52 protein-coding genes and 1 riboswitch are annotated in these 57,338 nt (G+C 69.4%); of the genes, 29 read left to right on the forward strand and 23 right to left on the reverse strand.

The window, feature by feature from the left end; all coding sequences use genetic code 11:
- Positions 1-95: 95 nt before the first annotated feature.
- On the reverse strand, positions 96-272 hold the full coding sequence (locus tag AB0J91_RS26355) for a hypothetical protein (RefSeq protein WP_165943688.1): 177 nt from the start codon (positions 270-272) through the stop codon (positions 96-98).
- An 82-nt stretch (positions 273-354) separates the two neighbouring features.
- Here AB0J91_RS26355 and AB0J91_RS26360 point away from each other — a divergent pair, with 82 nt between their 5' ends.
- Both AB0J91_RS26360 and AB0J91_RS26365 read left to right on the forward strand, forming a co-directional pair.
- Positions 355-570 (forward strand): biotin/lipoyl-binding carrier protein, encoded by a 216-nt coding sequence (locus AB0J91_RS26360; RefSeq protein ID WP_363789769.1) that lies wholly within the window; start codon positions 355-357, stop codon positions 568-570.
- A gap of 40 nt (positions 571-610) precedes the next feature.
- A complete protein-coding gene (locus tag AB0J91_RS26365) occupies positions 611-2,104 on the forward strand; it encodes a histidine kinase N-terminal domain-containing protein (RefSeq protein ID WP_363789768.1) in 1,494 nt (497 codons plus the stop codon).
- 283 nt (positions 2,105-2,387) lie between these two features.
- On the opposite strand, the gene AB0J91_RS26370 is transcribed toward AB0J91_RS26365, so the two are convergent.
- The 3 genes from AB0J91_RS26370 to AB0J91_RS26380 form a co-directional block, all read right to left on the reverse strand.
- Entirely contained in the window at positions 2,388-2,642 is a 255-nt protein-coding gene (locus AB0J91_RS26370) for a WhiB family transcriptional regulator (RefSeq protein WP_093413759.1), read from the reverse strand.
- A gap of 247 nt (positions 2,643-2,889) precedes the next feature.
- A complete protein-coding gene (locus AB0J91_RS26375) occupies positions 2,890-3,816 on the reverse strand; it encodes a diacylglycerol kinase family protein (protein ID WP_363873844.1) in 927 nt (308 codons plus the stop codon).
- Positions 3,817-3,885: 69 nt separating this feature from the next.
- Complete coding sequence (locus AB0J91_RS26380) at positions 3,886-4,128, reverse strand: hypothetical protein (RefSeq protein WP_363873847.1); 243 nt, start codon at positions 4,126-4,128, stop codon at positions 3,886-3,888.
- A gap of 122 nt (positions 4,129-4,250) precedes the next feature.
- Between AB0J91_RS26380 and AB0J91_RS26385 the strand changes: the two genes are divergently transcribed.
- The gene (locus tag AB0J91_RS26385) at positions 4,251-4,679 is read left to right on the forward strand and encodes a hypothetical protein (protein ID WP_363873850.1); all 429 of its coding nucleotides are present in this window, start codon (positions 4,251-4,253) and stop codon (positions 4,677-4,679) included.
- Between the two features lie 4 nt (positions 4,680-4,683).
- On the opposite strand, the gene AB0J91_RS26390 is transcribed toward AB0J91_RS26385, so the two are convergent.
- The 4 genes from AB0J91_RS26390 to sodN all read right to left on the reverse strand — a co-directional run bounded on the left by AB0J91_RS26390 (position 4,684) and on the right by sodN (position 6,876).
- Positions 4,684-5,151, reverse strand: coding sequence for a GNAT family N-acetyltransferase (locus tag AB0J91_RS26390; protein WP_363873853.1), 468 nt, complete (start codon positions 5,149-5,151; stop codon positions 4,684-4,686).
- A 72-nt stretch (positions 5,152-5,223) separates the two neighbouring features.
- Positions 5,224-5,811: a histidine phosphatase family protein gene (locus AB0J91_RS26395; protein WP_363873856.1), complete on the reverse strand. Its 588-nt coding sequence runs from the start codon at positions 5,809-5,811 to the stop codon at positions 5,224-5,226.
- Positions 5,812-5,880: 69 nt separating this feature from the next.
- Positions 5,881-6,177, reverse strand: a complete 297-nt coding sequence (locus AB0J91_RS26400; protein ID WP_363873990.1) for a hypothetical protein — start codon at positions 6,175-6,177, stop codon at positions 5,881-5,883.
- A 291-nt stretch (positions 6,178-6,468) separates the two neighbouring features.
- Positions 6,469-6,876, reverse strand: a complete 408-nt coding sequence (gene sodN, locus AB0J91_RS26405; protein WP_132619066.1) for a superoxide dismutase, Ni — start codon at positions 6,874-6,876, stop codon at positions 6,469-6,471.
- A gap of 79 nt (positions 6,877-6,955) precedes the next feature.
- Between sodN and AB0J91_RS26410 the strand changes: the two genes are divergently transcribed.
- The gene (locus AB0J91_RS26410; RefSeq protein WP_363873859.1) at positions 6,956-7,270 is read left to right on the forward strand and encodes a S26 family signal peptidase; all 315 of its coding nucleotides are present in this window, start codon (positions 6,956-6,958) and stop codon (positions 7,268-7,270) included.
- A 52-nt stretch (positions 7,271-7,322) separates the two neighbouring features.
- Here AB0J91_RS26410 and AB0J91_RS26415 read toward each other — a convergent pair whose 3' ends face one another.
- Positions 7,323-7,934, reverse strand: coding sequence for a dTDP-4-dehydrorhamnose 3,5-epimerase family protein (locus AB0J91_RS26415; RefSeq protein WP_363873862.1), 612 nt, complete (start codon positions 7,932-7,934; stop codon positions 7,323-7,325).
- Positions 7,935-8,420: 486 nt separating this feature from the next.
- On the opposite strand from AB0J91_RS26415, the gene AB0J91_RS26420 reads away from it, so the two are divergent.
- Entirely contained in the window at positions 8,421-9,620 is a 1,200-nt protein-coding gene (locus AB0J91_RS26420) for an NADP-dependent malic enzyme (RefSeq protein WP_363873865.1), read from the forward strand.
- Between the two features lie 334 nt (positions 9,621-9,954).
- A complete protein-coding gene (locus AB0J91_RS26425; protein ID WP_363873868.1) occupies positions 9,955-12,747 on the forward strand; it encodes an EAL domain-containing protein in 2,793 nt (930 codons plus the stop codon).
- Here the strand turns inward: AB0J91_RS26425 and AB0J91_RS26430 are convergent.
- Entirely contained in the window at positions 12,734-14,272 is a 1,539-nt protein-coding gene (locus AB0J91_RS26430; RefSeq protein ID WP_363873871.1) for a bis-aminopropyl spermidine synthase family protein, read from the reverse strand. The two genes, AB0J91_RS26425 and AB0J91_RS26430, sit on opposite strands and share 14 nt — an antisense overlap.
- A 189-nt stretch (positions 14,273-14,461) precedes the next feature.
- Here AB0J91_RS26430 and AB0J91_RS26435 point away from each other — a divergent pair, with 189 nt between their 5' ends.
- The 4 genes from AB0J91_RS26435 to AB0J91_RS26450 are packed head-to-tail and all read left to right on the forward strand — an operon-like array spanning position 14,462 to position 17,734.
- Positions 14,462-15,544: an ATP-binding cassette domain-containing protein gene (locus tag AB0J91_RS26435; protein ID WP_363873874.1), complete on the forward strand. Its 1,083-nt coding sequence runs from the start codon at positions 14,462-14,464 to the stop codon at positions 15,542-15,544.
- The gene (locus AB0J91_RS26440; RefSeq protein ID WP_363873877.1) at positions 15,541-16,182 is read left to right on the forward strand and encodes an ABC transporter permease subunit; all 642 of its coding nucleotides are present in this window, start codon (positions 15,541-15,543) and stop codon (positions 16,180-16,182) included. The genes AB0J91_RS26435 and AB0J91_RS26440 overlap by 4 nt, the downstream gene beginning before the upstream one ends.
- Positions 16,179-16,862, forward strand: a complete 684-nt coding sequence (locus AB0J91_RS26445; RefSeq protein WP_363873993.1) for an ABC transporter permease subunit — start codon at positions 16,179-16,181, stop codon at positions 16,860-16,862. Before AB0J91_RS26440 ends, AB0J91_RS26445 begins: the two co-directional genes overlap by 4 nt.
- Positions 16,859-17,734, forward strand: a complete 876-nt coding sequence (locus AB0J91_RS26450; protein ID WP_363873880.1) for an ABC transporter substrate-binding protein — start codon at positions 16,859-16,861, stop codon at positions 17,732-17,734. Before AB0J91_RS26445 ends, AB0J91_RS26450 begins: the two co-directional genes overlap by 4 nt.
- Positions 17,735-17,767: 33 nt before the next feature.
- Here AB0J91_RS26450 and AB0J91_RS26455 read toward each other — a convergent pair whose 3' ends face one another.
- Positions 17,768-18,550 (reverse strand): IclR family transcriptional regulator, encoded by a 783-nt coding sequence (locus AB0J91_RS26455; RefSeq protein WP_363873883.1) that lies wholly within the window; start codon positions 18,548-18,550, stop codon positions 17,768-17,770.
- A gap of 77 nt (positions 18,551-18,627) precedes the next feature.
- Between AB0J91_RS26455 and hutH the strand changes: the two genes are divergently transcribed.
- The 9 genes from hutH to AB0J91_RS26500 all read left to right on the forward strand — a co-directional run bounded on the left by hutH (position 18,628) and on the right by AB0J91_RS26500 (position 28,489).
- Positions 18,628-20,163 (forward strand): histidine ammonia-lyase, encoded by a 1,536-nt coding sequence (gene hutH, locus AB0J91_RS26460; RefSeq protein WP_363873886.1) that lies wholly within the window; start codon positions 18,628-18,630, stop codon positions 20,161-20,163.
- Entirely contained in the window at positions 20,160-21,806 is a 1,647-nt protein-coding gene (hutU, locus tag AB0J91_RS26465; protein ID WP_363873890.1) for a urocanate hydratase, read from the forward strand. The genes hutH and hutU overlap by 4 nt, the downstream gene beginning before the upstream one ends.
- Positions 21,803-22,987, forward strand: a complete 1,185-nt coding sequence (locus tag AB0J91_RS26470) for an allantoate amidohydrolase (RefSeq protein WP_363873892.1) — start codon at positions 21,803-21,805, stop codon at positions 22,985-22,987. Before hutU ends, AB0J91_RS26470 begins: the two co-directional genes overlap by 4 nt.
- A complete protein-coding gene (locus AB0J91_RS26475) occupies positions 22,950-24,281 on the forward strand; it encodes a formimidoylglutamate deiminase (RefSeq protein WP_363873895.1) in 1,332 nt (443 codons plus the stop codon). The genes AB0J91_RS26470 and AB0J91_RS26475 overlap by 38 nt, the downstream gene beginning before the upstream one ends.
- A gap of 14 nt (positions 24,282-24,295) precedes the next feature.
- Complete coding sequence (gene hutI / locus AB0J91_RS26480) at positions 24,296-25,456, forward strand: imidazolonepropionase (RefSeq protein WP_363873897.1); 1,161 nt, start codon at positions 24,296-24,298, stop codon at positions 25,454-25,456.
- Between the two features lie 122 nt (positions 25,457-25,578).
- Positions 25,579-26,364, forward strand: coding sequence for a class I SAM-dependent methyltransferase (locus AB0J91_RS26485; protein WP_363873900.1), 786 nt, complete (start codon positions 25,579-25,581; stop codon positions 26,362-26,364).
- A 35-nt stretch (positions 26,365-26,399) separates the two neighbouring features.
- Complete coding sequence (locus tag AB0J91_RS26490; protein ID WP_363873903.1) at positions 26,400-26,756, forward strand: metalloregulator ArsR/SmtB family transcription factor; 357 nt, start codon at positions 26,400-26,402, stop codon at positions 26,754-26,756.
- Complete coding sequence (locus tag AB0J91_RS26495) at positions 26,749-27,444, forward strand: cation transporter (protein WP_363873906.1); 696 nt, start codon at positions 26,749-26,751, stop codon at positions 27,442-27,444. Before AB0J91_RS26490 ends, AB0J91_RS26495 begins: the two co-directional genes overlap by 8 nt.
- Positions 27,445-27,532: 88 nt before the next feature.
- The gene (locus AB0J91_RS26500; RefSeq protein WP_363873909.1) at positions 27,533-28,489 is read left to right on the forward strand and encodes a zinc-binding dehydrogenase; all 957 of its coding nucleotides are present in this window, start codon (positions 27,533-27,535) and stop codon (positions 28,487-28,489) included.
- A gap of 45 nt (positions 28,490-28,534) precedes the next feature.
- Here the strand turns inward: AB0J91_RS26500 and AB0J91_RS26505 are convergent, their stop codons facing one another.
- From AB0J91_RS26505 to AB0J91_RS26540, 8 genes are all read right to left on the reverse strand, one after another.
- Positions 28,535-28,711 carry a DUF6104 family protein gene (locus tag AB0J91_RS26505; protein ID WP_093413728.1) on the reverse strand — a complete coding sequence of 59 codons (177 nt, stop codon included), beginning with the start codon at positions 28,709-28,711 and terminating at the stop codon, positions 28,535-28,537.
- A 200-nt stretch (positions 28,712-28,911) separates the two neighbouring features.
- A complete protein-coding gene (locus AB0J91_RS26510; RefSeq protein ID WP_363873912.1) occupies positions 28,912-32,595 on the reverse strand; it encodes a multifunctional oxoglutarate decarboxylase/oxoglutarate dehydrogenase thiamine pyrophosphate-binding subunit/dihydrolipoyllysine-residue succinyltransferase subunit in 3,684 nt (1,227 codons plus the stop codon).
- A 532-nt stretch (positions 32,596-33,127) separates the two neighbouring features.
- Positions 33,128-36,895 (reverse strand): ABC transporter ATP-binding protein, encoded by a 3,768-nt coding sequence (locus AB0J91_RS26515; RefSeq protein WP_363873915.1) that lies wholly within the window; start codon positions 36,893-36,895, stop codon positions 33,128-33,130.
- A gap of 137 nt (positions 36,896-37,032) precedes the next feature.
- Positions 37,033-37,887: an ABC transporter permease gene (locus tag AB0J91_RS26520; RefSeq protein ID WP_363873918.1), complete on the reverse strand. Its 855-nt coding sequence runs from the start codon at positions 37,885-37,887 to the stop codon at positions 37,033-37,035.
- Positions 37,887-38,867, reverse strand: a complete 981-nt coding sequence (locus AB0J91_RS26525) for an ABC transporter ATP-binding protein (RefSeq protein WP_363873996.1) — start codon at positions 38,865-38,867, stop codon at positions 37,887-37,889. Before AB0J91_RS26525 ends, AB0J91_RS26520 begins: the two co-directional genes overlap by 1 nt.
- Positions 38,868-39,002: 135 nt before the next feature.
- Positions 39,003-39,518 carry a hypothetical protein gene (locus tag AB0J91_RS26530; protein WP_363873921.1) on the reverse strand — a complete coding sequence of 172 codons (516 nt, stop codon included), beginning with the start codon at positions 39,516-39,518 and terminating at the stop codon, positions 39,003-39,005.
- 507 nt (positions 39,519-40,025) lie between these two features.
- Positions 40,026-41,141, reverse strand: a complete 1,116-nt coding sequence (ald, locus tag AB0J91_RS26535) for an alanine dehydrogenase (protein ID WP_363873923.1) — start codon at positions 41,139-41,141, stop codon at positions 40,026-40,028.
- Between the two features lie 181 nt (positions 41,142-41,322).
- The gene (locus AB0J91_RS26540) at positions 41,323-42,876 is read right to left on the reverse strand and encodes a helix-turn-helix domain-containing protein (protein ID WP_363873926.1); all 1,554 of its coding nucleotides are present in this window, start codon (positions 42,874-42,876) and stop codon (positions 41,323-41,325) included.
- A gap of 110 nt (positions 42,877-42,986) precedes the next feature.
- Positions 42,987-43,082, forward strand: a riboswitch (glycine riboswitch).
- 149 nt (positions 43,083-43,231) lie between these two features.
- On the opposite strand from AB0J91_RS26540, the gene gcvH reads away from it, so the two are divergent.
- The 4 genes from gcvH (at position 43,232) to AB0J91_RS26560 (ending at position 46,026) form a co-directional block, all read left to right on the forward strand.
- Entirely contained in the window at positions 43,232-43,603 is a 372-nt protein-coding gene (gcvH, locus tag AB0J91_RS26545) for a glycine cleavage system protein GcvH (RefSeq protein WP_363873929.1), read from the forward strand.
- A gap of 31 nt (positions 43,604-43,634) precedes the next feature.
- Complete coding sequence (locus AB0J91_RS26550) at positions 43,635-44,990, forward strand: L-serine ammonia-lyase (RefSeq protein WP_363873932.1); 1,356 nt, start codon at positions 43,635-43,637, stop codon at positions 44,988-44,990.
- A gap of 155 nt (positions 44,991-45,145) precedes the next feature.
- A complete protein-coding gene (locus AB0J91_RS26555; RefSeq protein WP_363873936.1) occupies positions 45,146-45,613 on the forward strand; it encodes a MarR family transcriptional regulator in 468 nt (155 codons plus the stop codon).
- The gene (locus tag AB0J91_RS26560) at positions 45,610-46,026 is read left to right on the forward strand and encodes an organic hydroperoxide resistance protein (RefSeq protein ID WP_363873939.1); all 417 of its coding nucleotides are present in this window, start codon (positions 45,610-45,612) and stop codon (positions 46,024-46,026) included. The genes AB0J91_RS26555 and AB0J91_RS26560 overlap by 4 nt, the downstream gene beginning before the upstream one ends.
- Here the strand turns inward: AB0J91_RS26560 and AB0J91_RS26565 are convergent.
- From AB0J91_RS26565 to AB0J91_RS26580, 4 genes are all read right to left on the reverse strand, one after another.
- The gene (locus AB0J91_RS26565) at positions 46,023-46,349 is read right to left on the reverse strand and encodes a DUF202 domain-containing protein (RefSeq protein WP_363873942.1); all 327 of its coding nucleotides are present in this window, start codon (positions 46,347-46,349) and stop codon (positions 46,023-46,025) included. The genes AB0J91_RS26560 and AB0J91_RS26565 overlap by 4 nt on opposite strands.
- Before the next feature lies 1 nt (position 46,350).
- Complete coding sequence (locus AB0J91_RS26570; RefSeq protein ID WP_363873945.1) at positions 46,351-46,743, reverse strand: DUF202 domain-containing protein; 393 nt, start codon at positions 46,741-46,743, stop codon at positions 46,351-46,353.
- A gap of 115 nt (positions 46,744-46,858) precedes the next feature.
- Positions 46,859-48,193, reverse strand: a complete 1,335-nt coding sequence (locus AB0J91_RS26575) for an AMP-binding protein (protein ID WP_363873948.1) — start codon at positions 48,191-48,193, stop codon at positions 46,859-46,861.
- A 156-nt stretch (positions 48,194-48,349) separates the two neighbouring features.
- On the reverse strand, positions 48,350-49,066 hold the full coding sequence (locus AB0J91_RS26580) for a MerR family transcriptional regulator (RefSeq protein ID WP_363873951.1): 717 nt from the start codon (positions 49,064-49,066) through the stop codon (positions 48,350-48,352).
- Between the two features lie 128 nt (positions 49,067-49,194).
- On the opposite strand from AB0J91_RS26580, the gene AB0J91_RS26585 reads away from it, so the two are divergent.
- The 6 genes from AB0J91_RS26585 to AB0J91_RS26610 all read left to right on the forward strand — a co-directional run bounded on the left by AB0J91_RS26585 (position 49,195) and on the right by AB0J91_RS26610 (position 57,213).
- A complete protein-coding gene (locus tag AB0J91_RS26585) occupies positions 49,195-50,325 on the forward strand; it encodes a CaiB/BaiF CoA-transferase family protein (protein WP_363873954.1) in 1,131 nt (376 codons plus the stop codon).
- A 115-nt stretch (positions 50,326-50,440) separates the two neighbouring features.
- Complete coding sequence (locus AB0J91_RS26590) at positions 50,441-51,583, forward strand: acyl-CoA dehydrogenase family protein (RefSeq protein ID WP_363873957.1); 1,143 nt, start codon at positions 50,441-50,443, stop codon at positions 51,581-51,583.
- A gap of 59 nt (positions 51,584-51,642) precedes the next feature.
- On the forward strand, positions 51,643-52,803 hold the full coding sequence (locus tag AB0J91_RS26595; protein ID WP_363873960.1) for a nucleotide pyrophosphatase/phosphodiesterase family protein: 1,161 nt from the start codon (positions 51,643-51,645) through the stop codon (positions 52,801-52,803).
- A gap of 353 nt (positions 52,804-53,156) precedes the next feature.
- A complete protein-coding gene (locus AB0J91_RS26600) occupies positions 53,157-54,659 on the forward strand; it encodes an FAD-linked oxidase C-terminal domain-containing protein (protein WP_363873963.1) in 1,503 nt (500 codons plus the stop codon).
- On the forward strand, positions 54,659-55,897 hold the full coding sequence (locus tag AB0J91_RS26605; RefSeq protein ID WP_363873966.1) for an FAD-binding oxidoreductase: 1,239 nt from the start codon (positions 54,659-54,661) through the stop codon (positions 55,895-55,897). The genes AB0J91_RS26600 and AB0J91_RS26605 overlap by 1 nt, the downstream gene beginning before the upstream one ends.
- Positions 55,897-57,213, forward strand: coding sequence for a heterodisulfide reductase-related iron-sulfur binding cluster (locus AB0J91_RS26610; protein WP_363873969.1), 1,317 nt, complete (start codon positions 55,897-55,899; stop codon positions 57,211-57,213). The genes AB0J91_RS26605 and AB0J91_RS26610 overlap by 1 nt, the downstream gene beginning before the upstream one ends.
- Positions 57,214-57,338 lie beyond the last annotated feature (125 nt).

Consider the following 57,338-nt stretch of genomic DNA (forward strand, 5'->3'; position numbering starts at 1 on the left):
CTCTCCCCTTCGGTGGCGCCGCCGCTCCCGCGTTGGCCCCCGGCCGGGGGGGCGCGGGGCCCTTCGCTTCTCGGGTGCGGCGGTTGCCGCCTCGATCACGAGTTGGGGCGCTTGCCGTGGTTGGCCTTGTTCTTGCGCCGGTCCTTCTTCTTGCGCGCGCGCTTGCCCATAAGGCGACTCCCTCGAAGTTCGAGTTTCACTCCAGCCCGGTGACCGCGAGTGATCAACTGACACCCGGTCTCCGCTGGGATTTCGAGGTTCCAGTCTGCCATGTCCGATACCTGCCGTCGGCGGGTGGTGGCGGTCGTGGTTTCCTAAGCAGGGGCCGGAGTCGGCCGCGACGAGGAGGAAGAGATGGCCGAGGAGATCCGCGCCGAGATGGTGGCCAACGTCATGGCGGTGCCGATGTCCGAGGGCGACGCGGTCCACGACGGTGACTCGCTGGTGCTCCTGGAGTCCATGAGCATGGAGATCCCGGTGCTCAGCGAGGTGTCCGGCAAGATCAGCACCATGGCTGTCAAGCCGGGTGACGTCGTTCAGGAGGGCGATCTGATCGCTGTCGTCGAGTGACGACCCGCTTCGATCCGAGCAGCCGACCCGGAGGACCGCCTTGTCCACGCTGAGTGATCTTCTCGCCGAACACACGGGACTGTCCGGCACTGCCGCCGACCACCTGCAGCTGGTGGTCGCCGAGTGGCAGTTGCTGAGCGACCTGTCGTTCGCGGATTTCATCATGTGGGTGCCGATCGGCCCCTCGGAGGCACCCGAGGACCGCTTCCTGTGCGTCGCGCAGGCCCGTCCCACCACCGCGCCCACCGCGCACCCGGAGGACGTGGTCGGCTCCGAGGTCACCCAGGACGACCACCCGCAGCTCCGGCGGGCGGCCCTGGAGGGCCGCATCTGCCGCGAGGAGGACCCGCGCTGGCACCTGGGGGTTCCGGTGCGGCGCGAGACGATCCCGGTGAAGCTGGGCGACGAGATCGTGGCGGTGCTCAGCCGCGACACGAACCTCGCCGTGCCGAGAGTGCCCAGCCCGCTGGAGATCTCCTACCTGGGCAGCGCCGCCGACCTGTGCCAGATGGTCGCCGATGGCACGTTCCCCACGCCGGAACCGGCGCCCGACGTGCACACCAGTCCGCGCGTCGGTGACGGCCTGATCCGGCTGGACAACTCGGGAACGGTCGTGTTCGCCAGCCCCAACGCGCTGTCGGCCTACCACCGCATGGGCCACGCGGCCGACCTGGTGGGCGCCCAGCTGGCGCCGCTGACGCGGTCGCTGCTCAACGACCCGTTCGACGCGGACGAGGTCTCGCAGCGGGTCCGGCGGGCGATGGGCGGCGAGCCCAGCATGCGCATCGAAGCCGAGGCGCGCGGTGCGACGGTGCTGTTCCGCGCGCTGCCGCTGCGCCCGCGCGGCCAGTCCGCCGGCGCGCTGGTGCTGGTCCGCGACGTCACCGAGGTCAAGCGGCGGGACCGGGCGTTGATGTCCAAGGACGCCACGATCCGCGAGATCCACCACCGCGTGAAGAACAACCTGCAGACCGTGGCGGCGCTGCTGCGGTTGCAGTCGCGGCGCACCGGCAACAACGAGGCCCGGCTGGCGCTGGACGAGTCGGTGCGGCGGGTGACCTCGATCGCCTTGGTTCACGAGACGCTGTCGATGTCGGTGGACGAGCGGGTCGACCTCGACGACGTGGTGGACCGCGTGATCCCGATGATGAGCGACGTCGCCGTCGCCGAGACCGGGGTGAAGGTCAGCCGCGGCGGGAAGTTCGGTGTGGTGTCGGCGGAACTGGCCACGCCGCTGGTGATGGTCCTGACCGAGCTGGTGCAGAACGCTTTCGAGCACGCCTTCCCGGAGGGCCAAGGCGGGGAAGTGGTCGTGCAGGCGGAGCGTTCGGCGCGCTGGCTCGACGTCGTCATCTCGGATGACGGTCGTGGCCTGCCGAAGGGATTCTCCCTCGAGCGCGCCGAACGTCTCGGCCTGCAGATCGTGCGGACCCTGGTGGAGTCTGAGCTCCGCGGGTCTCTGAGCTTGCGTGGCCGCGGTCATCAACGTGGTACCGAGGCGGTTTTGCGGGTGCCTCTGAAGTACCGACGATGACGGCCCGTATATTGGGCGCCACGCTGGTGCGTCGATCACTCGGGTGACATCCCCACGCGCCGGGGACGTCGGGCCGATCGGGTCGGTTTCCCCGGTTCCGGCTACCCCGTGGTGATGGGGAGATCGGCTGGAACGTGCGGGACCGACATCGACGCTGATCGGCCGGAGCTGCTAGTCGGGGTCGGGTCAGTTCTTGCGGTGCGAGGCCGTGTGCGGCCGGGGCGAGACGGGCGGTCGGTCACCGGGGGTGCGACCGACCGGCCACGTCTCAGCGAGCTGCTACTCAGGCGTTGGTGCGCGCCCGGGTGCGAGCGTTGCGCCGCTTGAGGGCACGCCGCTCGTCTTCGCTCATGCCGCCCCAGACACCGGCGTCCTGGCCGCTCTCGAGTGCCCACGCCAGGCACTGAGAGGCAACCGGACAACGGCGGCATACGGCCTTCGCCTCGGCGATCTGCAGCACAGCAGGACCGCTGTTCCCAACCGGGAAGAACAGCTCCGGGTCCTCGTCACGGCAAACCGCATCGTGGCGCCAGTCCATTGTTCCTTGCTCCTCGCTAGGCGCGCCCATGCGCGCCGATAGTTCGTTCGGGGTGTTTGTGAATGCTTTCACGGAGTCCGTGTGCTTGTGAATGCTTTCACGAACTGCCGCGATGTCAAGAGGTCGATCTCGGGCGGTGAGCGAACTCACCTGAAAGATCGACGAGACTTGACCAGGGGTTTCGGTGTGCTCCCGGACTCAGACGGGGGTCATGAGTCGGCAGCGACGTCCATCCGTGACCAGAAGGTTATACAGCGACGCGGAGAGCGTTCGGGACTGAGGAGAACTCGATCGCCGATCGCTCACCCAGGCAATCGCCGTCCACCTGCAGGCGCAACGGCTCCGTACAGGTTACGCGTAGTTGGGGCACATCCGCAGCCTGAATTGAATTTCTTCCGTGTGGTTTCCCTCTACCGCGCAGCATCTCCGCTACGTGTCGCAACACAGGGTAGGCAGTCATCCTCTTCAGCGCGAACACGCCGAGACCATTGTCGAAGCTGGTCTCGGGGCTCATGCGGACCGGCGTCGAACCCAGGTAGGTCCACGGGTCGGTGTTGGAGACAAACACACTGTGTAGTAGCTCACTCGGGTGATCGTCACCGATTTGCAAGCTCAGCTTCGGTTCCCCACGGGCCATCCGAACGTAGCAGGCCAGGGCAATCCGGGCATACAGGGCGGGGGTGGCTTCGCGGCCGCGCGACCGCTGGCGCTCCATCTCGGCGACGACCTCGGCGTCCCAGCCGATGCCGGCGTTGAAGGTGAACCACCTCTCGTCGGCCTTGCCCAACCCGACCTGGCGCGTGCTGCGATCGGCCAGCGCGCGCATCAGGTGGTGCGTGGCGTCGACGGGGTCCTTGGGGACCCCGAGCGCGCGGGCGAAGACGTTCGCCGAACCACCCGGCACCACGCCCAGCGTCGGCATCGAGGGATCGCCGGGCTCGGCGACCTCGAACATGCCGTTGACCACCTCGTTGACCGTGCCGTCGCCACCGTGCGCGATGACCAGGTCGGCACCGTCCCGCACGGCGTCCCTCGCGGCCTCCGAGGCGTGTCCGAAGTGCCGCGTCTCCACGACGTCCAGCTTCAGCACACTGGCCAGGGCGGCGGCGAGCACATCGCGGCCACTGGCTGTGGTGGAGGTCGCCTGCGGGTTGACGACGAGAACGGCGCGCACAACCGAAGCCTAAGCGAGACGGTTTCGTGTCCGTCGGGCGCGGGGCCCGGTTGCGCGTGCCGCGAAGTCTCAACTGGGCTGTCCGGTCACCTCCGAGTCCGATGCGGACCGGGACGGGCCGAGGTGCGCGGCACGGGCGGACGCGGCGACGGAACGCACCAGGAGCGGATGCGCCATGCCGCTGACCACCGGTTTCCGGTGACAACCGGATGCGTAACCCCGGAACGCACCCGACTGTTGTGCACCGGCTGCCGACGTGCACGCGGCGAGATCGACGGACACCCCGATATCCGCGAACGCCGCTTCAGCCATGAGTCGATCATGTCGTCTCGGGGCCTGCGGCAGCTATGCGGCGATCGGGCGGTATTACCATCGAAAGTGCACACGCAGAGTCACTGGCGGGGTCGTGTGGCCCCGTTCGAGGAGAGGGCGCCTTGTCTACCGAGACCGTTCCCCGCACGGTGCGCGTCGCCGGCGTGCTGACCACCCTTCAGGCGGTGGCAGCCCTGGTGTTCGTCGTGGCGCTGCTGGTCCGCAGCGCCTCCAACGACCTCGGCGGAGTCGGTCAGCTCGAACGCGGCGAGACGTGGGGCGAGGCCGGCTACTACGCGCTGCTGGCCTCCGGTGTGCTCGCCGCGGGCATCGGCCTGATCAAGGGCAAGCACTGGGCCCGCACGCCCGCCCTGCTGCTGCAGCTGCTGCTGCTCGGCACCGCCTGGTACGCGACCGGCCCGTCCGGGCGGCCGTTGATCGGCCTGATCATCGCGGTGCCCGCCGTGGCGGTGCTGTGGTTCCTGTTCAACCGCGAGGGCCGGGAGTGGTCGTTCCACGCCTCGATGGCCCCCGACGCCCGCGAGGACTGATCGGTCAGCCCCCGAAGGAGCGCAGGGCGTCCCCGGTGAGCCGGTAGACGCTCCAACCGTCCATCGGGAAGGCGCCCTGGGCCTTGTAGAAGGCGATCGAGGGCTCGTTCCAGTCCAGCACCGACCACTCCAGCCGCGCGTAGCCGCGCTCGACGCACTCGCTCGCCAGCGTCCGCAGCAGCCGCTTGCCCAAGCCCGAACCCCGGTGCTCCGGCCGCACGTAGAGATCCTCCAGGTAGATCCCGTGGACGCCTTCCCAGGTGGAGAAGTTCAGGAACCAGAGGGTCAAACCGACGACAGCACCGTCCACTTCGGCCACGTGCCCGAACAGGGCGGGGTCGGGCCCGAACAGCGCCGTCCGCAGCTGCTCCTCGGTCAGGTGGCAGGAATCGGGCTCCTCCTCGTACCTGGCGAGCTCGTGCACCAGCTCCACCATCGCCGCCACGTCGTCCTCGCGAGCCCGCCGGATCATCCCGTCCTCCACTGCCGACCGAACCTGGTGCTTCCAGGCTCATTCTGCGCGGTGGTGCGGCGGGGAAGGTGCTCAGCCCTGCTGCCAGGCGGGGATGTTGGACCGCTGGATCTGCGGAACGCCCCGGTCGTGGCCGAGAACGGTGATCCCGGCGGCGTCCAGGGCGAAGTGGACCCCGGAGGCGATGGGCAGGTTCAGCCAGCGGGCGATCAGGCACCGGCTGAAGTGGCCGTGCCCGACGAGCACCACGTCGGTGTCGGCCCCGCGCACGCGCGCCAGCAGGTCGTCGGCGCGGGTGGCGATGTTGGAGGCGGTTTCACCGCCGGGGCAGGGGTGACTCCACACCGTCCAGTCCGGAACGGTCTCGCGGATCTGATCGGTGGTCAGACCCTCGTAGTCGCCGTAATCCCACTCCACCAGCAGCGGTTCGGTCATCACGTCGGCGAGCCCGGCGAGGTCCGCGGTGCGCTGCGCCCGCTTCCGCGGGCTGCACAGCACCGTGACGGGACCGGCGGGACGCAAGGCGGTCAGGGTTTGCCCTGCCTGACGTGCCCGCAGCTCGCCTTCGACGGTGAGGGGGATGTCGGTGCGACTGGTGTGCTGACCGGTCAGGGACCACTCCGTGGTGCCGTGCCGGAGGATGTAGACGCGCTGTTCCACGGATCGCAGCGTACGGATCCGCGGCGCTTCCGCAGAACGAGGTCACTCACGTCACGTCGTCCACATCGGTCAGTGCTCGTCGTAGTGCTCCCCGTGGGCGGCGTGGCGGTGCCCGTCGTGGACGTAGTCGACGTGATCGCCGTGCGGAACCGCGACGTGCCCGCAGTTCTCGCCGTGCACGTGGTCGTGGGACCCGTGCTCCTGATGCCCGCCGACCTCGCACTCGTCGTAGTGCTCCCCGTGCGCGGCGTGCAGGTGACCGTCGTGGGCGTAGTCGACGTGGTCGCCGTGCGGTACGGCGACGTGCCCGCAGCCGGGCCCGTGCGCGTGGTCGTGGCCCGTGTGCTCTCGGCATGCGGTGGTCATGAGCGCTCCCCAACTCCGCGAGACGTCGGTGTTCGTGCGGGCCAGCCTATGGCTGCCGAGAAGGCCTCGCATGATCGTCACAGGCGGAAGCGTGGGAACCTTTCGCGCACTGCGACCGTGAGCACGGGAACCTTTCGCGCACTGCGGTGTGAGCGTGGGAACCTTTCGCGCAGCTCGCGCCGACGAGAGCATGGGAACCTTTCTGCCACCTGCGCTCTCGGGGCGAGGGTGCGAAAAAGAAAACGCCGACCAGCGTTTCCGCTGGCCGGCGTTCTCGAAGGTCGCTGGAGATCAGCCCTTCTTGGTCTCCCAGAAGATCTTGTCGATCTCGGCGATGTAGTCCAGCAGCTCCTGGCCCTTGGCCGGGTCCATCGAACCCTTGGTGCCCGTCGCGCCCGCGGCCTTGGTGGCCTTGTTGACCAGCTCGTGCAGCTGCGGGTACTTCTCGAAGTGCGGCGGCTTGAAGTAGTCGGTCCACAGCACCCACAGGTGGTGCTTGACCAACTCGGAGCGCTGCTCGGCGATCAGAATCGCGCGAGTGCGGAACTCCGGGTCCTCGTTGCCCTGGTACTTCTCCTGGATCGCCTTGACCGACTCCGCTTCGATCCGCGCCTGCGCGGGGTCGTAAACGCCGCACGGCAGGTCGCAGTGCGCGGTCGCCTCCAGGCGGGGGCTGAGGATGCGCGACAGGAGTCGCATGATTCCTCCCTGACAAGTGAGTGCTCCGACGAGGCCGACCCTACTCTTGAAGATCCTCGTCGTCCTACTGGAGGTGCCGGTGAAATCGCTCGGACGGTGGCCGATGCGCAGGTTGCGGGTGCGCGGACCGTCGATGGTTCCCACACTTCGGGACCAGGACGTCGTGGTGTTCCGGACAGGTGATCTTGCTCGTGCGGGTGATGTCGTGCTGGTGCGGTGGGAACAACGTCCCCAACAGCTCTCGGTCAAGCGGGCAGTGCGCCGCGAGGCCGGCGGCTGGCACGTGGAGGGCGACAACGGTTTCGGTTCGACGGACTCCCGCGACCTCGGCCCCGCGCAGGTGCTGGGCGTGGTGCGGTGGCGGTTGTGGCCATCGCCCGGCCGCGTGCGCTGAGGAGGGGAACCTTCCTGCCATCCCGTTCGGCGTGACAGGAAGGTTCCCGTCCTCACCGCTCGGTGCGCAGCGACTCGTAGTGCGCGAGGCAGGCGTGGAAGTCGGGGAGCAGGCCGTTCTCGGCGGCTTCGGCGAGAGTCGGGGCTTCGCGGTCCTTTTCGGACAGGATCGCCGGACCGCTGAGCTCGCTCTCCCAGGGCAGGCCGAGGTCCGGGTCCATCGGGTTGATGCCGTGCTCGCCGGAGGGGTTGTAGCCGGTGGAGCACAGGTAGGTCATCACGGTGTTGTCGGTGAGGGCCAGGAACGCGTGCCCGAGTCCTTCGGCGACGTAGAGGGCGCGGTACTCGGTCGAGTCGAGGCGGATCGCCTCCCATTGGCCGAAGGTGGGGGAGCCGACGCGGATGTCGACGACCACGTCCAGCAGCGCGCCCTGCGGGCAGTAGACGTACTTGGCCTGGCCGGGCGGGGTGTCGGCGAAGTGCACGCCGCGGATGACGTCGCGGGCCGAGACGCTGTGGTTGGTCTGGGCCAGGGTCATCGGGTGGCCGGTGGCTTCGGTGAACGCCTTCTCCTGGAACGGGGCCACGAACAGACCGCGGTTGTCGGGGAAAGCCTTTGGGGTGAATTCGAACGCCCCGGTGATCTCAAGTCGACGTACCTGCACGAGTGCCGAGCCTAGGAGGCGTGATCGGGGCCGGTTCGGTGGGGCGGCGTGGACAGGAAGGTTCCCCTGCTCGATCGCATCGCGGAAAACCAGAGGTCGGCACACGCATTTTCCAAACAGTTTCGATTCAGATGGCAATACCGGACACTCGTACCGCATAACTGCGAAATGCAAACAGGATGCGCGTACTGCATCTCGCCTTCGGAAAATATGACGGGCGTACTGTCCCAATTCGTAAAATTCTCGCCTTTTTGCTGGTGAGACGTGTGATCCCTGTCGCTGACATTGCTTCAAAGGGCTGGCAGACTAACCGCACCGCAGCGTCCGCCGAGCCGCTGTCCGAACAGGATGGTCGGTATCGGTATTTCGATAGACGCCTTCTTCTCCGGTACGCCCGGGAAGTCGGCGTTGACAGCGACCGCTCTAGGTCGCATCCGCCCGGCTCGATAGTGCTCGGGCCGCAGGCATGGCAATAGGAGGGACGCCGTGACCACCATCAACGAGGGCACCGCCAATGGAATCGGTGCCGAGCTGACCCACGAAGAGATCTTCGCCGCGCACGAAGGGGGCAAGCTCACCGCTGCGGTGACCGCCCCGCTCGACAGCGCGCGCGACCTGTCGATCGCGTACACCCCCGGGGTGGCGCAGGTCAGCCGGGCGATCGCCAGCGATCCGTCCTTGGCTGATCGCTACACCTGGACTCAGCGCCTGGTGGCCGTGGTCAGCGATGGATCCGCGGTTCTCGGTCTGGGTGACATCGGCCCGAAGGCATCGCTGCCGGTCATGGAGGGCAAGTCCGCCCTGTTCAAGACCTTCGCCGGGCTCGACTCGATCCCGCTGGTCCTGGACACCAAGGACGTCGACGAGATCGTGGAAACGCTGGTCCGGCTGCGCCCCTCGTTCGGTGCGGTGAACCTGGAGGACATCTCCGCGCCGCGCTGCTTCGAGCTGGAGCGCCGGGTCACCGAGGCGCTGGACTGCCCGGTCATGCACGACGACCAGCACGGCACCGCCGTCGTGGCGCTGGCCGCGCTGCGCAACGCCGCCCGCGTCGCCGGACGTGAGCTGGAGTCGCTGCGCGTGGTCATCTCCGGCGCGGGTGCCGCGGGCGTCGCCTGCGCGAAGATCCTGCACACCGCGGGCGTCGGCGAGATCATCGTGCTCGACTCGCGCGGCGTGATCAGCGCCGACCGCGACGGGCTCACCCCGATCAAGCAGGAGCTCACCGAGTTCACCAACCCGCGCGGCATCTCCGGCGGTCCCGCCGAGGCGATGCGCGGCGCGGACGTGTTCATCGGCGTCTCCATGGGGCAGGTCCCCGAAGAGCACGTGGCCCTGATGGCCAAGGACTGCATCGTGTTCGCGCTGTCGAACCCCGACCCGGAGATCCACCCCGACGTCGCGGGCAAGTACGCGTCGGTGGTCGCCACCGGCCGCAGCGACTTCCCGAACCAGATCAACAACGTGCTCGCGTTCCCCGGCATCTTCAAGGGAGCGCTGGACGCGGGCGCGCGGCGCATCACCGACGGCATGAAGGTCGCCGCTGCCGAGGCCATCGCGGCCGTGGCCGCCGACGACCTCAGCGCGGACTACATCGTCCCCTCGCCGCTGGATCCGCGGGTCGCCCCCGAGGTCAGCGCGGCGGTGTCGAAGGCCGCTCGTGCTGAAGGTGTGGCCACCGCGTGATCAACGAACCCTGTCGCGGGCCGGTGGGTCGGCGGTAGGTTCTACACCGGCGTCGAGTGGGGCCGGGAGAGTCCTCAGGGGCTCTCCCGGCCCCACTCGTAGGTGACATCCGGAAATCGACTTCACGAAGATTTCGATAGTTGGCGTCATCTTGTCGGGCGAAGGCTGTCACCTCTTCAGGGAACCGGCCTCGGGGCCCGGCACCATGGCGATACCGACCGTGCCCAGAACGGTAGGGTCAGCACCACAACCCGTTGTGGTGTGCATCACTAGGTGGTTCGTCATCGGGGCCGTAATGGGCGGCCGTTGCGGCTGCAACGCGGGAGGGGTGCAGTTGACCGAGCGGAGCGAGCCGACCAGTCTCGGCCTGGCCGGCACCCCAGCGCGCGCGCAGGTCGCGAAAGCAGCGCTTCCGGACGCCCCCGCACTGCTGAGCGGCCCGGACGGCCAGGTCGTCGCCGCCACTGAGCAGGCCGCCAAGCTGGCCGGCCACGCCGACCCGAGCTCCCTCGTCGGCAACCAGCTCGTCGACCTCCTCGACCGCGAAGGCCGCGAGACCTGGCTGCGCGGGCCGCAGCGACGCGTCCCCGTGAGACTCCAGACCTGGCCGCACCCCGACGACACGACGCTGCAGGTCACCCTCCTCGTCGACGTCTCCGACCTCGCCGAGGACAAACCCGGCACCGAGGTCGGGCCGCGCGACTCCGAAGAGCGCTACTGGCTCATCGACGCCCAGAGCCTCGCCAAGGTCGCCAGTTGGGTGTTCTACCCCGACACCGGCGAGATCTACCGCAGCCCGCTGCTCGCCGACTTCCTCGGAGCCGGCGGAGCCGAACACGCCGACGACGTCACGGCGATGATCTCCACCACCCACCCCGACGACCGCGAACGCGCCGCGCAGTTCTACGCCGACGTGCTCACCGCCGCCGAGGGCGAACTGCTCGAAGCCGAACTGCGCAACCTCCACGGCACCCGCGTCTTCCTGTGCACCGGACGCGCCGAGTACGACCGCGCAGGCCAGATCGTGCGAGTCCAGGGCACCGTGCAGGACGTCACCGAACACCGAGCGCTCGAACGCCAGCTGCGCGACGAGCGCCGGCGGCTGCAGGACGCGCAACGCATCGCCCGGCTCGGCACCTGGGAAGTCGATCCGCGCACCAACGTCATGCGGCTGTCGAGCATGCTCTACGAGATCCTCGGCCAGCCCATCACCACCACCGGCACCTTCGACCGCTACCTCGACCACGTCCACCCCGACGACCGCAAGTGGGTCCGCCAAGCGTGGCGGCCGCTGGTCGAACGCGGCGCGCCCGTCGAGATCGAGCACCGCTACCTGCGCAACGACTCCACGCGCATCCTGCGGATCCACGGCACCAAGATCGTCGACGCCGACGGCAGGGACCTCTTCGTCGGCACCGTGCAGGACGTCACCGAGCAGCGGGCCGTCGTCACCCGCATGGAACGCTCCAGCCAGCGCTTCTCCGACCTGGTCAACATCACCCCGGTCGGCATCGGGCTGTTCGACCACTCCGAACGCATCGTCAACGCCAACGAAGCCCTCTGCGACCTGCTCGGATACCGGCTCGACCAGATGCGCGGGCTCAGCATCCGCGACATCACCCACCCCGAAGAAGCGGACCCGAGCCTGCCCGCACCCGACGAGCACGCCGGGATCCGCCGCCGCGCCCCCCAGCGCGTCATGGTGCGCGCCGACGGCGAACCCGTCTACTGCGAACTGCACACCTCCACCTCGGTGCAGGACGACGGAACCGAGTTCTGGCTCGTGGTGTTCCAGGACATCACCGAACGCCGACGCGCCGCGGAAGCCCTGCGCTACCAGGCCAACCACGACGACCTGACCGGTCTGCCCAACCGCACCGCCGTCAAGGAGCTGCTCGGCAGGCTGCTGGGCCGGGCCGACTCGCGCGGCATCGCCGTGCTGTTCTGCGACATCGACAACTTCAAGCGGGTCAACGACTCGCTCGGGCACGACGCGGGCGACGAACTGCTGGTGGCCCTGGCGCGGCGCCTCGAAGGCGGCCTTCCCGTGGAGTGCACCGCGGCACGGCTCTCCGGCGACGAGTTCGTCATCATCTGCTCCGACGTCGAGGCCAGCGGCGGAGTCGACCAGCTCGCCACCCGCGTCTCGGCCCTGCTGCGCACCGCCGTACCCGTGCACGGCCAGCTGGTCCGGGTCTCCTCGTCGATCGGCGCGGCCGTGCCCAACGGTTCCAGCTCGGGCGGCGAAGACCTGCTGCGCTTCGCCGACGCGGCCATGTTCGAAGCCAAGCGGCGCGGTACCGGCAAGGTCTCACTGGCCAGCCCGGCCCTGATGGCCGCCGCCGACCGCCAGCTGCACCTGGAAGGCCAGCTCCGCGAAGCGCTCAGCAACGACGGACTCGCCCTGCACTACCAGCCGGTCGTCGACGCGGAAGGCACCGTCGTCAGCGCCGAGGCGTTGATCCGCTGGCCGCACCCGGAACGCGGGATGCTGTCCCCCGACGCGTTCCTCCCGGTGGCCGAACAAGGGGACCTCCTGCGCGAACTCGACCGCTGGGTCCTGCGCACCGCGCTGCGCGAAGCGACGTCCTGGCCGGTCCGCAACGGACGCCCCGTCAGCATCGCCGTGAACCTCGCCGGCCTGGTTCCCGGCGGCCCCGACTTCGTGGACTCCGTCGCCGACATCGTCGCCGAAACCGGCATCTCGTGGGACCGGGTGATCCTGGAGCTGGTGGAGACCTCGTTGGTCGACCTGCCCTCCCGCACCCGGCACGAGATGGGCGAACTCGTCTCCCGCGGCGTGCGGTTCGCCGTCGACGACTTCGGTACCGGCTACTCGTCGCTGGCCCGGCTCAAGGACCTGCCCGCGCAGATCATCAAGGTCGACCGGCGGTTCGTCGCCGGAGTGGGCGGCGACGCGTCGGACTTCGCGGTCGCTCGCGCCGTCGTCGACATGGCCTACGCGATGGACCGGCAGTGCGTTGCCGAAGGCGTCGAGGACGCCACCCAGTTCCGGCTGCTCCGCGGCGTCGGCGTCGAGTCCTACCAGGGCTGGTTGTTCTCCGGCGCCGTGCCCGCGCCGAAGTTCCGCGAAATGCTGGCGAACGGGCCCCTCACCGTGCCGTGATCGCCCGCAGCACGTCGGCGATCCGGTGACGCGGCAGGTCGATCAGCCGCAACTCCAGGTCGTCGGGGTGCGGTGCGAGTTCGGCGACCTCCTCCCGCGCCTGGCGCTTGGTGAGGTCCTCGCTCTGCGCGATGAGAGCTTCCCGCCAGATGTTGCCCAGCTTGCCGTGAGCGCGCTGCAGCACGAAATCGGCTGCCGACTCGGTTCCCGCGCGTTCGGCGACCACGACCGCGTGCTTGCCGTCCGGGGTGCTGCGGTGCAGTTTCAACCGGTACTTGGCCGCGACCAGATCGCGCAGCTCGGACTGGGCGCGTTCGCTGGTGATGTCCGGGTGGTTGTTGGACACCACGAAGGCCACCTTCTGCGCGCTGCACGCCAACAGCATCCGCAGCAGCCACGGCCCCGGATCCGCGCGGAGGTCGAAAGCCACCGGGGCGCTCTCGCGCACCGGACGGGTCCAGCCCGCCCGGCGCAACTCGGCGACCGGTGCGCCGAGCCGCTCGGCAGCCGCCTCCGGCAAGGCCGCCGGAACCTCACCCGAAGCCTCCACCGACTGCGGGCCGTGCGTGTAGATCGCCTGGTCCTGGCGGAGCGCCAGCTTGCGGGTGTGCGAGGTCGGCTGGCACACGTACAGGTCGCTCGCGCTGCCGATGGCCTGCGCGCCGAAGTAGCGGTTGAACTGCGGGAGGATCGCTTCGAACACGAAACCCAGTCGCAGCAGCTCCTGCTGGACCTTCAACCCCAGAGCCGGGGTGCGCGGGCTGTAGCCGTAGGCCAGGAACATCCGGCTGTGACCCGGCGCCAGGCATTCCGCGGCCCGCGTGGAGAACAGGCCGATGCCCTCCGGCGTGTAGGGCGGGTCGGTGAACACCGCGTCAGCCCAGCCCTCCACCGCCGGCGGCAACCCGAAGCGCAGGTCGGCGTGCGTTGTGCCGATGCTGAACCCGCGCTCGGCGGCCACGGCGTCGATGTGGCGGAGGATGCGCTCGTCCAGGTCCACGACGCGCACCTGCGCCGACGGCACCACCAGCGCCAGCGCCAACGACGTCAGGTCGTGATCACCCAGGCACAGGACCTTCTTGCCGTCGAGGTCGTAGTTGTCGCGCAACCACATCGCGCGGCGCAGCGCGGTCTCCGGAGTGGCGGTGACGTGGTCCAGCGCCGCCTCCGGGCGAGGCCCCGAGGTCACGAAACCGCGCATCGCCTGCAACGCCCCGGCGTCGAGCCCGGCCTCGGTGTCCACTGCGGACGCGGTGTCGAGGGACCACTCCTGCCGGTAGAGCGGGAGCAGGGAGTCCTTGATGCGGTGGACATCGCCGCCCTCGTCGAGGTCATCACCGACCGCGGTGAGCACCTGCTCGACCGTCCGGCGCGACACCCCGGTTCGCCTGATCAGCTCGTCCAACGAGCGCGGGCCTGAGGTGAGTTCGGCCAGCACGCGGCGCACGTGGTGGCCGAGGAGGCCGTACTCGGCGTGGAGCGCTCGAACGGCTTCGATCGGAGTGGGTGGCTGGGCGTTGTCCATGGGATTGCACAGCTTAATCGGTGCGAGAAACCGTCGACGGTCGCGTTCGTGTCACCGTCGAGGGTTCAACGCCCTGCGGTTTCCCGCATGATGGGAGCAGATCACGCATCGATCTCAGTCGATCGCGGGAAGGGAATCGTCCGGCTAGGGTCGGCCGGGTTTGGGGGATCCACGCGAGAGGGGGCTCGCTTGATCGAGTTCCAGTCCGTCCGCAAGCAGTACCCGAACGGCACCGTCGCCGTGGAGGAACTCAGCCTGTCCGTCGAGACGGGAACCATCACCGTGCTGGTCGGGCCTTCCGGCTGCGGCAAGACCACCCTCATGCGGATGGTCAACCGCATGATCGACCCCTCCTCGGGCACCGTCTCCGTTGACGGCACCGACGTGCGCGACCGCGACCCGGCGCAGCTGCGCCGCAACATCGGCTACGTCATCCAGCAGGCAGGACTGTTCCCGCACCGAACCGTGCTGGACAACATCGCCACCGTCCCGATGCTGGCCGGCAAGACCCGCCGCGCCGCGCGCGAGCACTCCCGCACGCTGCTGGACCTCGTCGGCCTTCCCGCCGACCTGGGAAACCGGTACCCGGCACAGCTCTCCGGCGGTCAGCAGCAACGAGTCGGAGTGGCCCGAGCGCTGGCCGCCGACCCGCCCGTGCTGCTGATGGACGAGCCCTTCAGCGCCGTCGATCCGGTCGTCCGCGAAGGACTCCAGGACGAGCTGCTGCGCCTGCAGGACGAGCTGGACAAGACCGTCCTGTTCGTCACCCACGACATCGACGAGGCCATCAAGCTCGGCGAGAAGGTCGCCGTCCTGCGCCAAGGCGGACACCTCGCCCAGTACGCGCAGCCCGACGACCTGCTGACCTCACCGGCAGACGACTTCGTGACCTCCTTCGTCGGCCGCGACCGCGGCTACCGCCGGCTGTCCTTCGTGGACTCCGCGCGCCTGCGGCCGAAACCCGTCCCGACGGTCCGGCTGGGAGAAAAGGTCCCCTCCACCGACCAGTGGCGTTTGGCGGTGGATGAAGGTGACCGTCCACGCGGCTGGCTGCCCCCGGGCACCGACTCCGACGGCGACCTCGCCGAGCACACCCTCGTGGCCGGCGGCTCGCTGCACGTCGAGCACGGGAACCTCCGTGGCGCTCTGGACGCCGCCCTGTCCGCACCGTCCGGGCTGGGCGTCGTCGTCAACGCCGACGGCGGCGCGGTCGGCGTCGTCACCGCCGACGAAGTGCTGTCGCTGCTGGACGAGCACCGGGCGGCGACGTGATCGACTTCTTCGACTCCCCGAGCAACCGCGAACTGGTGGTCACCCAGCTCGCCGAACACCTCTACCTGTCGTTGCTCCCGCTGCTGCTCGGCGTCCTGCTGGCACTCCCGCTGGGACGCCTCGCACAACGCGTCCGCTGGTTGCGCGGTGCCCTGCAGAACACCGCGAACGTCTTCTACACCATTCCTTCCCTGGCGCTGTTCGTGATCCTGCCCGGCCTGATGGGAACCCCGCTCCTGTCGCCGCTCAACGTCATCATCGCCCTGACCCTCTACACGGCGGCACTGCTGGTGCGACCGGTCCGCGACGCGCTGGAGTCCGTGCCCGGCCACATCGTCGCCGCCGCCACCGCCATCGGATACCGGCCGGGCCGACGGCTGTTCGCCGTCGAACTCCCCCTGGCGGTGCCGGTGCTGGCCGCCGCCGTGCGAGTGGCATCGGTGAGCAACATCAGCCTGGTCAGCGTGGGAGCCCTGGTCGGAATCGGTGGGCTGGGCAGGCTGTTCACCGACGGCTTCCAACGCGACTACCCGCAGCAGATCATCATCGGCATCGTGCTGACGCTGCTGCTCGCACTGGTGGTGGACCTGTTGCTGGTGCTGCTGTGGCGGCTCGCGACCCCGTGGGCGCGGCGATGATCGGCGAACTGATCGCGTGGCTCGGCGACCCCGCGCACTGGAGCGGACCCGGCGGGATCCCCGCGCAGACGCTGCTGCACCTCTACTACTGCGTGCTCTCGGTCCTCGTCGCCGCGCTCGTCGCCGTCCCGCTCGGCGTCTACATCGGACACACCGGCCGGGGTTCGGTGCTGGTGGTGGGATTCAGCAACGCGATGCGAGCCCTGCCCACCCTCGGCGTGGTCACGCTGCTCGTGCTGGGCTTCGGCCTCGGAGTCACACCCGCGCTCGCCGGCCTGGTGATCCTCGCGATCCCGGCGATCCTCTCCGGCGCCTACGCGGGCGTGCGCAACGCGCCCGCCGACGCCGTCGACGCGGCCAGGGGAATGGGCATGCGGCCGATCCAGGTGCTCTGGCAGGTCGAGCTGCCTACCGCGCTCCCGCTGGTGCTCGGCGGCATTCGCAGCGCGATGTTGCAGGTCGTGGCCACCGCCGCCGTCGCCGCTTACGTCGGCCTGGGCGGGCTCGGGCGAATCCTGCTCGACGGCCTGAAGATCAGCGACTACGCGCAGATGGCCTCGGCAGCGATCGTCATCGCAGCCCTGGCGGTCCTGCTCGATCTGGCGTTGGCCGGTGTGACCCGGTTGGTGGTGCCGCGCGGTCTCGTCCTGGCCGCCCGACGAGGAGGTAATGATCGATGAAACGACTGCTGGCGCTGGCCGCCGCAGCACTGGTGCTGACCGGCTGCGGCTCGCAAGACCCGCTCGAAGCCAACAAGGCCCAGACTGGCCAAGTGGTGATCGGCTCGGCGGACTTCGCCGAGAGCGAGCTGCTGATGCACGTCTACGCCGAGGCGCTCAAGACCACCGGGGCCGACGTGCAGACGAGACCCCGCATCGGCGCCCGCGAGTTCTACGTCAACGCCGTCCGCAACGGTGAACTCACGCTCGTGCCCGAGTACACCGGCAACCTGCTGGAATTCCTCGACCCGGCCTCCAGCGCCACGGAATCGCAGCAGGTCTACGACCAGCTGCGCGGCAAGGTCGGCACCGACATGGAACTCCTCGACCAGTCCCCGGCCGAGGACTCCGACGTCCTCGCCGTCACCAAGGCCACGGCTGACACCGGCCTGCGCTCGATGGCCGACCTCGGACCGCGCTGCCGCGACATCGTCCTCGGCGCCCCCGCCGAGTGGAAGTCGCGGTGGGAAGCCAAGATCGCCCAGGACTACGGCTGCACCTTCAAGGAGATCCGCAGCGTCGAAGCCGGCACGATCACCGTCAACGCCCTGACCTCGGGCGAGATCCAGGCCGCGAACCTGTTCACCACCTCGTCGCAGATCACCACCAACAACCTGGTGAAGCTCGACGACCCGAAGAACATGTTCCCGGCGCAGAACGTCGTCCCCCTCGCGGGCAAGGCCAAGCTGACCCCGCCGCAGGTCGAGGTCGTCAACAAGGTCTCCAAAGCCCTGACCACCGAGAAGCTCACCGAGCTCAACAAGCGGCTCGAAGTGGACAAGGCCAACCCCGCCGACGTCGCCAAGGAATTCATCGCCACAGCCGGACTCTGACCGCCCTCGACCGGCCGCCCCAGCGGCGGCCGGTCAAGCGCTGCGGCCGCTGATCCGGCCGGTGAGCTCAGCTGCCGCCGCACCGACGTCGGCCGCCAACCCAGGCCAGGTCTCGCCGCAGCCCGCGCCGTCGCAGGAATGGCGAAAGGTGACCCCGATGGCGGCGATCGGCCGGGCCGTGTGGTCGAAAACCGGGCACGCGACCGAGGCGAACCCGGGCGTGACGACACCGTCCTCCACCGCCCAGCCCCGGCGGCGCTCCTCGGCCAGCAACCGGCGCAGATCCGGCAGGTTGCGAGGGCCGCGATCCGTGCGCAGCACGAAGCGCTCGGTGGAAGGGAACATCGCGCGCACCTGCGCCGCCGGGAGGTGCGCCAACATCGCCCGCCCCGACGCGGGGAGCTGAGCGGGCAACCTGACACCGACGTCGGTGACCAGCGTCTGCGGTTGTGAGGGCCGCTCCTTGAGCAAGTAGAGGAGCTCGGCGCCGTGCAGCACTCCCAGCTGCGCGGCGCGCCCCACCCGGTCCACCAGCCGCCGCAGGATCGGGCCCGCCAACCGTTCGAGCGGATCGTGCCGCAGGTACGCCGAACCCAGCTCGAACGCCGCGACCCCCAGCCCGTAGCGGCGCTCCTCCGGCAGGTGCACCACGAAACCGCCCGCCACCAGCTCCGCCAGCAAGTGATACGTCGTCGACCTCGGCAAGCTCAGCTCGCGCGCCAGCACGCCCGCCGACACCGGGCCGGCCCGCCCGGCCAGCGCCCGCAAGATCGCCAACCCGCGCCGCAGCGCGGGCACGTCACTGCTGTCGCCCACGCCCAGAGTCTGGCATCCCAGACAGAGTCCCTCCATCAGGGCTTCTGCCAGGAGCTTCCGCGAGCTGGGATGGGGACATGCACAACGAGTTGTTCCTCGGTCCGCAGCCGCTGTCGCGCGCGGAAGTCGTCTCGGTCGCGCGCGGGGGGAGCACCGTGCGGCTCAGCGAGCTCGCCGAACAAGGCATCGCCGCCACCCGCAAACACATCGAAGAACTGGCAGCCGAAGAACGACCCGTCTACGGGGTCTCCACCGGCTTCGGCGCCCTGGCCGTGCGCCACATCCCCAGTGAGCGAAGGGCGGCCTTGCAGCAGTCCTTCGTCCGCTCCCACGCGGCCGGTGCCGGCGACACCGTCGAACCCGAAGTCGTGCGCGCCCAGATGCTGCTGCGCCTGCACACCATCGCCACCGGCCACACCGGGGTCCGGCCCCGAACCGCCCACGCCCTGGCCGCGACGCTCAACGCCGGAATCGTTCCCCTCGTGCACGAGCACGGCTCCCTCGGCTGCTCCGGCGACCTCGCCCCGCTCGCGGCCGTCGCCCTGGCGCTCACCGGCGAAGGCGAGGTCCTCGACGCCACCGGCCGGCAGCGCCCGGCAGCCGAAGCGCTCTCCGAAGTCGGCATCGAGCCGGTCGTGCTGGCCGAGAAAGAAGGGCTCGCCCTCACCAACGGCACCGACAGCATGCTCGGCATGCTGGTGCTCGCCCTGAGCGACATCGCCGCCCTGATCGACGTCGCCGACCTCACCGCCGCGATGAGCGTCGAAGCGCTGCTCGGCACCGACCGTCCCTTCGCCGCCGACCTGCAAGCCCTCCGCCCGCACCCCGGCCAAGCCGTCTCGGCTGCGAGGATGGCCGCCTTCCTCTCACATTCGCCGATCGTGGCCAGCCACTGCGGCCCGGACTGCCCACGCGTCCAAGACGCCTACTCGCTGCGCTGCTCACCGCAGGTCCACGGCGCCGCCCGCGACACCGCCGGCCACGCCGAGACCGTCGCCGATCGCGAACTCGCGGCCGCCATCGACAACCCCGTCGTGCTGCCCGACGGCCGCATCGAATCCAACGGCAACTTCCACGGCGCCCCGCTCGGATACGTGCTGGACTTCCTGGCCATCGCGCTGGCCGACGTGGCCAGCATCTGCGACCGGCGCACCGACCGGATGCTCGACGTCGCCCGCTCCCACGGGCTCCCGGCGTTCCTCGCCGACGACCCCGGCGTCGACTCCGGACACATGATCGCCCACTACACGCAGGCCGGGATCGTCTCCGAGCTCAAACGCCTCGCCGTGCCCGCCTCCGTGGACTCCATCCCCACCAGCGCCATGCAGGAAGACCACGTGTCCATGGGCTGGGCGGCCGCCCGCAAGCTGCGCCGCGCCGTCGACGGCCTCACCACGGTGCTGGCCATCGAACTGCTCACCGCCGCTCGGGCCCTCGACCTGCGCGCACCCCTGGACCCCGGCCCCGCCACCGGTGCGGTCCGCGACCTGCTGCGCCGCGACGTGCCAGGACCGGGCCCCGACCGGCACGTGGCACCCGAGATCGCAGCCGCAGAACGACTCATCCGCAACGGCGAAGTCCTCGCCGCCGCCGAATCAGGGAGGGATCGATGACCGACGTGCGCGCCCCACGCGGCACGACGCTGACCGCCCGCAGCTGGAGCACCGAAGCGCCGCTGCGGATGCTGCAGAACAACCTCGACCCCGACGTCGCCGAACGCCCGCAAGACCTCGTCGTCTACGGCGGAACCGGCAAGGCCGCCCGGAACTGGGCCTGCTACCAGGCGATCGTGCGCGAACTGACCACGCTCGGCCAGGACGAGACGCTGCTCGTGCAGTCCGGCAAACCCGTCGGCGTGCTGCGAACCCACGAGTGGGCACCGCGCGTGCTCATCGCCAACTCCAACCTCGTCGGCGACTGGGCGAACTGGTCGGAGTTCCGGCGCCTCGACGAACTCGGCCTGATGATGTACGGCCAGATGACGGCCGGATCCTGGATCTACATCGGGACACAAGGGATCCTCCAAGGCACCTACGAGACGTTCGGGGCCGTCGCCACCAAGCGCTTCGGCGGAACCCTCGCCGGAACGCTCACCATCACCGCGGGACTCGGCGGCATGGGCGGAGCGCAGCCGCTCGCGGTCACCATGAACGACGGCGTCGCGCTGGTCGTGGAATGCGACCCGGAACGCGCCCACCGCCGCGCCCGCCAGGGCTACCTCGACGAGGTCGCCGACTCGCTCGACGAAGCCATCGACAAGGCCGTCGCTGCCAAGCGGGACCGCCGCGCCTACTCGGTGGCCGTCATCGGCAACGCGGCGCAGCTGCTGCCCGAGATGCTGCGGCGCGGAGTGCCTGCGGACATCGTCACCGACCAGACCTCGGCGCACGACCCGCTGTCGTACCTCCCGCTGGACGTGGAGCTGTCGGACTGGGCCGATCACGCGGCCCGCAAGCCCGACGAGTTCACCACGCGCGCACGGGAATCGATGGCCAAGCACGTCGAGGCGATGGTGGGCTTCCTCGACGCGGGCGCCGAGGTCTTCGACTACGGCAACTCGCTGCGCGGCGAAGCCCAGCTCGCCGGATACGACCGGGCCTTCGCCTACCCGGGCTTCGTCCCCGCCTACATCCGCCCGCTGTTCTGCGAAGGAAAAGGTCCCTTCCGCTGGGCGGCGCTGTCCGGCGACCCCGCCGACATCGCCAAGACGGACAAGGCCGTCCTGGAACTCTTCGGCGACGACGAGCACCTCGCCCGCTGGCTCCGGTTGGCTGACAGGAAGGTTCCCTTCCACGGACTTCCCGCCCGGATCTGCTGGCTCGGCTACGGCGAGCGCGCCGCTGCGGGCCTGCGGTTCAACGAGATGGTCGCCTCCGGCGAGCTGGCCGCACCCGTGGTCCTCGGCCGCGACCACCTCGACTGCGGATCGGTCGCCTCCCCCTACCGCGAAACCGAGGCGATGGCGGACTCCTCCGACGCGGTCGCCGACTGGCCGCTGCTCAACGCCCTGGTCAACACCGCATCCGGCGCGACCTGGGTGTCGCTGCACCACGGCGGAGGCGTCGGCATGGGACGTTCTCTGCACGCCGGGCAGGTCACGGTCGCCGACGGCACCGAGCTCGCTGCGCAGAAGCTCCAGCGGGTGCTCACCAACGACCCGGGCATGGGGGTGATCCGGCACGTCGACGCCGGGTACGAACGCGCCGAAGAAGTCGCTGCCGAGCGCGGCGTGCGAACTCCGCTGGTGAGCCGATGAGCGGGCTGAACGCCATCGCCGAGATCGGCGCGGATCGGCGGCGCGGCGGCTACTCGCGGCACGTCTTCGACGACGCCGAGCGGCACCTGCGCGAATGGTTCGTCGAGCAGGCCGAGAACCGCGGGCTCGCGGTGGAAACCGATGCCAACACCAACATCTGGGCCTGGTGGGGAGAGCCGGGGCCGGGTGCGGTCGTCACCGGCAGCCACCTCGACTCGGTGCCCGGCGGCGGGGCCTTCGACGGCCCGCTCGGCGTGGTCAGCGCGCTCGAAGCGGTGGACCTCCTGCGGGAACGGGGCTTTCAGCCGCGCACACCGCTGGCCGTGGTGGTCTTCGCCGAGGAGGAAGGCGGCCGCTTCGGCGTGCCCTGCCTCGGGTCCCGGCTGATGACGGGAACCATCCACCCGGATCACGCGCGCGACCTGCGCGACCCCGACGGAGGCACCCTCGCCGAAGCGATGCGCTCCTTCGGCGCGGACCCCGCCCGCATCGGCCGGGACGAGACCGCTCTCGCGCGCATCGGGACTTTCGTGGAACTGCACGTCGAACAGGGCAAGGGCCTGATCGACCTGGAACGTCCCGTCGCGGTCGCCGACTCGATCCTCGGACACGGCAGGTGGCGTTTCCGCTTCAGCGGGCAGGGGAACCATGCGGGCGCCACGCTCATCGATGACCGAAACGATCCCATGCTCCCCGCCGCGCAACTCGTCCTCGCGGCCCGCCGCACGGCAGCCGCGACACCCGAAGGTCGTGCGACGGTCGGCAGGCTCGTCCCCACCCCGGGCGGCACCAACGTCATCGCCTCGACCGTGGACGTCCACCTCGACGCGCGCGCTCCCAGCGGTGCGCGATCCATGGTCGACGACCTGGCCGGGCAGGCGAGGGAATTCGCCGCGCAAGAAGGGTGCCAGGTGGAGGTCGTCGAGGAATCCTTCGGCGACACCGTCCACTTCGACCCGGCGCTGCGCGACCGGCTGCGCCGCGTCCTCAACGACGTCCCGGTCCTGCCCACCGGGGCCGGCCACGACGCGGGCGTGCTCGCAGCGGAGAAGCCGACCGCGATGCTGTTCGTGCGCAACCCGACCGGCATCAGCCACGCGCCCGAAGAGCACGCGACCGCCGAGGACTGCGCGGAAGGTTCCCATGCCCTGGCCCGCGTCCTCGCAGACCTGGCGGGGTGAGGGGATGTTCTGGTGCGAATGGGCGTGGCTGCCCGAAGGTCCCTGCCGCGACGTGCTGTTCGAGGTCGAGTCCGGGCGGATCACCGCGGTGCGGCAAGCCGAATCGCCCGGTGGTGCGCGGAGGCTCCCCGGTCTGGTGGTGCCCGGCCTGGCCAACGTGCACTCCCACGCCTTCCACCGGGCGCTGCGCGGTGACACCGCGCGTGGCACGTTCTGGACCTGGCGGGAGCAGATGTACCGGGTCGCGGCCAAGCTCGACCCGGACAGCTACTACCTGCTCGCGCGCGGCGTCTACGCGGAGATGGTGCGCGCGGGCATCACCGGTGTCGGCGAGTTCCACTACCTGCACCACGCGCCCGGCGGTTCCCGTTACCGCGACCCGAACGCGATGAGCCACGCGCTGGCAGAGGCCGCCCACGATGCCGGAATCAGGCTGACACTGCTGGACACCTGCTACCTCGCAGGTGGTTTCGACCGGGGGCTCGACGAGGTTCAGCAGCGGTTCTCCGACGGCGACGCGACCGGGTGGGGCGAAAGGGCGGAGTCCTTCACCGCGCAGGACGTGCTGCTGGGCGCTGCGGTGCACTCGGTTCGCGCGGTTCCGGCCGAGGCGATCGGCGAGGTCGCCGGCTGGGCGCGTGACAGGAAGGTTCCCCTGCACCTCCACGTGTCCGAGCAGCGGGCGGAGAACGAGGCGTGCCTGGCGGCCCACGGTCGAACACCGGTGCAGCTGCTGGCCGAGCGCGGTGCTCTCGGTGAGGACGTCACCGCCGTGCACGCCACGCACCTCGCGGCCGGAGATGTGGCACTGCTGGGCGGCAGCGGAACCGGGGTGTGCCTGTGCCCGACGACCGAGGCGGACCTGGCCGACGGGATCGGTCCTGCCGGGGCTCTGGCGGTGGCGGGAAGTCCTCTGTCACTGGGAAGCGACGGGCACTCGGTCATCGACGTCCTCGCCGAGGCGCAGGCCGTGGAGTCCTACCAGCGGTTGGCGACGGAGACCCGGGGGCACCACGGGCCGGGCGAGCTGCTCGCGATGGCGACAGCGCACTCCGCCATCGGGCGTCCCGATGCGGGACGGCTCGAAGCGGGAGCTCGCGCTGACTTCGTCGCGATCGACCTCGACACACCGCGCTTGGCCGGTGTCGCGCTTCCGGTGATCCCGGCCGTGGCCCGCGCCGAGGACGTGCGCGAGGTGATCACCGACGGCAGGACCGTGGTGGCCGATGGAGCCCACACCACCATCGACACCGCGCGTGAACTGCGCGAATTCATCACGGCACTTCGAGCGTGAGGAAATAGGCGGCGATGTCATCCACTGTTATCACTGGAATAGGTGAACTCACGACCAACGACGACGAGCTCGGCACCCTCGCCGACGCGGCTGTGGTCGTCGACGGCGACCGGATCGCTTGGGTCGGTCACGCCGGATCCGCGCCGGAAGCGGACGAGCGCGTCGATGTCGAGGGGCGTGCGGTCTTGCCCGGCTGGGTGGACAGCCACACCCACCTCGTCTTCGCCGGCGATCGCACCGCCGAGTTCGCGGCCCGCATGTCGGGCCTGCCCTACCAGGCGGGCGGAATCGCGGTCACCGTCAACGCCACCAGACAAGCCACCGACGCCGAACTCGCGGGCAACCTTCGCCGTCACGTCGAGGAAGCCGCCGCCCAGGGCACGACCTGCGTGGAGACCAAGACCGGCTACGGGCTGACCGTCGAGGACGAGCTGCGCGCAGCGAAGATCGCAGCCGCCGTCGCCGACGAGGTCACCTTCCTCGGGGCCCATCTCGTCCCGCCCGGAGCCGACGCGGCCGACTACGTGGAGCTGGTGTGCGGGGACATGCTCGACGCCGTCGCCGAACACGTCGGATGGTGCGACGTGTTCTGCGAGGAAGGGGCCTTCGACGCCGACCAGTCCCGTCGAGTGCTGATGGCCGCCCGCCGACGCGGCCTTGGGCTGCGGGTGCACGGCAACCAGCTCGGACCGGGGCCGGGAGTGATGTTGGCGGTCGAGGTGGGAGCGGCCAGCGTCGACCACTGCACCCACCTGGAGCCTTCCGACGTGGACGCGCTCGCGGCTTCTGACACCGTCGCGACCTTGTTGCCGGCCTGCGACCTGTCCACCCGCCAACCCCTTCCGGACGCCCGCGCGCTGCTCGACGCAGGAGTGACCGTGGCGCTCGCCAGCAACTGCAACCCGGGCTCGTCCTACACCTCATCGATGGCCTTCTGCGTGACGACCGCGGTCCTGCAGATGCGGATGAGCGTGGCCGAAGCCGTCCGCGCGGCCACCTGGGGCGGGGCGCGTGCCCTGCGACGCGAAACCGGGGACGGTGCCGTCGGCGTGCTGCGCCCGGACGCCCGGGCCGACCTCCAAGTGCTCGACGCGCCGAGCACGACATGGCTCGCGTACCGGCCTGGTGTTCCCCTGACCCGCGCTGTGTGGCGCACAGGCGACCGCGTTCGATGAGGAGGGGCGCCCTTCGCGGTTCTCGCCTTGACACCTTCCGGTCGTGAGCATGGGAACCTTCCTGTCAACACGGCCGCTGGTTCGTACACTGCGCTCATGACCTGCGGTTCGAGACTGCCTCGGTGAACGATCGCGAGCGGATGCGGTCGGTGTTCGCTGAGGACGCCGACCTCTACGACCGGTGCCGTCCGGGCTACCCGGCGCAGCTGTTCGACGTGCTCACCGCGGCTGTCGGTGAAGGGGCCCGGGTGCTCGAGATCGGCTGCGGAACCGGGCAGGCGACCGTGCCGCTGGCCGCTCGCGGGTTCGCGGTCACCGCTCTCGAACCGGGGGAGGAGCTGGCAGAGATCGCCCGGCGTCACCTCGCCGATTACGTGTCCGCGCGGGTCGTGGTCGCCGCGTTCGAGGAGTGGCCGCTCCCGCCGGTGGGCTTCGACCTGGTCGTGGCGGCGACCTCATTCCACTGGCTCGACCCCGCGGTGCGCATGGTCAAGGCCGCCGATGCGCTGCGTTCTCGAGGAGCGCTCGCCTTGGTCTCAACGCACCACATCGCCGGTGGCAGCGATGAGTTCTTCGCGCAGGTCCAGCAGTGCTATGAGCGATTCGATCCCCACATCGAGCCCGGGCAGCGCCTTCCGGTTGCCGACGAGGTCCCGGAGGACCCGGCGGAGTTCCACCGCTCAGCTCGTTTCAGCCCGCCGGAGTTCCACCGCTACGAGTGGGAAGCCCGCTACACGACAGACCAGTACCTGGGCCTGCTGATGACCTACTCGGGGCGTCGGGCGATGCCGTCCCCGGCACGTGACCGGCTGTTGGACTGCATCGGGCAGCGCATCGATGGTGATCACGGCGGCGTGATCACCAAGCGCTATCTCACGCAGCTCGCCCTGGCGAAGCGCTTTGGCTGATCGGCTTCATCGGCAAATGGTGCTAACATCGTCGAATGACGATCAATCATGTGGAGCTGGACGCTGCTGCGGCGCTGTTCCACGGACTGTCCGACTCCACGCGGTTGGCCATCGTGCGGCGTCTTGCCGGAGGTGAGGCGCGAGTCGCCGATCTCGTGGGACACCTCGGACTGGCGCAATCGACCGTGTCGGCGCACGTGGCCTGCCTGCGTGATTGCGGCCTGGTCGACGGCCGTCCACAAGGGCGACAGGTGTTCTACTCGCTCGCCCGGCCGGAACTGATCGAGCTGCTCACCGCCGCCGAAAACCTGCTCGCCGCGACCGGGAACAAGGTCGCCCTCTGCCCGAACTACGGCACGGAGACTCTCCACGACGAGGCCCGGCATGTGTGACGACGAGCAGCGGCACCGCCCAGCGCGCGTCGACGAGGCCGCTGCGGACGCCTGCGGCGACCGGTGCTGTGCGCGAACGGAGACCGTCATCGCGGACGCGCGACGTCGTGCACTGCAGCAGCGGGTGCGGTGGCTGGTCGGCGCCACGATCTCCTACAACGTGATCGAAGCGGTCGTGGCCATCAGCGCAGGCGCCGCCGCGTCCTCCACCGCGCTGATCGGGTTCGGGCTGGATTCGGTCATCGAGGTCGCCTCCGCGGCTGCGGTCGCGTGGCAGTTCGCCGGTTCCGACCCGGAGGCCCGCGAGCGAACCGCGCTGAAGGTGATCGCCGTGTCGTTCTTCGCGCTGGCGCTCTACGTGGCGGTCGAATCCGTGCGCAGCCTGCTCGGCGCGGAGGCCGCCGAGCACTCCACCGCCGGCATCGTGGTCGCCTCCCTCTCACTGCTGATCATGCCGCTGCTGTCCTACGCGCAACGGCGGGCAGGGCGTGAACTCGGATCGGCGAGCGCCGTCGCCGACTCGAAGCAGACCCTGCTGTGCACCTACCTGTCCGGAGTGCTGCTCCTCGGGCTCGTCCTCAACAGCCTTCTCGGCTGGTGGTGGGCCGACCCGCTGGTGGGTTTGGTGATCGCGGCCGTCGCGGTCAACGAAGGCCGGCGAGCCTGGGGCGGTGAGCACTGCTGCTGATCCTCCCGCTGCCCTTGACTTCCAGCTAACTCGAAGTCAGAGGGTGGGCAGGAGCCGATCGAGAACGGAGTGATCAGGGATGCGTGCGGTGCAGGTGACGAAATTCGGGGGACCGGAGGTCCTGTCGGTGATCGAGAAGGCCGATCCCGCGCCACGACCAGGACAGGTCCTGGTGCGGATGGAGGCCGTGGACGTGCTGTTCCTCGACACGCGGCTCCGCCAAGGCTGGGGGCGGGAGTACTTCGAGATGAAGCCTCCCTACATCCCCGGAGACGGCATCGCCGGAGAAGTGGTCGCGCTGGGCGCGGACGTCGACCCGGCGTGGCTGGGCAAGAAGGTGGTCGCCAGCACCGAGAACAGCGGAACCTACGCCGAACTGGTCACCGTCGAGGAAACCGAACTCGTGGTGATCCCCGGCGGACTGGACGAACAGGCTGCCGCGGTGCTCCTGCACGACGCCACCACCGCCATGCAGCTGGTCGACCACGCAGCCGTGCGTCCGGGGGAACGAGTGCTCGTCACCGCTGCGGCGGGCGGAGCCGCCTCCATCATCGTCCAGCTGGCCACAACCGCAGGGGCGAAGGTCATCGGTGCCGCGCGAGGCGAGGAGAAACTCGGCCTGGTGCGCGAACTCGGTGCCGAGCCGGTCGACTACAGCGCACCGGACTGGGTCGAGAAGGTCCGCGAACTGACAGGCGGCGTCGACGTCATCTTCGACGGCGCCGGCGGCGCATACGGGCGAGCCGCGTTCCAGTCCGCCGACAACGGCGCGCGCGTCATCACCTACGGCGCCTCCGACGAGGACTTCGCCGAGATCGACGCCGACGAAGCGCGGCGGCGCGACGTGACCATCACCGGGCTCCTCGAAATCCGGCACCTCTCGCGCCCTCAGCGGAAGGACGTGCTCACCAAGGCACTGGCAGAGGCCGCCGCCGGACACATCACCCCGGCCATCGGACGAACCTTCCCCCTCGAGCGCGCCGCTGACGCCCACACCGCCATCGAGCGGCGCGAGATCGTCGGGCGCGCGGTGCTGCGGGCGTGAACGTGGGCCCGGCCGCGCGTCCGGGGGTGCGCGGCCGGGGCCACCTCACTCGTCGTCGGCGTCGTCGCGTGCGAGGAAGGTCGCCAAACGCTCAGTGGCGTCCTCGAAATCCGGGTTGAGGTCCACGAAGGCCCGCATCCGGTCAGCGACCCACGCCAAGGTGACCTCGTCGTCACCGCGACGCTCTTCGAGTTCTTCAATGCCGCGGTCGGTGAAATACACCGCTTCCTCCTAGTGCTCCGTCGATCTTCGACGCGGTGTGGTTGGGAACAGCAGAGTACGAAACGGCCCTTCACCACAAGCGATGCGCCCCGGTCGAAGTGAGCGGAAGGTTCCCGTGCACACTCCGCCGACGACACCCGAGCACGAAAAAGCGGGCCGCCGGCTCCCGAAGGAACCGGCGGCCCGCCTCAGCGAGAAGATCAGGCGAACGCGGTCTGCACGACCTCGGCCTGCTCGACCTCGTGGACCTTGGCCAGACCGGTGGCCGGAGCGGCCATCGGACGACGCGAAACCCGCTTGATCTTGCCGACCAGCTCCGGGAACTGCTCGTTCAGCGCCAAGCCCAGGAACGGCCACGCACCCTGGTTGGCCGGCTCCTCCTGCGTCCAGCGGACCGACTCCAGGTTCGGGTACCGCTCGAACAGGGCGCCTAGCTTGCGGTGCGGCAGCGGGTAGAGCTGCTCGAGCCGCGCGACCGCGGTGTCGGTGATGCCGTTCTTGTCGCGGTAGGCCGCCAGCTCGTAGTAGAGCTTGCCGGTGCACAGCACCAACTTGGTGACCTGCGACGGGTCCGGCTGAGCCGGGTCGTCGATCACCGAGGTGAACTTGCCCTCGGTGAAGTCCTCGACCGGGCTCGTCGCGGCCTTCAGGCGCAGCATCGACTTCGGCGTGAACACCACCAGCGGACGGTGGATGCCGTCCAAGGCGTGCCGACGCAGCAGGTGGAAGTAGTTCGCCGGGGTCGACGGCATCGCGACCGTCATCGAGCCCTCAGCGCACAGCTGCAGCCACCGCTCGATGCGACCCGAGCTGTGGTCCGGGCCCTGACCCTCCTGGCCGTGCGGCAGCAGCATCACCACGTCGGAGCGCTGGCCCCACTTGGCCTCACCGGACGAGATGAACTCGTCGATGATCGACTGAGCGCCGTTGAAGAAGTCACCGAACTGCGCTTCCCACAGCACCAGCGACTCGGGGTTGCCCACCGAGTAGCCGTACTCGAAGCCCAGAGCCGCGAACTCCGACAACGCCGAGTCGTAGACCAGGAACTTGCCCTGGTCACCCGAGAGGTTCTGCAGCGGCGTGTACTCCGAGTCGTTCTTGCGGTCGATGAGCACCGAGTGGCGCTGACCGAACGTGCCGCGGCGGCTGTCCTGACCGGTCAGCCGGACCTGGCGGCCCTCCATCACCAGCGAACCGAACGCGAGCAGCTCGCCGAAGGCCCAGTCGATGCCACCCTCGCGGCCCATCTTGGCGCGACGCTCCAGGACCGGCTTCACGCGCGGGTGCGGGGAGAAGCCGTCCGGCAGGTTGATCTGCGCCTCGGAGATGCGCTCCAGCGCCTCCTGCGAGATCGCGGTGGACAGGCCACGCGGCACCTGCTGCTCGGCCTCGACCGACGGGCTCGGTGCCGGCGGGTGCTTCTCCAGCTCGCGGACCTCGTTGAACACGTGCTCGAGCTGCGCCGCGTAGTCCTTGAGCGCCTTCTCCGCCTCGTCCACGGTGATGTCACCGCGGCCGATCAGCGACTCGGTGTAGACCTTGCGGACGCTGCGCATCTTGTCGATCGCGTCGTACATCTTCGGCTGCGTCATCGACGGGTCGTCGCCCTCGTTGTGACCACGACGGCGGTAGCAGACCATGTCGATCACGACGTCCTTGCCGAACGCCTGGCGGTACTCCACGGCCAGCCGCGCGACCCACACGCACGCCTCGGGGTCGTCACCGTTGACGTGGAACACCGGCGCACCGATCATCTTCGCGACGTCGGTGCAGTACTTGCTGGAACGCGAGTGCTCCGGAGCCGTCGTGTAACCGACCTGGTTGTTGACGATCACGTGGACGGTGCCACCGGTGCGGTAACCGCGCAGCAGCGACAGGTTCAGCGTCTCGGCGACCACGCCCTGACCGGCGAACGCGGCGTCGCCGTGCAGCAGCACCGGCAGCACCGTGAAGCCCTCCTGGCCCTTGTCCAGGATGTCCTGCTTGGCACGGACGATGCCTTCCAGCACGGGGTCCACGGCTTCCAGGTGGGAGGGGTTCGAGGTCAGCGACACCTTGGTCTCGCCGTCACCGAACATCCGGAAGTACTTGCCCTCGGCGCCCAGGTGGTACTTCACGTCACCGGAACCGTGGGCCTGCCCCGGGTCGAGGTTGCCCTCGAACTCGCGGAAGATCTGCGAGATCGGCTTGCCGACGATGTTGGCCAGCACGTTCAGGCGGCCGCGGTGCGGCATGCCGATGACGACCTCATCGAGCTCGTTCGCAGCGGAGTTGTCCAGCACCGCGTCCAGCAGCGGAACCACGGTCTCGGCGCCTTCCAGCGAGAACCGCTTCTGCCCGACGTACTTGGTCTGCAGGAACGTCTCGAACGCCTCGGCCGCGTTGAGCTTCGACAGGATGTACTTCTGCTCGGTCGAGTCAGGCTTGGTGTGCGGCTTCTCGACCCGCTGCTGCAGCCACTCGCGCTCGTCCGGCTCCAGGATGTGCATGTACTCCACGCCGACCGTGCGGCAGTAGGAGTCGCGCAGCACGCCCAGCACGTCGCGGAGCTTCATCTTCTCGCGACCTGCGAAACCACCCACGGCGAACTCGCGGTCCAGGTCCCACAGCGTGAGGCTGTGCGACAGGACGTCGAGGTCCTCGTGACGGCGCTGCCGGTAGTTCAGCGGGTCGATGTCGGCCATCAGGTGACCGCGGGTGCGGTAGGCGTCGATGAGCTCGAGCACCCGGGCGGTCTTGTCGACCGCGCCCTCGGGGATGTCCTGCGTCCAGCGCACCGGCTCGTAGGGGATGCGCAGCGACGCGAAGATGTCGTCGAAGAACCCGTCCTCGCCCAGCAGCAGCTGGTGCACGCGGCGCAGGAAGTCGCCGGACTCGGCGCCCTGGATGACGCGGTGGTCGTAGGTGGACGTCAGCGTCACGATCTTGCTGATGCCCATGTCGACCAGCGTCTTCTCGCTGGCGCCCTGGAACTCGGCGGGGTAGTCCATCGCGCCGACACCGATGATCGCGCTCTGGCCCTTGGTCAGCCGCGGCACCGAGTGGTTGGTGCCCGAGGGGCCCGGGTTGGTCAGCGAGATCGTGGTGCCGGAGAAGTCGTCCGCGGTCAGCGCGCTGCTGCGCGCCTTGCGGATGATGTCCTCGTAGGCCTGCCAGAACTGGTAGAACGTCATGTCCTCGCAGCCCTTGATGGAGGCGACCACGAGGTTGCGCGAACCGTCCTTGCCCGGCATGTCGATCGCCAGGCCCAGGTTGATGTGCTCCGGCGTGACCGCTGCGGGCTTGCCCTTGGCGTCCTCGCCGTAGTGGCGGTTCATGTTCGGGAAGTCCTTGACCGCCCTGATCAGCGCGTAGCCGATCAGGTGCGTGAAGGAGACCTTCCCGCCCTTGTTCCGCTTGAGGTGGTTGTTGATGACGATGCGGTTGTCGAACAGGAGCTTGGCGGGCACCGCGCGCACGCTCGTCGCGGTGGGGACCGTCAGCGACTGGTCCATGTTCTTGGCGATCGCGGCCGCAGCGCCGCGCAGGGTCTGCACATCGCCTTCTGCCTGCGGCTGCTTGACCGGGGCCGCCTTGGCGGCCTGCTGCGGAGAAGGCTTCGGAGCGGCGGCGGGCTTGGCCGCGGGTGCGGCGGCCGCCGGCGCGGACGCCTGACCGTTGGTCTCACTGGCGCGCGTCGCCGTGGCCGTCGGTGTCGGCGGCGCCGCAGTGCCGGCCGCAGCAGCGGTAGCGGTGTTCTCGTTTGTCGCCTGACCCGACTTGTAGTCGGCGAAGAATTCGTGCCACGCCGAGTCTACGGAAGTGGGATCTTGGAGGAACTTCTCGTACATCTCCTCGATCAACCACTCATTGGGGCCGAACTGTGACGCGGGGCTGCTGGACACGGCTGGCGTTCGCCTCGATCCATATGCTCGTGATTTACAGACACACTCGGGTACCAGGCTAGCCGCCCGATTCGCGAGGTTGACACACAGGACGGCCGTTTGGCTGATCGACTCTCGTCACAGAATCGATCAGGATCGTCCGGCCAGCGGGGATGTGTCCCCGTTCGGGCCATCCGACCGAACATCAACCGCTCCTGGTGCGCTTCGTTCGCTGATCAGCGCCGCTTGGCACTAGTCCATACGGGTTGTCGTACCTGTTCATTATGGCGTTTCACCGACACGCTGTGTTCTCAACTGGTAGCCGGATCGGCTCGCATCGCGGGATCCGCCCCTCGCGGTCGGCCGCAGCGCCCGTTTTGCCTGGCCGACGACGCCGGAGAGCGCCCGTTCGGCTTCGCTGCGTGCACGTGGCGGCACGCGGCGTGGCGATCGTGACAGAAAAGTTCCCTTCCTCACACCAGGCGGCGACCTCGAGGTGACATGCGAGAAACGTTCCCGCCGGGTCGCGGGGGTGAGAGGAAGGGTCCCTTCCTCACGCGATGTTGCTCGTCTCCGCGGCGTCGTCCACCGTGCCGCCGTGGGCGTCGGACGCCCGCCACAGCCGGGCGTAGTACCCGCGACGAGCCAGCAGCTCCTCGTGCCCGCCCTGCTCGACGATGCGCCCGCCATCGACCACCAAGATCCGGTCGGCGCGGGCCGCCGTGCCCAACCGGTGCGCGACGACGAACGTGGTGCGCTGCGCGGCGAGCCGATCGCTGGCGGCCACCACCATCGACTCGGTCGCCGGATCCAGCGCGGCCGTGGCCTCGTCCAGCAGCAGCACGTCGGGGTCGACGAGCTGGGCCCGAGCCAGCGCGACCAGCTGGCGTTGACCGGCCGACAGCCCCCGGCCGCGCTCACCGACCTCCTGGCGGAAGCCGTGCGGCAGCATCGAGATCCCCGGAAGGGCTCCCACCGCGCGAGCAGCCGCCTCCACCTCGGCCGGCCCGGCGTCCGGACGGGCGTAGGTGATGTTGTCGGCGACGTCGCCGGTGAACAGGTGCCCTTCCTGCGGCACCACCGCCAACCGCTGGTGGAACGCCGCCAGGTCGTAGCCGCGCACGTCCGTCCCATCGACCAGCACCGCGCCCTCGGAGACGTCGTAGAACCGGGCGATCAGCTTGATCAAGGTCGACTTGCCCGCGCCCGTGGCTCCCACCAGCGCCACCGTCTCGCCAGGCCGCACCCGCAGGTTCACCTCCCGCAGCGCGTACTGCTCGGTGCCGGGGTAGCGGAACGACACCGCTCGCAACTCCACCTCCCCGCGGAACCGCTCGGGCACCTCCACCGGCTCGGCGGCGGCAGGCACCGACGTCGGCGTGCGCAGCAGGTCGCCGATGCGTTGCAATCCCACCCTGGCCTGCTGGTATCCGTCGAAGACGCTGGACAGCTGCTGCACGGGCGAGAAGAACAGGCTCAGGTACAGCAGGAAAGCGACCAGCACCCCGGCCGTCAGCCCACCCGAAGCGACCCGCGCAGCGCCGACCCCCAGCACCGCCGCCTGCGCGATCTCCGACAGCAGCGCCACGAACGGGAAGTAGGTGGCGATGTAGCGCTGCGCGCGCAGGCGCGAACGCCGGTAGGCGTCGCTGCGCTGCGCGAACACCTTCGCCGCATGCCCCTCGCGGCGGTGCGCCTGGGCCACCCGCATGCCCGAGACGTTCTCCTGCAGATCGGCGTTGACCGTGCTGACCCGTTCCCGGGCCTCGGCGTAGGCCGTGGAGGAGACCCTGCGGAAGACGATCGTGGCGACCACCAGGACCGGCAGCACGGCCATCGCCACCAACGCCAGCGACGGGTCGGTGATCAGCAGGGCTCCGGCGATGCCCAGCAGCGTCAGCACGCTGACCACGAACGTCGCCAGGCCCGTCTGCAGGAACGTCGACAGCGCGTCGACGTCGGTGGTCATGCGGGTCATGATCCGCCCGGCCAACTCCCTCTCGTAGAAGTCCAGCCCGAGCCGCTGCAGGTGCGCGAAGCTGCGCAGCCGCAGCACGTACAGGAGGGTTTCGCCGGTGCGAGCGGTGATCACCGTCTGCAGCTTGATCACCAGCCACCCTCCGACGACCAGCAGCCCCGCCATCCCCGTGGCCAGCCACAACGTGTTGAGGTTCCCGGTCCCGACGCCGCTGTCGATGCCGTGCCGCACCAGCGACGGCAGCAGCACCGAGGTCAGCGCGTCCCCGGCGACCAGGGCGACCGTCAACAGCAGCCCCCACCGGATCGGCCGGAGCAGCCGCGCCAGCCGGAACTCCGGGTCCGGGGCGGTCGGATCGGTTCCCCTCACCCGAGGCAGGTCGCGGGTCGGCGGCAAAGCGCGGATTCCCTCCACCAGCTCCGGCGTCGGCGGAGCCGACGTGGTGCTCATGCCGTGGCGGCCCGCGGAGGTCACCACAGGACCTTCGGCCGACCACTCGGCCGGCTGCTCCTGCGGCCACAGCTCCGGGGTGATGCCGTCGGGGGAGACCTCGGCGTGCTCATCACGCGGGTCGTCGATCGTTTCCCCCGGCCCCGCCAGCAGCGAGCGGAACAGCTCACACCGCTCCCGCAGCTCAGCCTCGGTGCCGACGTCCACGACGCGCCCCTCGTCGAGCACGGCGACCCTGTCGGCCAGCGCCAGCGTCGAGCGGCGGTGCGCGATGAGCAGCGTGGTGCGCTGCGCCGTCACCGAACGCAGCGTGTCGTGAATGGCGGCTTCCGTCGCCGGATCGACAGCCGACGTCGCATCGTCGAGCACCAGCACCCTGGGGTTGGACAGCAGCGCCCTCGCCAGCGCCACGCGCTGCCGCTGACCCCCGGACAGGGTCAGACCGCGTTCGCCGACCGCGGTGTCGTACCCGTCGGGCAGGCCGGTGATGAACTCGTGGGCCTCCGCACCCTTGGCGGCGGCGATCACGTCGTCCTCGCTCGCGTCGGAACGCCCGTAGGCGATGTTGCCGCGAATGGTGTCGGAGAACAGGAACGCTTCCTCGAAGACGACCCCGACCGCGCTGCGCAGCGAATCCAGCCGCAGGTCGCGGATGTCGAAGGTCTCGTCGGTGTCAGTGGAGCCGATCGCGATGCGCCCCGAGTGGACGTCGTAGAACCGGGGAAGCAGCAGCGACACCGTCGACTTGCCCGATCCCGCCGGCCCCACCAGGGCGACCGTCTCGCCCGGGCTGACGCGCAAGGTCGCCTCCTGGAGCACCGGTTGGTCGCGGGTGTAACCGAAACCGACCTCGTCCAGCCGGACCTCCAGCGGGCCCTCGGGCAGTGAGCGGGCGTCCGGCTTCTCCTCGACCTCGGGCTGCGAGTCGGTGAGCTCGTGGATGCGCTCCACCCCGGCCCTGGCCAACTGGGCCTGGATCATCACGCTGGAGAGCATTCGGGCCGGTCCGGACAGCATCGCCACGTACCCGGCGAATGCGACGAAGGTTCCCAAGCTCACCTGGCCCTGGAAGACCAGCCAGCCGCCCAGACCCAGCACACCCACCTGACCGGCGGCGGGAAGCGTCGCCAGGCTCGCCGCGGGAAGGGACGTCATCCGAGCCGCGCGCAACCGCTCGGCGAACAGCCGCCGCGCCCGCGACTCCAGCCGGCCGACCTCGCGCTTCTCCTGGCCGAAGCCCTTCACCACGCGCACACCGGTGACGGTCTCCTCGACGTGCTGGGCGATGTCGGCCGCGCGCTGCTGCGCTGACCAGGTGGCGGGGAACAGCTTCTTCTTGCTGCGCGCGGTGACCACGGCGATCAGCGGCGCCACGATGAGCGCCACCACCGTCAGCAGCGGCGACAGCCACAGCATCGCCGCGATCGCGAACACCGCCAGCACCGCTGTGCCGGCCGCCAGCGGCAACATCGACAGCAGCGAATGCACGAGCTGCAGGTCGCTGATGGAACGCGACACCACCTGCCCGGTGCGCAGCGCGTCCTGCTTGCCCCCGTCGAGACGCTGCATGGCGGCGAACACCGCCCGCCGCAGGTCGTGCTGCACGTCCAGCGCCAGCCGGCCCGCGCTGTAGCGGCGGACGAAGGCGGCGCCGAACCGGAACACGCCCAACACCAGCAGCACGATCACGATCCACCACAGCCGCTCGGTGCTGCGCGCCACGGCGTCGTCGACCGCGAGCTTGGTCAGCAGCGGGACCAGCGCCTCCAACCCCACCGCGGTCACGGAGGCGCCCATCGCCAACACCAGTGCGACCGGGTGGCGCCGACAAGCGGCGAAGAGGCGACTGATCCAGCCGCCGGAGGAACGGCGGGGATTCTCGGAGTCGCTCACCCCGCCAGGTTAGGCCTCGGCACCGACGGCGCAGCACCGCCGATCCTGCGGTGTGACCGGCGCCAACGGGTGAGGAAGGGAACCTTCCTGCCATTTCGGTCGACGCGGCGCCAGGGGTGGCAGAAAGGTTCCCTTGCTCACGCCACGTCGCGCCGCGCGCCCACGAACCAGCCACCGGCCACGAACAGCGCGGTGTAGCCGAGGAACGTCAGCAGGCTGGCCCACCACGGGTGCCCGTAGCTGCCGCCGAAGAACAGGTGCAGGAGTTCGAACGCGGTGCGCGGTGTGTTCGGTTCGTTCGGGCCCGCGACCGCGGAGACGAACAGCGGCACCGCCAGGTTGGACACGATGCCGTTGCCCGCCGAGCCCGGCAGGTAGGGCTCGATTCCGGACACGGCGGTGTCGATCAGGCTGAACGACAGGATGAACTCGACCACGAACTTGTAGACCAGCGGCAGGATGACCACCAGCACGGCGTTGGCGATCAGCGCGCCGAACCCGACCCCGAGCAGCGTCCACAGCAGCATCGACAGCACGCCTGCTCCGCCGACGCTGAGCCAGCTGCCGAACCCGCCGAAGTTGCTCATGTCGTGGCCGGCGCCGAGCAGGGCGCCGAGGCTGGCGAACAGCACGTTCGCCAGCCCGTAGAGCACTCCGATGCCTGCGCAGGCGATCAACTTCGCCCACAGCACGGAGCTGCGCGGGTTCGCGGTGAGATACGTGGTGGTGATGGTCTTGGCGCGGAACTCGCTGGCGAAGGCCATCGCGCCGAACAGCAGCGCGAAGATCGTGCCGAAGTTCGTCGACAGCGCCACCGACAGCAGACCCAGCGGGAGCGACGCGCTGAACTCCTCGACCATGTCGATGATTCCGCCGAACGCGGTGCCCAGCCAACCGGCGGCGAACCCCAGCACCACCACGGGGATCAGCAGCGCCCACCACAGGCTGGTGGTGAAGATCTTCCGGTACTCGGCCTTGATCAGCCCGATCATCACACGCTCCCGCCACTGCCCGGCTGGCCCGGCCCAGCCCACGTCTGCGATGTCGGCGGGGCGTATTGCGGAAGTCCCGTGAACTGCCCCTGGGTGAGGTGGAAGAACAACTGCTCCAGATCGACGCGCTCGTCCTGCATCCCGTAGAGCGCGACCCCGGCCTGCAACGCCAGGTCGGCGACCGCGCGCGAGTCGGCCCCGAGGACTGCCAGCCGCCCGTCCGGGAGGTATTCGACCCCGTAACCGGCTGCCTGGAGCTCGGCGACCAGCACCTCGGGGGAATCGGCCTGCACCAGCGCTCGCGACTGCTGAGCGGCGCGGAGTTCTTCGACGTGCCCGTCGTAGACGCACCGGCCTTGGCTGATGATCACCAACCGGTCCACGGTGTGCTCGATCTCGCGCAGGAAGTGGCTGGACATCAGGACGGTCCGGCCCCCGGCGGCGAAGGCCTGCAGGAAGCCCCGCAGCCACGCGATGCCCTCGGGGTCCAGTCCGTTCGCGGGTTCGTCGAGGATCAAGATCTGCGGGTCGCCGAGCAGCGCGGTGGCCAGTGCCAGGCGCTGCCGCATGCCCAGCGAGAACCCGCCGGTCTTGCGGTCCCCTGCGGCGGCGAGCCCGACCAGCTCCAGTGCCCTGTCGACCTGGCCGTCGGGGATGTTCATGGCGGCCGCGTAGCAGCGGAGGTGGTGGCGCGCGGTGCGGCTCGGGTGGAATCCGTGCGCGTCGAGCACGGCGCCAACGACCCCACCCGGGTTCGGCAGCCGGTTGAACGGCAGTCCGTTGATGGTCGCGGTGCCCGACGTGGGCGTGACCAGGCCGAGGATCATGCGCAGTGCGGTGGTCTTGCCCGCTCCGTTGGGGCCCAGGAAGCCGGTGACCGCGCCGCGCTGCACCGTGAAGCTGAGGTCTTGCACCGCGTGCACGGGGCCGAATCTCTTGTTCAGCCCTTGCACGTCGATGCGACCGCTGCCGTCGTGCACACGCCCTCCCACGTCCGGTCACCCGTCAGTGTGTCACCCCTGATGGCTCCATCCTGCCGGACAGGTCGGGCCGTGAAGGTGAGGTGTCGTGGCCGCCGCGGGTCGCGGGTGCCGGACGCGGGGGCGTGCAGCAGGTCAGGCCCGTTCGACCACCGCCGCGCGGTAGATCCGGCTGTGGTCGGTTTCCAGCCGTTCGGCCAGCGGCGGTGGGGTCGTGGGTTCGGTCGTGAGGTCGGGGCGGATGAACTCGTCGGTGTCCCAGTCGGACGGCCCGGGGCCGGTGGCGGACACGATCGGCTCGGGGATCACCGCGACGGCGTGTTCGGGATTTCGGGGGAGGTGGGACCGGGTTTGGCGGCCAAGTCGGGCGCGGCGCTCCGATGATCCGGAACGTTCGGTGATCAGCTGGTGGTGCGCGGCCTGCCACACCTTGCAAGGCCAGGGTCTGCGGCGCAGCGTTCCCCGGCAGGACGGGCAGCGCCCGTCGGAGTCCGGCTCGTGATCGTCTAACAGGGTTCGAAGGGCTCCGGTAAAGCGATGCAGCTCGGTTCGGGCAATCGGTAGCAGCACTTCGTGGGCGTCTTCGCCCATCACTCGGTCCAGGGCGTCGAGCCGGTCGAGAACCGCCTTGCGCAGTGCCGTGTCCGTCACGTTTATCTCCCACCCGTCAGCGCGTTTTCCTGCGTCGGAGTTTCCGCTGGAGAGCAACGGGTGATCAGTCACCCGTCGTTACTCCGATGGGTGACATCGGCATCGCGGGTTCACGCCTGCACGGGCACCCGACCAGACTCACCCCATCGAGTGGTTATCGATTCGGCTGGCAATTGGCGGCGAAGTGCTCGCTCGCGTCGTCGGCAAACCGGCGATCTTCCCCTACACTGAGAGTGGCGGCCTGCTCCCGGTGACCCCCAGGCTGGTTGAGCGGGCCGCCCCTATTTGCCTTTTCGCGGCGAATCCGATTCCTGGATGCGGCGAATTGCACCGCATTCGCCAACTCGGTTAGCGGCCAACGAATTCGAATTAGGACTCGGTGCAAATTCCCGAGTGGGCGGTCGCCGTCGGTGTGAGCAGGGGAACCTTCCTGTCACAGCGGAGCGGACGGGCTACGAGGAAGGGAACCTTCCGCGCAGCCCGTCCGACCCCAGACACCGAGAGACGTCAGTCCAGGACGCTGCTCAGCGCGACGGCGGTGCGGCCGTGGGCCTCGGCGACGGCCTGGTTGACCAGGTCGCCGGCGTGGGTGTTGAGGCCGCCGGCCAGCGCGGCATCCGCGCGGCACGCCTGCTGCCAACCGGCGTCGGCGATGCGCAGCACGTAGGGAAGCGTCACGTTGGTCAGCGCGTGCGTGGAGGTGTTGGGCACCGCGCCCGGCATGTTCGCCACGCAGTAGAAGACCGAGTCGTGCACCCGGTAGGTCGGGTCGTCGTGCGTGGTCGGCCGGGAGTCGGCGAAGCAACCGCCCTGGTCGATGGCGATGTCGACCAGCACGCTGCCGGCCTTCATCTCCGAGACCATGTGGTTGGACACCAGTTTGGGGGCCTTCGCGCCCGCGATCAGCACCGCGCCGATCACCAGGTCGGCAGCCCGAACCGACTGCTCGACCGTGTAGCGGTTGGACGCGACCGTGCGGATCTGGCCGTGGAAGTCGCGGTCGATCTCGCGCAGCTTGTCGACGTTGGTGTCCAGCAGCTCCACCTCGGCACCCATGCCCAAGGCCACCCGCGCCGCGTTGAGGCCGGCGACACCGCCGCCGATCACCACGACGCGCGCCGGGTGAACCCCGGGAACTCCGCCGGGCAGCACACCCCGACCACCGCTGGGCCGCATGAGCGAATGCGCACCCACCAGCGGTGCCAACCGCCCGGCGACCTCGCTCATCGGCGCCAGCAGCGGCAGCCCGCCGTCCCCGGTCTGCACGGTCTCGTAGGCGATGCCGGTGATGCCCGAGGTCAGCATCGCGTCGGTCAGCTCAGCGGAGGCGGCCAGGTGCAGGTAGGTGAACAGCACCTGGTCCCGGCGCAGCCGCGGGTACTCCTCGGCGATCGGCTCCTTGACCTTGAGCACGAGGTCGCCTTCGCTCCACACGTCGTCCGCCGTGGCCAGCACCTTCGCACCGGAGGCGAGGAAGTCCTCATCGGGAATGGAGGAGCCGGCACCGGCATCCGCTTCGACGAAAACGTCGTGACCGCGGGCGGTCAACTCGTGCACACCGGCTGGGGTGATCGCGACCCGGTACTCGTTGTTCTTGATCTCGCGAGGCACTGCGATCTTCACCGTGGGGTCCTTTCGTCGTGTGGAAACAACGATCGGACGACGTGACGCACAGCGCATCATTTCCACGGCATGAGATTGGGCGGGGGTGTTTGTGCCACCAGCACAACGCCCGTGCGTGCGGCCAGGGCGGAAGTGACAGATCGGTTCCCGTGCTCGTGATCGCCGCGCCCGCGTCCCCGGCTCAGCCGTGCTGCGCCCAGCGCTCGGCCAGCAGCTGCACCAGCAGCGCGGACCGGACGTCCGCGTCGTCGAGGTCGACCTCCACCAGCTGGCCGATCCGCTTCATCCGGTACCGGAAGGTGTTGGGATGCACCCGGAGTTCACGGCTCGCCTGCCGGGGGTCTCCCGGGTGCCGCAGCCACGCGTGCAGGGTGGCCTGGTAGTCGGTGCCCTGCCCGCGATCGTGCTCCCGCAGCACCGCCAAGGGACCCAGCGCGGCAACACCGGCGTCGGTGGCCGCGCCGGCCATCCGGCTGAGGACCAGCAGGTGCCACAGGTCCTCGTAGACCGCGACGGGTTGCCGCACCAACCCCGTGCGCAGCATCCCGATCAGCTCATCGGCCTGGGCTCGGGAGCCCGGGATGTCGGTGACCGCCACGGAAGTTCCCACCGCGACGAGCGGGCGAGGGGACAGGTCGTGCGACAGCAGCGCCTGTCGCAGCTCCGGCCAGCCGCCTCCACGAGCCCGGTCGGGCACCAGCGCGTAGAGCACGGTGCCGATCTCGGTGACCAGCGGCCGTCGTCCGATGCCCCGCGTGATCCACTCCCACATCGCCAGCCGCTGTCCCTCGGCCGGCTCGTCGGAGGCGGGCATCTCGATCGCGATCACGCGGTGCTCCTCGTTGGGCACCGCCAGTTCGCTGGCCGCCCCCCGCCAGCCGTCACTGCCGTCGAGCAGCAGCCGCACCTGCTCGGCCGTCCTCCGCCGCTGCACGTCGGCGACCGCGCGCCAGCGCAACAACTGCAACGCCACCAGCGGTGCGGTGTCGGCGAAGGCGGTCGCGCGCTCCTCCGAGACGGGGCCGGGCACCACCGCCCACATCGAGCCCAGCAGCTCGCCGCCCATCCTGATCGGCATCACCAGACGCGGCAGCGTCCCGTCCTGCTGAGCGGGCACGAAGATCGCCGAACTGCCCTTGATGAGCTGCCGGAACGTGCCGCGGGCGCGGAACTTCGCGAGCACGTCGTCCGGTTGTTTGCGACCCATGATCGTGGAGATCCGCGCCGGGTCGGTCAGGTCCTGCCTGGCCGAGTACGCCAGCACCTGCGAATGGGCGTCTTCGATGGTCACCGGCGCGTCCACGACGTCGGCGACCGCATCGGCGAGCCTGAACAGGTCCGCGACACCGATACCGCTCTCCTCCGCCTGCCTGATCCCGCCCGCCAAGGCCGCGCGGATCAGCCACACCAGCTGCGCCCACGCGGTGCCGGGACGCACCTCCACCAGTGCCACGTCGGCGCCGCGCACGGCTTCCACGACAGCGGCCTCGGCCGACACCGGTGGCTTGAGCAGCACCGCGGCCGCGCCCTGCTCACCGCAGTCGCGCACCAGCCGCACCGCCTGCTCGACGTCGTTGATCCCCACACCCAGCACCAGGTCGCCGCCGGTCGCCGTCGTGGGCTGATCCGGTTCGGCGATCACCACGTCACCGGCGACGGTGTTGGGCTCCGGGCTGATCACGGTGCGCAGCAGGGCCGGGCCCACCCTCTCGACCAGTGCCCGGATGTCGAGCATCGAAGGGTCCTCCTCGACCAAGGGCGTGCCGGCGGAGATCACATGTGCATTGACAGTCTCGCTGGCCCGTTTATCGTTGCTGAGCAAGTCGACAATCGCATACCGGCCATCGACCCCGTGCGGGAGAGACCCTGCCACCAGTGCAGGGCGCCGAAGGAGCAACACTCCCCAGCAAACTCTCAGGCACCCATGACCGCTCGGGCGAGGCAACTCTGGAAAGCGTCCGTCGTCACCGACGGGCCACCCACGGTGCAAGCCGCTCGCGCGGCGAAGCTCTCAGGTTCCGCAACAGAGGGGGAGGCCCAGCCGAAACCGGGGACCGACGTCCCTTCGAAACAGCTATGGAGCCTCCCTCATGACGCTGCCCACGAACCTGTCCTACACCGAAGAGCACGAGTGGATCGACGACCGCGGCGAGATCGCGCGCATCGGCATCACCGAGCACGCCGCCAGCGCCCTCGGTGACATCGTCTTCGTCCAGCTCCCCGAGGTCGGCGACCAGATCGAGTCCGGCCAGGCGTGTGGTGAGCTGGAGTCCACCAAGTCCGTCAGCGACCTGTTCGCGCCCGTCACCGGCGAGGTCGTGGCCATCAACGAGTCCGTTGTGGACGACCCGGCCGTGGTCAACTCCGACCCCTACGGCGAGGGCTGGCTGATCGAGGTGCGCGTCACCGAGACGGGCGCGACCCTCACCGCAGAGCAGTACTCCGAATTGATCAACGAGTAGCCGCGGAGCCCGGAACGAGGCGAGGCGATCAATGACGATCAGTGTCTTCGACCTGTTCTCGGTGGGGATCGGCCCGTCCAGTTCGCACACGGTGGGGCCCATGCGCGCAGCGCAGCGGTTCACCGCGAAGCTGCGGGCGAACGGGACCATCTCCAAGGTCAACAGGGTCAAAGCGGAGTTGTTCGGTTCCCTTGGCGCGACCGGTCGCGGTCACGGCAGTCCGAACGCGGTCCTGCTCGGGCTGGAAGGGCATCGCCCGGAGTCGGTGGATCCGGTGGCCGGCGCGCAGCGCGTCGACGAGATCGACGAGAGCGGGCTGCTGCGGCTCGGCGGTGATCACGTGCTGTCGTTCACCAGTGCGCGAGACCTGGTGTTGCACCGGCGCAAATCGCTGCCGGAACACCCCAACGGCATGCGCTTCACCGCCATCGGCAACGACGGGAGCGAGCTGGAGTCGGCGGTCTTCTACTCGGTGGGCGGCGGCTTCGTCGTCGATGAGGGCGCGGCCGGCGCCGACCGGATCAAAGCGGATGACACAGCGGTTCCCATGCCCTTCAGCACGGGCGCCGATCTGCTGATCCGCAGCGCCGAGTCGGGTCTGCCGATCAGCGGGGTGATGCTCGCCAACGAGCTGTCCTGGCGGGAGGAACCCGCGGTGCGGGCGGGGCTGCTGGACATCTGGCGGGTGATGCGGGAATGCGTCGACAACGGTTGCCGCAACACCGGTGAGCTGCCCGGCGGCTTGAAGGTGCGCAGGCGCGCGGCCGAGTTGGCCGCGAAGCTGACCGCTCAGGACGATCCGCTGGAGTGGGTCACCCTGTTCGCGCTGGCGGTCAACGAGGAGAACGCCGCGGGCGGGCGCGTGGTGACCGCGCCGACCAACGGCGCGGCGGGCATCGTGCCCGCGGTGCTGCACTACTACGCGCGGTTCGTGCCGGGTGCCGACGAGGACGGCGTGGTGCGCTTCCTGCTCACGGCCGGGGCCATCGGGGTGCTGTTCAAGGAGAACGCGTCGATCTCGGGTGCGGAGGTCGGCTGTCAGGGTGAAGTCGGTTCGGCGTGCTCGATGGCCGCAGCAGGCCTGGCCGAAGTGCTCGGTGGCACGCCGAGCCAGGTGGAGAACGCCGCGGAGATCGCGATGGAGCACAACCTGGGGCTCACCTGCGATCCGATCGGAGGTCTGGTGCAGATCCCGTGCATCGAGCGCAACGCGGTGGCCTCGGTCAAGGCGATCACCGCTGCCCGGATGGCGTTGCGCGGCGACGGCACGCACTTCGTGTCCCTCGACAAGGTCATGAAGACGATGCGGGAGACCGGGCGCGACATGAAGGTCAAGTACAAGGAGACCGCACGCGGCGGATTGGCCGTCAACGTCATCGAGTGCTGAGCGGCGGCCCGAGGTGAGGATGGGAACCTTCCTGTCATCACCTCGGGCCGCTCTGCTGCGCTGACCTGCGGCGTCGAAATCTCACGCGATCAACGACGGGACGCGTGCGCGCCATTTAGTTGCGCACAACTGAATTGTGCGCTACGGTTTGTCTCGTGACGACGGAATCGACGCTGGACCGGCTGCTCTGCTTCGCGCTGCACAGCGCGTCGCGGGCCTTCACCAACCTCTACCGGCCGTTCCTCGACGAGGTCGGCCTGACCTACCCGCAGTACCTCGTGATGCTGGTGCTGTGGGAGCGCGAGTCGCTGACGGTCAAGGAGCTGGGAAACCTGCTCCGGCTCGATTCGGGAACGTTGTCGCCGCTGCTGAAACGACTCCAGACCCGTGGGCTGCTCGTCCGCACGCGCAGCGAGACCGATGAGCGGTCCGTTCGCGTCGAGGTCACCGACGAGGGGCGCGCGTTGCGGCAGCAGGCGCGCGACATCCCGCAGCGGATGGTCTCCGCGACCGGGATGGACCTCGGCGAGGTCGAGCAGCTGCGGTCCACGTTGGAAAACCTGACGACCACGTTGAACGACGCGGCACGCCGGGTCACCGAGAATCGGGAGACGAAGGCATGACAGTTCTCTACACGGCGGAGGCCACCGCGACCGGCGAAGGTCGCAGCGGACGCACGCGCACCTCGGACGGCTTGGTCGACCTCGAGCTGGCCATCCCCAAGGAGATGGGCGGCCCCGGCGGAGCCACCAACCCCGAGCAGCTGTTCGCGGCCGGCTACTCCGCCTGCTTCCACAGCGCCCTCCAGCTGGTCGCCCGCAAGCAGAAGGTCGACATCGAAGGCTCCTCGGTCACCGCCGAGGTCGGTATCGGCAAGAACGGTGACGGAGGCTTCGGCCTCAACGTCTCCCTCCTCGTCGACCTGCCCGGCGTTCCCGAGGAACAGGCTCAGCAGCTCGCCGAAGCCGCGGACGCGGTGTGCCCGTACTCCAACGCGGTGCGCGGCAACATCGGCCTCGAAGTCCGCATCGCCTAGGCGAACAGGACGTACACCGCGCCGGTCGCCCCGGCGAGCATCGCCAGCACCGCTGTCGCGGCGGGCAAAGCCCCGCCCGGCAGCGGTGCTTTCGCGCGCAGACGCCGATCGCTGCGCTGGTGGCGCCGCCACACCAGCCACGCCACCACCCCGCTGACCGGCAACGTCGTCAGCGCGCACACGACCGCGGCCAACGCGCTGTGGTGCGAGATCAACTTGAGCAGCACCAGCAGGCTCACGGTGAACGCCAACGCCGTGCGCAACCAGGCGAGGGTCGTGCGCTCGATCTGCAACCCCGGATCCCAGGGCTGGTGCTCGCGCACCTCAGAACCCGGTCACGAACAGCAGCACGCAGGCCGCCACACCGATCACACCCAAGCCGTAGCCCAGCACCGGAGCCAGGCGCGGAGCGGGCAGCGGCTTGCCCCGGCGCAGCGCGCGTTCGGTGGCCACCCACCTGGTGAAAGCCGTACCGCTGCACAGAACCCCGGCCAGCAGCAACGCGACCGCCAGCACGGTGCGGATGTCGCTGGGCTCAGCGGACACGGCGTTGAGTGCCTCAACACCGACCCCACCGGCCATCAGCGCCAACGCGGTGCGGATCCACGCCAGGAACGTCCGCTCGTTGGCGAGCGTGAACCGGGGGTCGGGCTCGTCGCCCTCCTCGTAGAGCCGCCGCGGCCAGCGCGCGCTCTCACCTTCGCCATCGGTCGCCATGGCCTCACGTTATCTCCTCCGAATGGCGCAACGGGCCGGTGCCCTGCGGGAAGCGCGAATCCGGCGACGGTTCGGCGCGGGATGGCAGGAAGGTTCCCATGCTCGGAACCCGCGGTCACAAGGCCAAGGGCATGTCGCCGCCGAACAGCTCCGGCTTGTGCCCGGTGATCGTGAGGTACCCGTCCGCGTCCAGCTCGCCGACGTCGCCCGTGGACAGCCACCCTTCGGCATCGGTGACGGGACGGACCATCCCGTCGGCCTCCAGGTAGCCCGCGCACACCAGCGGTCCGCGCAGCAGCACTTCGCCGTCGGACGCGATGCGCACCTCCATGCCGGGCATCGCCCGGCCGACCGTGCCCGTGCGGCGGGCGTCGGGACGATTCGTGGTGGCGCAACCGGTCGTCTCGATCAGGCCCCACAGCTCGCAGACGTCCAGCCCGACGCCGTTGAACAGCTCCAGCACCTCGGGGTCGAGCGGTCCGGAACCGATCGACGGCCACACCGTCCGGTTCAGCCCGACGCGGGCCCGCACCCGCTCGCGGTCCCGGGGCGTTCGGCGCTGCTCCGCCGGAACGCTGCGCAGCAGACCGGCAAGCTGCGACCACACCTGCGGCGAGGCGAAGAACAGCGCGGGCCGGGCTATCGGCAGCTCGTCGAGCACCTCGTCGCGATCACCGCAGAAGTGCACGTGCGCGGCGTCGTGGATCGCCGCGTAGATGACCACGACGCGTTCGGCGATGTGGCTCAGCGGCAGGTAGCTCAGGCGCGCGGTGTGGGGTTCGGGTCGGGTGAGGTGGTGCAGCGCGGCGGCGGCGAAGCAGATGTTGCTGTGGGTCAGCACCACGCCCTTGAGCCGATCGCTGTCCTCGCTCGGGTAGATGATGGCCGCCGGTGTCGCAGGAGTGACCGGTGCGCTTTCCCGCCGCAGCAAACCGGGGTCGTCGCGCAGCCGCTGCGCGCCGTGTCTTCGCAGGTCGGACCAGGTTCGGAAGCGGTGGTCCGCGCTGATCATCACCGCTTCGTCGAGCACCACGACGTGTTCGACCGTGCTGTCGTTGCGCAGCGCCTTCGCCCACCGCCGCAGCTGGTCGTTGCTCTCCAGCACCACCACTCGAGCGCGGCTGTGGGTGGCGATCGCGTGCACCTGGTCCTGGCTCAGCGCCGGGTGCAGGGTGCTGGGAACCGCGCCCAGATGTGTTGCCGCGACGTCTGCGAGCCAATGCTCGGCTCGGTTGGACATCATCAGCAGGATCGTCTGGCCCCGCTGCAAACCGAGTTCGCTGAGAGCTGCGGCAAGCAGCTCCACCTCCTCGCCCGCCTGCTTCCAGGTGAGGGTCCGGCCGTCGTCGGTCAGCGCGGGCTGGTCCGGGAACTGCGCGGTGTTGCGGGAGAACAGTCGTGGGATCGTCGTTTCCAGTGCTGCCTCGGCCCAGTCGTCCAAGGTGCTCATCGCAGCCGATCTCCCCTCGCCCCGAACAGCGGTTGCGATTGACGCGCGTTGAGGCGATGAAACCTGATCAGGACCGGTTGAAACCAGCGCCGAAAGCTGGAATCACGTTCCGACGAACCGGTTCACTTCGCTGATTTCCGGAGAAATCAGGAGGAATCAGACGTGGTCGCGGATGACGTCGTTGACGGCGCGCTGAAAGCCGTTGACCAGCACCTGAATGGTCAAGGGTCGGAGCTGGTCGGTCACCGCGCGCACTCGCTCGCGCTCGTCCTCCGGGCGCCCGTGCTCCATGTACGGCCGCAGCACGTTCTCCGCGAACAGCTCCCGAAGCTCGGTGGCGATCTGCGCGGTGTGCCGTTCGACGATCCCCTTGGCCTGCACCAGCATCTCCAGCGGCAGCGCCAGGTCGAGGATCTGCAGGCCCACTCCCAGCATCGCCGGGCTGGGCAACCGCAGCTCGTCGGAATCGTCGATGCGTTGCAGGATCCCCAGCTCCACCAGGTGCGCGACCAGGTCGTCGTCGAGGTGACGGCCCGCGCGGCGGTCCAGTTCGTGACGGTCCAGGTCTTCGGCGTGCTCGTCGGTCCACGGCGCGATCAGCGCGCGCTGCAGGGCGAGTTCGTCCGGTGAAGACCCCTCCGGGATGCGCTGCAGGTGCCGCTCGATCGCGGACAGGGTGAAACCGAGGGTCTGCAGCTCACGGATCAGATCCAGTCGCGCGAGGTGTTCAGCGCCGTAGAGTCCGAGACGGCCGCGCAGACGGGGAGCCGGCAGCAGGCCGCGCGACGAGTAGAAGCGGACCGTTCGCACGGTCACTCCGGCACGGGCGGCCAGTTCGTCGATGGTGAGCTCTTCGTCCGCAGTTCGGAGCATGCGGGTCACGTTACTCCTTGACCGCTGTTACACCAACGATGTAACACTGATTGCGTCGTGGTTCGCGTGTCGCGTGACACAGCGTTGTCCGAGGCTCGGGCTTGGCGCGTCGTGGAGAGGAATCTGTCGTGACCGCAACGGGCGGCCCCTTGGCCGGAGTGAAAGTCGTCGAGCTCGCCGGCCTCGGTCCGGCGCCCTTCTGCGCGATGCTGCTGGCCGACCTCGGCGCGGACGTCGTGCGCGTCGACCGACCCGGCGCCGGCGGCGCCGACGACCTGCTCAACCGGGGCAAGCGGTCGGTGCAGGTAGACCTCAAGCACGAACAGGGCCCGCAAGCAGTGCTCGCACTGGCCCAGGAGGCCGACGTGCTGCTGGAAGGTCTGCGGCCGGGCGTCACCGAACGCCTCGGCGTCGGCCCCGACCACTGCTGGGAGCTCAACCCCCGGCTGGTCTACGGGCGAATGACCGGGTGGGGGCAGGAAGGACCGCTCGCCCACACCTCCGGCCACGACGTCGGCTACGTCTCGCTCACCGGAATGCTGCACCTCATCGGCCGCAAGGACGGCCCCCCGCAGGTGCCTGCGAACCTGCTGGGCGACTTCGGTGGCGGCGCCATGTACCTGGCGGTCGGCGTGCTCGCCGCACTGCTGGAAGCCCGCGTGAGCGGACGCGGCCAAGTCGTCGACGCCGCGATCGTCGACGGAACCGCCCACCTGGGAACCATGCTGTGGGGCTTCTTCGGATCCGGCGGGTGGAGCACGGAACGCGGCACGAACCTGCTCGACACCGGAGCGCCCTACTACGACGTCTACGAAACCTCCGACGGCGGATACATCTCCGTCGGCGCGCTGGAACCCAAGTTCTACGCCGAACTGCTGGACAAGCTCGAACTGACGGGAAAGGTCCCAGACCGCGACGACGCCACGAAGTGGCCGGAGCTGCGGGAGACCTTCGCCGAGAAGTTCAAGCAGCGCACGCGCCAGGAGTGGACCGAGGTGTTCGACGGCTCCGACGCCTGCGTCGCACCGGTGCTGTCCATGGCCGAAGCGGAGCAGCACCCGCACCTGGCCGCCCGCGAGACCCTGGTGCGCCGCGACGGACGGGTGCAGCCGGCGCCCGCACCCCGGTTCAGCCGAACCCCGAACCCCGCGCCCGGCGCCATCGCCGCCCCAGGCGCGCACACCGAAGAGGTGCTGCGCGACTGGGGACTTCCCCAAGACCTGCTCGACTCGGGAGCGATGCAGTCCGCTCCGCGATGATCCACGGCGTGGTCGGCCGGCAGATTCGTTCCCACACAGCCGCTTCGCGGGTCGGCGATGACAGGAAGGTTCCCTTCCTCGCGCCACCCGCCACCAACCGGAAGGAAGCGTGAAGATGCGCAGGGAGTTGTTCGAGGCCGAGCACGAGGCGTTCCGCGAAACGGCTCGGACCTTCATCAACAAGGAACTCGTCCCGCACATCGAGGAGTGGGAGGCCGCGGGTCAGGTCAGCCGGGAATCCTGGCGAGCCGCCGGTGAGCAGGGCCTGCTCGGTTTCGCCGTCGACGACGAATACGGGGGCGGCGGCGTCGATGACTTCCGGTTCAACGTCGTCTTCGACGAGGAACTCGTCGCCGCAGGTGTCTCCGGGTTCGGATCACCGCTGCACAACGACATCGTCGCCCCCTACCTGATGAAGCTGGCCGACGACGAGCAGAAGCAGCGCTGGCTGCCCGGGTTCTGCTCCGGAGAGCTCATCTCCGCCATCGCCATGACCGAGCCCGGCGCCGGCAGTGACCTGCAGGGCATCCGCACCACGGCGGTCCGCGACGGCGACGACTACGTGATCAACGGGCAGAAGACCTTCATCAGCAACGGCATCATGGCCGACCTGGTGATCGTGGTGGCCCGCACCGACCCGGACGCGGGACACGAGGGGATCAGCCTGCTCGTGGTCGAGCGCGACATGCCCGGCTTCGAACGCGGCCGCAATCTCGACAAGATCGGCCAGAAGGCCCAGGACACCGCCGAGCTGTTCTTCAACGACGTGCGCGTGCCCGCCCGCAACCTCCTCGGCGCGGAAGGCCAGGGCTTCATCTACCTGATGCAGAACCTGCCGCAGGAACGGTTGTCGATCGGGGTGGCCTCGATCGCCTCGGCCGCCAAGATCCTGGAGCTCACCAAGGACTACTGCCGTGATCGCACCGCCTTCGGTCGCCCGATCGGCAAGTTCCAGAACACTCGCTTCGAACTCGCGGAGATGGCCACCGAGGTCCAGATCGGGCAGGTCTTCGCGGACCGCTGCGTGCAGGAACACGTGCGCGGTGAGCTCAGCATCGAACACGCCGCCATGGCCAAGTGGTGGCTCAGCGAACTCAACAAACGGGTCATCGACCGCTGCCTGCAGCTGCACGGCGGCTTCGGCTACATGACCGAGTACCCGGTCGCCAAGGCCTACCTGGACGCGCGGGTTCAGACCATCTACGGCGGCACGACCGAGATCATGAAGGAGATCATCGGCCGATCCATGGGATTCTGACGGCGTCGTCGGGAACGGCGCCCGCCGGTTCCCGCAACCCGCCGTGAAGGAGACGAGCCGTGGACTGGATCGTCGCCCCCGACCCCGATGGTCGCGCGCTGCGCGACGTCCTGCCGTCGATGCTGGCCGCGATGGGCGTCGACCGCTACACCGACACCATCGGCATCCCACCCTGCCGCAACGCCCTGGTGCTGCTGATCGACGGCCTCGGACACGAGCTGCTGCGGGCCCACGAATCCGATGCGCCGTTCCTGGCGAGCCTGCAGCACTCGCCGCCACTGACAGCAGGGTTCCCCACCACCACGGTCACCAGCATCACCTCGCTGGCCACCGGCCGGTGCGCCGGCGAGCACGGACTCGTCGGCTACACCTTCGCGGAACCGGGCGGTGGCCTGCTGCACCCGCTGAGCTGGACCGCGCGCAGCGCCCCCACAGGCGCCGACGGCGAGCGGGCCAGCCTGATGGAGCAGTGGCCCCCGGAGCAGGTGCAGCCCAACACGACCGTGCTGGAACGAGCCGTGGCCGCCGGTGTCGACGTCCGCACCGCGGTGCCCCCGCATTTCGAGGGGAGCGGTCTGACCAGGGCATCGTTGCGCGGCGGAAGCTTCCGCGGGGTGCGGGAGTTGGGGGATCTGGCCGCAGAGCTCCTCGACGCGGCCGACAGTCCCGGGCCCACCCTCTGCTACGGCTACCACGGTGGCGTTGACCTGCTCGGACACATCCACGGGCCCGGTTCGATCCAGTGGCGCATGCAGCTGAGGCAGATCGACGCGTTCGTGCAGATGGTCGCCGAACAACTACCTCCCGGCGTGGTGCTCGGCGTCGTGGCCGACCACGGGATGGTCGACCTGGACCCGGCAGCGTCGATCGACGCCGACAGCGACCCCGCACTGCTCGACGGCGTCCGGTTGCTCGGCGGCGAGGTGCGCGTGCGCCACGTCTACACCCACCCCGGCGCGCGGGACGACGTGCTGGCCGCGTGGCGGGACACCATCGGCGAGCGCGGTGCGGTGATCACCCGGGAACAGGCCATCGACGAGGGCTACTTCGGTCCGGTGTCGGCGGCGGTGAGCCCGCGCATCGGTGACGTGCTGGCGATCCTGCGCACCACCGGGGTGATCCGTTCGGTGGTCGAGCCCGGCGAGTCGAAGCTTCGGGGCCACCACGGTTCCCTGACCGCCGCGGAACAACTGGTGCCGGTGCTGGTGACCGGAGGCTGAGCACGGGTGGTCGGCGAGCGGCGGCGCTCGCCGGGTGCTCCGGTTCCCGCCCTGCCGGTGATGACCTGGTGGGCCCCTTCAGATCGGCTCCCTGGCCGGAGGGAGGGAACCTTCCGCTCACCGCAGGCAGTGGTGGGGCTTGGGAGCGGTCGAGTAGTGCAAGGGAACCTTTCGTTCACCGTTCCACCGCGGCCTCGACCTGCGTAGATCGTCTTTGACGTGCATATTCGGGCACACTCGAGGAGACAGGAACCCGCCTTGTCCACCTCTTGTATCTATGTTGTGAGCAACCTAGGATTTTCTTTCACGGAACCTTAATTCTGCTAGGCGGAAGTTTCCCGGGAGGCTGAACAATGCAGTCGGCCAGAGTCGAAACCGAGCGAGCGGCGGGAAGCCCAGCCGCGCTGAACACCGCGATACAGGAGTTCCGCGCGTTGCTGCCGGACGTAGCGGTCATCACCGACCCGCAGCGACTGCGGACCTACGAATGCGACGGACTCGCCAGCCACCGAGTCGTGCCGGCGGTGGTCGTGCTCCCCGAGACCGCCGAGCAGGTCCGGGACATCGTGCGAACCTGCGCCGCCAACGAGATCCCCTTCGTCGCGAGAGGTGCTGGAACAGGCCTGTCGGGTGGCGCGCTCCCGCACTCGTCCGGAGTCCTGGTGGTCACCTCCAAGATGCGCCGCATCGTGGAGATCGACATCGCCAACGAGCGGGCCGTCGTCGAACCCGGCGTCATCAACCTCGACGTCACCAAAGCCGCTGCGCCGCAGGGCTACTACTTCGCCCCCGACCCCTCGAGCCAGCAGGTCTGCTCGGTCGGCGGCAACGTGGCCGAGAACTCCGGAGGCGCGCACTGCCTGAAGTACGGCTTCACCGTCAACCACATCCTCGGCATCGAAGTGGTCACACCTGACGGCGAACTCGTCGAACTCGGTTCCGATGCGCGCGATGTTCCCGGATACGACCTCATGGGGGCCTTCGTCGGCAGCGAGGGGACTCTCGGCGTCGTCACCAAGATCACCGTGCGCCTCCTGCGCAAACCGGAAGCGGTGCAGACGCTGCTCGCCGGGTTCCCCTCCACGGACGAGGCGGGCGCGGCGGTATCGGCGATCATCGCCGACGGCGTGACCCCAGCAGCCATCGAGATGATGGACGCCCTGGCCATCGAGGCCGCCGAACAAGCAGTGCAGTGCGGCTACCCCGACGGGGCCGGAGCCGTGCTCGTCGTCGAGCTCGACGGCCCGGCGGCCGAGGTCGAGCACACCTTCGCCGAGGTCGAACGGCATTGCCGCGCGCACGGCGCATTCGAGATCCGAGTCGCAGCCGACGACGCGGAGCGGGCGATGATCTGGAAGGGCCGCAAATCGGCCTTCGCCGCAGTGGGCCGCATCAGCCCCGACTACATCGTTCAGGACGGGGTCATCCCGCGCACCGCGCTGCCCGAGGTGCTGGGGCGCATCTCCCGCCTGTCCAGCGAATCCGGCGTGCGCGTGGCCAACGTGTTCCACGCCGGTGACGGGAACCTCCATCCGCTGGTGCTCTTCGACGACGCCGAACCCGGTGCGGGTGAACGCGCCGAGGCCGTTTCCGGCGCGATCCTCGACCTGTGCATCGAGCACGGAGGGTCCATCACCGGCGAGCACGGAGTCGGTGCGGACAAGGTCAAGTACATGGGCCGCATGTTCACCGCCGATGACCTCGACACCATGCAGCGGGTCCGCTGCGCGTTCGACCCGGTCGGGATCTGCAACCCGGGCAAGGTCTTCCCCACACCACGGCTGTGCGGGGAAGTGCCGGGACGGCGAAAAGGCGTGCACCCCCTGACCGAAGCGGGATTGGCGGAGCAGTTCTGATGCACACGAAGACCACCGACGCCGCCCACGACGCACTGGTGGCCGCGCTCGGCGCCGACAACGTGCGCCCTGCCGCGGACGACGCCATGGGAATCGGCCACCAGCTGGTGGCCGCGGTGAAGGGAACCGAACAAGCAGCAGCGGCGATGAAGGTCGCCGCCGAACACCAACTGCGCGTCGTGCCCACGGGCTCGGGCAGCAAGCTCGACTGGGGCGCCCCGCCCCGTGACGTCGACCTGCTGCTGGACGTCTCGCCGGCCAACGAGATCGTCGAGCACGCCGCAGGCGACCTGGTCGTGCACGCGCTGGCGGGCACCCCGATCGCCGACATCAACCGCGTCGTGCGAGAAGGTGGCCAACAACTCGCCATCGACCAGCCCCTCGCCACCGCCACGGTCGGCGGGGTCATCGCCACGGCCACCTCCGGGCCGTGCAGGCACCTCTTCGGCGGCGTTCGTGACCTGCTGATCGGCATCACCGTGGTGCTCGCCGACGGCACCGTCACCACAGCCGGCGGGAAGGTCGTCAAGAACGTCGCAGGCTACGACCTCTGCAAGCTCTACACCGGCTCGTTCGGCACCCTCGGCGTGATCACCGAAGCCGTGTTCCGGCTGCACCCCGTGGCCGCCGAACACCGGTGGATCACCGTCTCCGCCGACGATCCCGCCGCGGCCGCCGAAGCCGCCGACATCATCCGCCATTCGCAGGCGATGCCCACCGCCATCGAGATCGACCGGCCGGATGGCGGTGCGCTCACGGTCTGCGGGCAGTTGGAAGGACGCCCTTCTGCCACCCACGATCGCGCGCTGGAACTGGCGGCCGCGGTCGGCGGTGAGGTCGTCGACCAGCCGCCGCGGTGGTGGGGGCAGCACCCGTTCGACGCCGACGGCACCGGGCTGCGCGTCGGCGCCAAGCCCGCCGCCATGCGCGCCTTGCTGACCGCCATCGAGGAGAGCCTCGGTGACCTGCCGGTTTCCGTGCGCGGTGCGATCGGGCTCGGCGTGCTGCACGTGGGCCTGCCGGCCGGAGTGGACCCGGCGGCGATCGCCCGGCTGACCGCACAACTGCGAGACCGCGCCGACTACGCGGTGCTCGAACGCGCTCCGCGCGAGGTTCTGGAGGTCGTGGACCCGTGGGGTCCCGTCGCCGCCGGACCGCTCGCGCTGATGCGCCGCACCAAGGACCAGTTCGATCCGCAACACCGGCTCGCCCCCGGCCGGTTCGTGGGAGGAATCTGATGACCGAGACCCCCGCCCGCCCAGGCGCCTTCGACGCTTTCCACCCGCCGCAGCGCGAACTCATCGACGACTGCGTGCACTGCGGCTTCTGCCTTCCCAGCTGCCCCACCTACGACCTGTGGGGCGAGGAGATGGACTCCCCTCGCGGGCGCATCTACCTGATGAAGGAAGGACTCGAAGGCGAACCGCTCACCGACAACGTGGTCGAGCACTTCGACGCCTGCCTGGGCTGCATGGCCTGCGTGACCGCCTGCCCATCAGGCGTGCAGTACGGCACGCTGATCACCGAGACCCGTGCGCAGGTCGAACGCCACCACGAGCGCAGCCGGTTCGAGAAACTGCTGCGCACAACCATCTTCACGCTGTTCCCCTACCCGAAGCGGCTCCGCGCGATGCGCGGCCCGCTCGCCCTCTACCAGCGGACCCGGCTGGGGAGGTTGCTCAAGCGCACCGGGCTGATGGACAAGCTCCCCGCAGGGCTCCAGGTCATGGAATCCCTCGCTCCGCCCATCAGTCGCGCCGAGAAGCTCCCGCAGCGGATCCCGGCCAGGGGTGAGCGGCGCACGACCGTCGGCATGATCACCGGGTGCGTCCAGTCGGCGTTCTTCCCCGACGTCAACGCGGCCACGGCCCGAATCCTCGCCGCAGAAGGATGCGATGTGGTCGTTCCGCCCTCGCAGGGCTGCTGCGGTGCGCTCAGCGAGCACTCGGGACGCGAGGAGGAAGCGGTCGGCTTCGCCCGTGAGCTGCTGGACACCTTCGAAGCGTCCGGCGTGGATCACGTGGTCATCAACTCGGCCGGGTGCGGGTCGACGCTCAAGGAATACCCGCGACTGCTCCAGGACGACCCGGAGTACCGGGAGAAGGCCGAGCGGTTCTCGTCGAAGGTGCGCGACATCGCCGAACTGCTGGTGGAGCTCGGTCCCGTGGCGGAGCGCCACCCGCTGCCGGTGAAGATCGCCTACCACGACGCGTGCCACCTCGCGCACGGGCAGGGCATCCGGTCGCAACCGCGCGACTTGCTGCGCGCCATTCCCGAGCTGCAGCTCAGCGAGATCAACCGGGCCGAGCTGTGCTGCGGTTCGGCGGGCGTCTACAACCTGCTGCAGCCCGAGCCCGCCCGCGAGCTCGGTGACCGCAAGGCCGCGAACGTGCTCGACACCGGCGCGGAGTTGCTGGTGACGGCCAACCCCGGCTGCTCGATGCAGATCCGCACCGCCCTGGAGCGGCGCGGGGAGAGCATGTCGATGGCGCACACGGTGCAGGTGCTGGACGCCTCGATCCGCGGCGCGGGGGCGGACTCACTGCTGCGATGAGTTCGTGTCGATGAGCGGGGCCGTCGTTGCGACGGCCCCGCTTCGTCGTTGAGAGCAAGGGAACCTTCATCGCTGAACTCGGGCCGGTTCGTGGGTGGATGGTGAACGGAAGGTTCCCATGCTCG

The organism is Saccharopolyspora sp. NPDC049357 (genome assembly GCF_040677225.1).
Classification (GTDB): domain Bacteria; phylum Actinomycetota; class Actinomycetes; order Mycobacteriales; family Pseudonocardiaceae; genus Saccharopolyspora.

Excerpts from the sequence above, each read along its gene's own strand:
- AB0J91_RS26355 (WP_165943688.1), bottom strand. The coding sequence starts at position 272 with ATGGCAGACTGGAACCTCGAAATCCCAGCGGAGACCGGGTGTCAGTTG.
- AB0J91_RS26360 (WP_363789769.1), top strand. The coding sequence starts at position 355 with ATGGCCGAGGAGATCCGCGCCGAGATGGTGGCCAACGTCATGGCGGTG.
- AB0J91_RS26370 (WP_093413759.1), bottom strand. The coding sequence starts at position 2,642 with ATGGACTGGCGCCACGATGCGGTTTGCCGTGACGAGGACCCGGAGCTG.
- AB0J91_RS26380 (WP_363873847.1), bottom strand. The coding sequence starts at position 4,128 with ATGGCTGAAGCGGCGTTCGCGGATATCGGGGTGTCCGTCGATCTCGCC.
- AB0J91_RS26390 (WP_363873853.1), bottom strand. The coding sequence starts at position 5,151 with ATGATCCGGCGGGCTCGCGAGGACGACGTGGCGGCGATGGTGGAGCTG.
- AB0J91_RS26400 (WP_363873990.1), bottom strand. The coding sequence starts at position 6,177 with ATGACCACCGCATGCCGAGAGCACACGGGCCACGACCACGCGCACGGG.
- sodN (WP_132619066.1), bottom strand. The coding sequence starts at position 6,876 with ATGCGACTCCTGTCGCGCATCCTCAGCCCCCGCCTGGAGGCGACCGCG.
- AB0J91_RS26430 (WP_363873871.1), bottom strand. The coding sequence starts at position 14,272 with ATGGACAACGCCCAGCCACCCACTCCGATCGAAGCCGTTCGAGCGCTC.
- AB0J91_RS26445 (WP_363873993.1), top strand. The coding sequence starts at position 16,179 with ATGATCGGCGAACTGATCGCGTGGCTCGGCGACCCCGCGCACTGGAGC.
- AB0J91_RS26450 (WP_363873880.1), top strand. The coding sequence starts at position 16,859 with ATGAAACGACTGCTGGCGCTGGCCGCCGCAGCACTGGTGCTGACCGGC.
- hutH (WP_363873886.1), top strand. The coding sequence starts at position 18,628 with ATGCACAACGAGTTGTTCCTCGGTCCGCAGCCGCTGTCGCGCGCGGAA.
- hutU (WP_363873890.1), top strand. The coding sequence starts at position 20,160 with ATGACCGACGTGCGCGCCCCACGCGGCACGACGCTGACCGCCCGCAGC.
- AB0J91_RS26470 (WP_363873892.1), top strand. The coding sequence starts at position 21,803 with ATGAGCGGGCTGAACGCCATCGCCGAGATCGGCGCGGATCGGCGGCGC.
- AB0J91_RS26475 (WP_363873895.1), top strand. The coding sequence starts at position 22,950 with ATGCCCTGGCCCGCGTCCTCGCAGACCTGGCGGGGTGAGGGGATGTTC.
- hutI (WP_363873897.1), top strand. The coding sequence starts at position 24,296 with ATGTCATCCACTGTTATCACTGGAATAGGTGAACTCACGACCAACGAC.
- AB0J91_RS26490 (WP_363873903.1), top strand. The coding sequence starts at position 26,400 with ATGACGATCAATCATGTGGAGCTGGACGCTGCTGCGGCGCTGTTCCAC.
- AB0J91_RS26495 (WP_363873906.1), top strand. The coding sequence starts at position 26,749 with ATGTGTGACGACGAGCAGCGGCACCGCCCAGCGCGCGTCGACGAGGCC.
- AB0J91_RS26520 (WP_363873918.1), bottom strand. The coding sequence starts at position 37,887 with ATGATCGGGCTGATCAAGGCCGAGTACCGGAAGATCTTCACCACCAGC.
- AB0J91_RS26540 (WP_363873926.1), bottom strand. The coding sequence starts at position 42,876 with ATGCTCGACATCCGGGCACTGGTCGAGAGGGTGGGCCCGGCCCTGCTG.
- gcvH (WP_363873929.1), top strand. The coding sequence starts at position 43,232 with ATGACGCTGCCCACGAACCTGTCCTACACCGAAGAGCACGAGTGGATC.
- AB0J91_RS26550 (WP_363873932.1), top strand. The coding sequence starts at position 43,635 with ATGACGATCAGTGTCTTCGACCTGTTCTCGGTGGGGATCGGCCCGTCC.
- AB0J91_RS26560 (WP_363873939.1), top strand. The coding sequence starts at position 45,610 with ATGACAGTTCTCTACACGGCGGAGGCCACCGCGACCGGCGAAGGTCGC.
- AB0J91_RS26570 (WP_363873945.1), bottom strand. The coding sequence starts at position 46,743 with ATGGCGACCGATGGCGAAGGTGAGAGCGCGCGCTGGCCGCGGCGGCTC.
- AB0J91_RS26575 (WP_363873948.1), bottom strand. The coding sequence starts at position 48,193 with ATGAGCACCTTGGACGACTGGGCCGAGGCAGCACTGGAAACGACGATC.
- AB0J91_RS26580 (WP_363873951.1), bottom strand. The coding sequence starts at position 49,066 with ATGCTCCGAACTGCGGACGAAGAGCTCACCATCGACGAACTGGCCGCC.
- AB0J91_RS26590 (WP_363873957.1), top strand. The coding sequence starts at position 50,441 with ATGCGCAGGGAGTTGTTCGAGGCCGAGCACGAGGCGTTCCGCGAAACG.
- AB0J91_RS26600 (WP_363873963.1), top strand. The coding sequence starts at position 53,157 with ATGCAGTCGGCCAGAGTCGAAACCGAGCGAGCGGCGGGAAGCCCAGCC.
- AB0J91_RS26605 (WP_363873966.1), top strand. The coding sequence starts at position 54,659 with ATGCACACGAAGACCACCGACGCCGCCCACGACGCACTGGTGGCCGCG.
- AB0J91_RS26610 (WP_363873969.1), top strand. The coding sequence starts at position 55,897 with ATGACCGAGACCCCCGCCCGCCCAGGCGCCTTCGACGCTTTCCACCCG.